This window comes from Novosphingobium sp. FKTRR1 (assembly GCF_020404405.1).
Classification (GTDB): Bacteria; Pseudomonadota; Alphaproteobacteria; order Sphingomonadales; family Sphingomonadaceae; genus Novosphingobium.
On the sequence record NZ_JAIZDA010000003.1, the window covers coordinates 288358 to 344387 of the forward strand.

Annotated in this window: 53 protein-coding genes (2 of these 53 only partly in view); 30 read left to right on the forward strand and 23 right to left on the reverse strand. The window is 63.1% G+C overall.

Annotated elements, in window-relative coordinates; all coding sequences use genetic code 11:
- A protein-coding gene (locus LDN95_RS05000; RefSeq protein ID WP_226016543.1) for an alkene reductase crosses the window boundary here: on the reverse strand, nt 1–653 show its 5' portion. Its footprint begins 412 nt before the window's first position; the window shows 653 of its 1065 coding nt (coding positions 1–653); it begins with the start codon at nt 651–653; its stop codon lies off the left edge, out of view.
- 118 nt (nt 654–771) lie between these two features.
- Between LDN95_RS05000 and LDN95_RS05005 the strand changes: the two genes are divergently transcribed.
- The gene (locus LDN95_RS05005; RefSeq protein ID WP_226016544.1) at nt 772–1530 is read left to right on the forward strand and encodes a glucose 1-dehydrogenase; all 759 of its coding nucleotides are present in this window, start codon (nt 772–774) and stop codon (nt 1528–1530) included.
- A gap of 12 nt (nt 1531–1542) precedes the next feature.
- On the opposite strand, the gene LDN95_RS05010 is transcribed toward LDN95_RS05005, so the two are convergent.
- Complete coding sequence (locus LDN95_RS05010; RefSeq protein ID WP_226016545.1) at nt 1543–2238, reverse strand: TetR/AcrR family transcriptional regulator; 696 nt, start codon at nt 2236–2238, stop codon at nt 1543–1545.
- A 419-nt stretch (nt 2239–2657) separates the two neighbouring features.
- Here LDN95_RS05010 and LDN95_RS05015 point away from each other — a divergent pair, with 419 nt between their 5' ends.
- The 6 genes from LDN95_RS05015 (at nt 2658) to LDN95_RS05040 (ending at nt 9302) form a co-directional block, all read left to right on the forward strand.
- The gene (locus tag LDN95_RS05015) at nt 2658–4334 is read left to right on the forward strand and encodes an NAD(P)/FAD-dependent oxidoreductase (protein WP_226016546.1); all 1677 of its coding nucleotides are present in this window, start codon (nt 2658–2660) and stop codon (nt 4332–4334) included.
- A 73-nt stretch (nt 4335–4407) separates the two neighbouring features.
- Nucleotides 4408–4827, forward strand: coding sequence for a VOC family protein (locus LDN95_RS05020; protein ID WP_226016547.1), 420 nt, complete (start codon nt 4408–4410; stop codon nt 4825–4827).
- A gap of 68 nt (nt 4828–4895) precedes the next feature.
- Nucleotides 4896–6437, forward strand: a complete 1542-nt coding sequence (locus LDN95_RS05025; RefSeq protein ID WP_226016548.1) for a hypothetical protein — start codon at nt 4896–4898, stop codon at nt 6435–6437.
- 49 nt (nt 6438–6486) lie between these two features.
- The gene (locus LDN95_RS05030; RefSeq protein WP_226016549.1) at nt 6487–7551 is read left to right on the forward strand and encodes a hypothetical protein; all 1065 of its coding nucleotides are present in this window, start codon (nt 6487–6489) and stop codon (nt 7549–7551) included.
- Between the two features lie 20 nt (nt 7552–7571).
- Nucleotides 7572–7979 carry a VOC family protein gene (locus LDN95_RS05035; RefSeq protein ID WP_226016550.1) on the forward strand — a complete coding sequence of 136 codons (408 nt, stop codon included), beginning with the start codon at nt 7572–7574 and terminating at the stop codon, nt 7977–7979.
- A gap of 129 nt (nt 7980–8108) precedes the next feature.
- Nucleotides 8109–9302 carry an alpha/beta hydrolase gene (locus tag LDN95_RS05040; RefSeq protein ID WP_226016551.1) on the forward strand — a complete coding sequence of 398 codons (1194 nt, stop codon included), beginning with the start codon at nt 8109–8111 and terminating at the stop codon, nt 9300–9302.
- Nucleotides 9303–9363: 61 nt separating this feature from the next.
- Here the strand turns inward: LDN95_RS05040 and LDN95_RS05045 are convergent, their stop codons facing one another.
- The 4 genes from LDN95_RS05045 to LDN95_RS05060 all read right to left on the reverse strand — a co-directional run bounded on the left by LDN95_RS05045 (nt 9364) and on the right by LDN95_RS05060 (nt 12768).
- Nucleotides 9364–9696: a 2Fe-2S iron-sulfur cluster-binding protein gene (locus LDN95_RS05045; protein WP_226016552.1), complete on the reverse strand. Its 333-nt coding sequence runs from the start codon at nt 9694–9696 to the stop codon at nt 9364–9366.
- 14 nt (nt 9697–9710) lie between these two features.
- Nucleotides 9711–11117 carry a cytochrome P450 gene (locus LDN95_RS05050; protein ID WP_226016553.1) on the reverse strand — a complete coding sequence of 469 codons (1407 nt, stop codon included), beginning with the start codon at nt 11115–11117 and terminating at the stop codon, nt 9711–9713.
- A gap of 136 nt (nt 11118–11253) precedes the next feature.
- Nucleotides 11254–11976 (reverse strand): EthD domain-containing protein, encoded by a 723-nt coding sequence (locus tag LDN95_RS05055; RefSeq protein ID WP_226016554.1) that lies wholly within the window; start codon nt 11974–11976, stop codon nt 11254–11256.
- 18 nt (nt 11977–11994) lie between these two features.
- Entirely contained in the window at nt 11995–12768 is a 774-nt protein-coding gene (locus LDN95_RS05060) for an SDR family NAD(P)-dependent oxidoreductase (protein WP_226016555.1), read from the reverse strand.
- 165 nt (nt 12769–12933) lie between these two features.
- Between LDN95_RS05060 and LDN95_RS05065 the strand changes: the two genes are divergently transcribed.
- The 5 genes from LDN95_RS05065 (at nt 12934) to LDN95_RS05085 (ending at nt 19435) form a co-directional block, all read left to right on the forward strand.
- A complete protein-coding gene (locus tag LDN95_RS05065) occupies nt 12934–14640 on the forward strand; it encodes an FAD-dependent oxidoreductase (protein WP_226016556.1) in 1707 nt (568 codons plus the stop codon).
- Between the two features lie 8 nt (nt 14641–14648).
- On the forward strand, nt 14649–15782 hold the full coding sequence (locus LDN95_RS05070; protein WP_226016557.1) for a helix-turn-helix transcriptional regulator: 1134 nt from the start codon (nt 14649–14651) through the stop codon (nt 15780–15782).
- A gap of 46 nt (nt 15783–15828) precedes the next feature.
- Nucleotides 15829–16593 (forward strand): SDR family NAD(P)-dependent oxidoreductase, encoded by a 765-nt coding sequence (locus LDN95_RS05075; protein WP_226016558.1) that lies wholly within the window; start codon nt 15829–15831, stop codon nt 16591–16593.
- A 196-nt stretch (nt 16594–16789) separates the two neighbouring features.
- Nucleotides 16790–18601, forward strand: coding sequence for an acyclic terpene utilization AtuA family protein (locus LDN95_RS05080; RefSeq protein ID WP_226016559.1), 1812 nt, complete (start codon nt 16790–16792; stop codon nt 18599–18601).
- A gap of 15 nt (nt 18602–18616) precedes the next feature.
- Entirely contained in the window at nt 18617–19435 is an 819-nt protein-coding gene (locus tag LDN95_RS05085) for a Coq4 family protein (protein WP_226016560.1), read from the forward strand.
- 84 nt (nt 19436–19519) lie between these two features.
- Here LDN95_RS05085 and LDN95_RS05090 read toward each other — a convergent pair whose 3' ends face one another.
- From LDN95_RS05090 to LDN95_RS05100, 3 genes are all read right to left on the reverse strand, one after another.
- The gene (locus tag LDN95_RS05090; protein ID WP_226016561.1) at nt 19520–21955 is read right to left on the reverse strand and encodes a TonB-dependent receptor; all 2436 of its coding nucleotides are present in this window, start codon (nt 21953–21955) and stop codon (nt 19520–19522) included.
- Between the two features lie 176 nt (nt 21956–22131).
- Nucleotides 22132–23013: a Coq4 family protein gene (locus tag LDN95_RS05095; protein WP_226016562.1), complete on the reverse strand. Its 882-nt coding sequence runs from the start codon at nt 23011–23013 to the stop codon at nt 22132–22134.
- A 93-nt stretch (nt 23014–23106) separates the two neighbouring features.
- Nucleotides 23107–24849, reverse strand: a complete 1743-nt coding sequence (locus LDN95_RS05100) for a D-aminoacylase (protein ID WP_226016563.1) — start codon at nt 24847–24849, stop codon at nt 23107–23109.
- A 203-nt stretch (nt 24850–25052) separates the two neighbouring features.
- On the opposite strand from LDN95_RS05100, the gene LDN95_RS05105 reads away from it, so the two are divergent.
- The 4 genes from LDN95_RS05105 to LDN95_RS05120 all read left to right on the forward strand — a co-directional run bounded on the left by LDN95_RS05105 (nt 25053) and on the right by LDN95_RS05120 (nt 28958).
- Nucleotides 25053–25778, forward strand: coding sequence for a hypothetical protein (locus LDN95_RS05105; RefSeq protein ID WP_226016564.1), 726 nt, complete (start codon nt 25053–25055; stop codon nt 25776–25778).
- Nucleotides 25779–25854: 76 nt separating this feature from the next.
- Nucleotides 25855–26787 carry an alpha/beta hydrolase gene (locus tag LDN95_RS05110; protein ID WP_370631650.1) on the forward strand — a complete coding sequence of 311 codons (933 nt, stop codon included), beginning with the start codon at nt 25855–25857 and terminating at the stop codon, nt 26785–26787.
- Between the two features lie 217 nt (nt 26788–27004).
- Complete coding sequence (locus LDN95_RS05115; protein ID WP_226016565.1) at nt 27005–28159, forward strand: sulfotransferase; 1155 nt, start codon at nt 27005–27007, stop codon at nt 28157–28159.
- 28 nt (nt 28160–28187) lie between these two features.
- The gene (locus LDN95_RS05120; protein WP_226016566.1) at nt 28188–28958 is read left to right on the forward strand and encodes an SDR family oxidoreductase; all 771 of its coding nucleotides are present in this window, start codon (nt 28188–28190) and stop codon (nt 28956–28958) included.
- Nucleotides 28959–29020: 62 nt separating this feature from the next.
- Here the strand turns inward: LDN95_RS05120 and LDN95_RS05125 are convergent, their stop codons facing one another.
- From LDN95_RS05125 to LDN95_RS05135, 3 genes are read right to left on the reverse strand one after another with little or no spacing between them, the layout of a single operon-like run.
- Complete coding sequence (locus tag LDN95_RS05125) at nt 29021–29920, reverse strand: NAD(P)-dependent oxidoreductase (RefSeq protein ID WP_226016567.1); 900 nt, start codon at nt 29918–29920, stop codon at nt 29021–29023.
- A gap of 38 nt (nt 29921–29958) precedes the next feature.
- Nucleotides 29959–30387 (reverse strand): nuclear transport factor 2 family protein, encoded by a 429-nt coding sequence (locus tag LDN95_RS05130; RefSeq protein ID WP_226016568.1) that lies wholly within the window; start codon nt 30385–30387, stop codon nt 29959–29961.
- Nucleotides 30384–31271 (reverse strand): SDR family NAD(P)-dependent oxidoreductase, encoded by an 888-nt coding sequence (locus LDN95_RS05135; protein ID WP_226016569.1) that lies wholly within the window; start codon nt 31269–31271, stop codon nt 30384–30386. The genes LDN95_RS05130 and LDN95_RS05135 overlap by 4 nt, the downstream gene beginning before the upstream one ends.
- A 151-nt stretch (nt 31272–31422) precedes the next feature.
- Between LDN95_RS05135 and LDN95_RS05140 the strand changes: the two genes are divergently transcribed.
- Complete coding sequence (locus tag LDN95_RS05140) at nt 31423–31989, forward strand: nuclear transport factor 2 family protein (protein WP_226016570.1); 567 nt, start codon at nt 31423–31425, stop codon at nt 31987–31989.
- A gap of 33 nt (nt 31990–32022) precedes the next feature.
- On the opposite strand, the gene LDN95_RS05145 is transcribed toward LDN95_RS05140, so the two are convergent.
- The 3 genes from LDN95_RS05145 to LDN95_RS05155 all read right to left on the reverse strand — a co-directional run bounded on the left by LDN95_RS05145 (nt 32023) and on the right by LDN95_RS05155 (nt 34911).
- Nucleotides 32023–32781, reverse strand: coding sequence for an SDR family oxidoreductase (locus LDN95_RS05145; RefSeq protein ID WP_226016571.1), 759 nt, complete (start codon nt 32779–32781; stop codon nt 32023–32025).
- Nucleotides 32782–32876: 95 nt separating this feature from the next.
- Nucleotides 32877–33932 carry a hypothetical protein gene (locus LDN95_RS05150; protein ID WP_226016572.1) on the reverse strand — a complete coding sequence of 352 codons (1056 nt, stop codon included), beginning with the start codon at nt 33930–33932 and terminating at the stop codon, nt 32877–32879.
- A gap of 175 nt (nt 33933–34107) precedes the next feature.
- The gene (locus LDN95_RS05155) at nt 34108–34911 is read right to left on the reverse strand and encodes an SDR family NAD(P)-dependent oxidoreductase (RefSeq protein WP_226016573.1); all 804 of its coding nucleotides are present in this window, start codon (nt 34909–34911) and stop codon (nt 34108–34110) included.
- A gap of 59 nt (nt 34912–34970) precedes the next feature.
- On the opposite strand from LDN95_RS05155, the gene LDN95_RS05160 reads away from it, so the two are divergent.
- The gene (locus tag LDN95_RS05160) at nt 34971–35699 is read left to right on the forward strand and encodes an arylsulfatase (protein ID WP_226016574.1); all 729 of its coding nucleotides are present in this window, start codon (nt 34971–34973) and stop codon (nt 35697–35699) included.
- On the opposite strand, the gene LDN95_RS05165 is transcribed toward LDN95_RS05160, so the two are convergent.
- From LDN95_RS05165 to LDN95_RS05175, 3 genes are read right to left on the reverse strand one after another with little or no spacing between them, the layout of a single operon-like run.
- Nucleotides 35687–36490 carry a TIM barrel protein gene (locus LDN95_RS05165; protein ID WP_226016575.1) on the reverse strand — a complete coding sequence of 268 codons (804 nt, stop codon included), beginning with the start codon at nt 36488–36490 and terminating at the stop codon, nt 35687–35689. The genes LDN95_RS05160 and LDN95_RS05165 overlap by 13 nt on opposite strands.
- The gene (locus tag LDN95_RS05170) at nt 36487–36879 is read right to left on the reverse strand and encodes a nuclear transport factor 2 family protein (RefSeq protein WP_226016576.1); all 393 of its coding nucleotides are present in this window, start codon (nt 36877–36879) and stop codon (nt 36487–36489) included. Before LDN95_RS05170 ends, LDN95_RS05165 begins: the two co-directional genes overlap by 4 nt.
- A complete protein-coding gene (locus tag LDN95_RS05175) occupies nt 36876–37745 on the reverse strand; it encodes a LysR family transcriptional regulator (RefSeq protein WP_226016577.1) in 870 nt (289 codons plus the stop codon). The genes LDN95_RS05170 and LDN95_RS05175 overlap by 4 nt, the downstream gene beginning before the upstream one ends.
- Nucleotides 37746–37875: 130 nt before the next feature.
- On the opposite strand from LDN95_RS05175, the gene LDN95_RS05180 reads away from it, so the two are divergent.
- The 9 genes from LDN95_RS05180 to LDN95_RS05220 all read left to right on the forward strand — a co-directional run bounded on the left by LDN95_RS05180 (nt 37876) and on the right by LDN95_RS05220 (nt 47715).
- Entirely contained in the window at nt 37876–38955 is a 1080-nt protein-coding gene (locus LDN95_RS05180) for a Rieske 2Fe-2S domain-containing protein (RefSeq protein ID WP_226016578.1), read from the forward strand.
- A gap of 106 nt (nt 38956–39061) precedes the next feature.
- Nucleotides 39062–39829, forward strand: coding sequence for an SDR family NAD(P)-dependent oxidoreductase (locus tag LDN95_RS05185; RefSeq protein ID WP_226016579.1), 768 nt, complete (start codon nt 39062–39064; stop codon nt 39827–39829).
- Nucleotides 39826–40689, forward strand: a complete 864-nt coding sequence (locus LDN95_RS05190; RefSeq protein ID WP_226016580.1) for an SDR family NAD(P)-dependent oxidoreductase — start codon at nt 39826–39828, stop codon at nt 40687–40689. Before LDN95_RS05185 ends, LDN95_RS05190 begins: the two co-directional genes overlap by 4 nt.
- A 320-nt stretch (nt 40690–41009) precedes the next feature.
- Nucleotides 41010–43538, forward strand: coding sequence for a TonB-dependent receptor plug domain-containing protein (locus LDN95_RS05195; RefSeq protein ID WP_226016581.1), 2529 nt, complete (start codon nt 41010–41012; stop codon nt 43536–43538).
- A gap of 265 nt (nt 43539–43803) precedes the next feature.
- Nucleotides 43804–44268: a nuclear transport factor 2 family protein gene (locus tag LDN95_RS05200; RefSeq protein ID WP_226016643.1), complete on the forward strand. Its 465-nt coding sequence runs from the start codon at nt 43804–43806 to the stop codon at nt 44266–44268.
- Nucleotides 44265–45515 (forward strand): CynX/NimT family MFS transporter, encoded by a 1251-nt coding sequence (locus tag LDN95_RS05205; RefSeq protein ID WP_226016582.1) that lies wholly within the window; start codon nt 44265–44267, stop codon nt 45513–45515. The genes LDN95_RS05200 and LDN95_RS05205 overlap by 4 nt, the downstream gene beginning before the upstream one ends.
- A gap of 35 nt (nt 45516–45550) precedes the next feature.
- Nucleotides 45551–46333 carry an SDR family NAD(P)-dependent oxidoreductase gene (locus tag LDN95_RS05210; RefSeq protein WP_226016583.1) on the forward strand — a complete coding sequence of 261 codons (783 nt, stop codon included), beginning with the start codon at nt 45551–45553 and terminating at the stop codon, nt 46331–46333.
- Nucleotides 46334–46351: 18 nt separating this feature from the next.
- Nucleotides 46352–46918: a carboxymuconolactone decarboxylase family protein gene (locus tag LDN95_RS05215; protein ID WP_226016584.1), complete on the forward strand. Its 567-nt coding sequence runs from the start codon at nt 46352–46354 to the stop codon at nt 46916–46918.
- Nucleotides 46915–47715, forward strand: a complete 801-nt coding sequence (locus tag LDN95_RS05220) for an SDR family NAD(P)-dependent oxidoreductase (protein ID WP_226016585.1) — start codon at nt 46915–46917, stop codon at nt 47713–47715. The genes LDN95_RS05215 and LDN95_RS05220 overlap by 4 nt, the downstream gene beginning before the upstream one ends.
- A gap of 36 nt (nt 47716–47751) precedes the next feature.
- Here LDN95_RS05220 and LDN95_RS05225 read toward each other — a convergent pair whose 3' ends face one another.
- Entirely contained in the window at nt 47752–48501 is a 750-nt protein-coding gene (locus tag LDN95_RS05225) for an SDR family NAD(P)-dependent oxidoreductase (RefSeq protein WP_226016586.1), read from the reverse strand.
- A 148-nt stretch (nt 48502–48649) separates the two neighbouring features.
- Here LDN95_RS05225 and LDN95_RS05230 point away from each other — a divergent pair, with 148 nt between their 5' ends.
- Entirely contained in the window at nt 48650–49426 is a 777-nt protein-coding gene (locus LDN95_RS05230; protein ID WP_226016587.1) for an SDR family NAD(P)-dependent oxidoreductase, read from the forward strand.
- A gap of 59 nt (nt 49427–49485) precedes the next feature.
- Nucleotides 49486–50163, forward strand: coding sequence for an SDR family NAD(P)-dependent oxidoreductase (locus LDN95_RS05235; protein WP_226016588.1), 678 nt, complete (start codon nt 49486–49488; stop codon nt 50161–50163).
- Between the two features lie 23 nt (nt 50164–50186).
- Here LDN95_RS05235 and LDN95_RS05240 read toward each other — a convergent pair whose 3' ends face one another.
- From LDN95_RS05240 to LDN95_RS05255, 4 genes are read right to left on the reverse strand one after another with little or no spacing between them, the layout of a single operon-like run.
- Nucleotides 50187–50987, reverse strand: a complete 801-nt coding sequence (locus LDN95_RS05240; protein ID WP_226016589.1) for a nuclear transport factor 2 family protein — start codon at nt 50985–50987, stop codon at nt 50187–50189.
- Nucleotides 50984–52087 (reverse strand): zinc-binding dehydrogenase, encoded by a 1104-nt coding sequence (locus tag LDN95_RS05245; protein ID WP_226016590.1) that lies wholly within the window; start codon nt 52085–52087, stop codon nt 50984–50986. The genes LDN95_RS05240 and LDN95_RS05245 overlap by 4 nt, the downstream gene beginning before the upstream one ends.
- Nucleotides 52087–53745, reverse strand: coding sequence for a choline dehydrogenase (locus LDN95_RS05250; protein ID WP_226016591.1), 1659 nt, complete (start codon nt 53743–53745; stop codon nt 52087–52089). Before LDN95_RS05250 ends, LDN95_RS05245 begins: the two co-directional genes overlap by 1 nt.
- A complete protein-coding gene (locus LDN95_RS05255) occupies nt 53745–55541 on the reverse strand; it encodes an FAD-binding protein (protein WP_226016592.1) in 1797 nt (598 codons plus the stop codon). The genes LDN95_RS05250 and LDN95_RS05255 overlap by 1 nt, the downstream gene beginning before the upstream one ends.
- 178 nt (nt 55542–55719) lie before the next feature.
- Here LDN95_RS05255 and LDN95_RS05260 point away from each other — a divergent pair, with 178 nt between their 5' ends.
- Nucleotides 55720–56030, forward strand: the 5' portion of a protein-coding gene (locus LDN95_RS05260; RefSeq protein WP_226016593.1) for a TonB-dependent receptor. It continues 301 nt past the right edge of the window; 311 of the gene's 612 nt are visible here — the first part of the coding sequence; the start codon lies at nt 55720–55722; its stop codon lies beyond the right edge, outside the window.

Consider the following 56030-nt stretch of genomic DNA (forward strand, 5'->3'; position numbering starts at 1 on the left):
GCCTCGGCCAGCGCCTTGACCACCATGGCGGGAAAGCGCGCGCGTCCTGCGCTATCGCCGCCGAATTCGTCCTCGCGCCGATTGCTGCCGCGATCGAGGAACTGGTTGATGAGGTATCCGGATGCGCAATGCAGTTCCACCCCGTCGATCCCGGCGGCCCTTGCGTTGCGCGCGGCCTGCGCGAATTCCCCGGCCAGCGCGGGCAATTCATCGGCCGCCAGCGCACGAGGCGCGGCACAGTCGGCGGGCACGCCGTCGGGGCCGGGCACTTTGTCGGGACAAGCGATGGCGCTGGGTGCGATCACGTCTGCGTCAAAGCCGCGATTGGCGAGCACGGCCACCCGTCCGACATGCATCAACTGGATGACGATCAGCCCCCCTTCGGCATGGACCGCTTCGGCCACTTTGGCCCAGCCGTCGATCTGTGCCTGCGAATGGAGCCCCGGCGTGCGCCAGTAACCCTTGCCCGCCGGGCTCGGCTGGGTGCCTTCGCTGACGATCAGTCCGGCGCTGGCCCGCTGGCGATAGTATTGCGCCATCAGCGCGGTCGGAACATCGCCGGGCCCGGCGCGGTCGCGTGTCATCGGTGCCATGACGATGCGGTTGGCAAGCTGCAACGCACCAAGCTGGATGCCTTGGAAAAGCAGGCTCAAGATTCGCAATCCTTATGAAATTACGCTTTCAAATCTCTATTTGCGCTATATTGTATTGGAAAATTTACGTAATGCAACAATCTCGCATGTGTCTGCGGGACTGAGCGGGGGACCGGCGATGATCGATTATCGGCTTGATGGCAAAGTGGCGCTGGTGACCGGCGGTGCGGGCGGCATCGGTCGCGCGGCAGCATTGGCATTCGCCCGGTCAGGGGCCAGCGTGCTGGTGTGCGATGTCAACGAGGACGGCGGGCGCGAGACCGTGGCGATGATCGCCGCTGCAGGGCGGGGCAAGGCGGCGTGGCAAGCCTGCGATGTCAGCAAGCCGGATGACGTCAAGGCGATGGTCGCCGCCGCCGTCGCCACTTTCGGACGGCTGGATTTTGCGTTCAACAATGCCGGGGTCAATTCGATCACGGCCAACGAATACGACGATGCGGTCTGGGCGCGCAGCATCGGCGTCAACCTGACCGGCGTGATGCTGTGCATGCGTGAAGAGGCCGAGGTCATGTTGCGGACCGGTGGCGGGGCCATCGTCAACACCGCGTCGATGAACGGTGTTGTCGGCAATCCCGCGCAACCGGCCTATACGGCGGGCAAGCATGGGGTCATCGGCCTGACGCGCCATGGCGCGCTGCGCTGGGCTTCGTCGGGGATCCGGGTAAACGCGGTGTGTCCCGGCGTGATCGACACGGCGATGAGCGCGCAGGCCGCCGCCGACCCGCAGGTGCGCAAGATGATCGAGGCGATGACTCCGGTGGGGCGCATGGGGCGTCCCGAGGAAGTGGCCGAGGCCGTCGTCTGGCTCTGTTCCGATGCGGCCAGCTTCATCACCGGCCATCCCTTGCTGATCGATGGCGGGGCGACTGCTTTTTAGGAGCGGGGGACTTCAGGAGCGGGTGACTTCAGGAGCTGGGGGCGGGCTCTGTCGGCATGCAACGCCGTTGAGGAAGATGCCGACGACCAGCTCTGCCTGTTGCTCCATTTCGGCCAATGACATCGGTGGCCCGCCAAACAGCAGGCGCCGTTGCCATTCGCCGAACGCCATGGCCACGAATTGTGTGGCCTCATCGCGAATGGTTGGCCCATCAAGCCCGTGGCGCCGCATTATCTCGACGATCGGATCGACCTGATAGCGTTCGAATTGCAGCCGGGCGATTTCGCGCACTTCGGCAAATTCTGCACCTTCACGATAAAGCAGCGCTGCAATTTGCCGACTGCGTTCTTGCGAGAGTTGACCCATTACCGCGACGACGTGCGCGATGAGTTCACCGGCCAGACCGGTGCCTTGGGCAGATTGTGCGACAAGGTCCGGCTCGCTGCTGGCACGTCGCAGCTGCGCGCTTGAAGCTTCAAGGCACGCCGCAAACAGCGCCACCTTGTCCGGATAGCGATTGTACAATGTTCGTGTCGAAATGTCCGCCTTTGCGGCGATCGTGCGCAACGAGGCGCCGCGAAACCCCCGGCTGGCAAACTCTTCAAGCGCTGCCTCGATCAGCGCGGCAGCTTTCCGTTCGGCTTCTTCGGCGTTGGGCCGACCCGCACCCTTGCGGGCCGGCATCCGACTGATCGCGTTCCCTGTCATCACCGGTTTCATCGCCGACCACGGTCATTCTGGCAAGCCGCCACAGCTCCGTTGACTAAATACACACTTTGTTGTAATTAATTCCCGGAAGGCGCCCGAGAGCGCGATTTTTCGAGGAGTCGAGGATGCAGGCCCAATTCAAAGGCGATGGCGTGACCCTGGACGAGGCCATTGGCGCGCTTGATCCCGTTGTTGCGCTGCTGTCGCTGATACAGATCACTGGCGATCGGACGCTGCTGCACACGTTTGGTCCGGCACTCGAAGGTACCCAGCACAAGCTGCGCGAGGCATTCGTCAACTTTGGCGAGCAGGAAAAGCCGAGCGAGGCTGCGGTCGAGGTGGCTGCAGAAGTGCGCAATCGGCTTAAGGTCGCGCTGCTGTCTGGCCGCCCGCCTGTCTTGACCAGTCTGGACAAGCCATTGTTCCGCGCGATGTCGCGTCTTGCGCTGGGTATCGACATTCCGGAGATGTCGGTTGATCCCGCTCTGCAGCATGCCGGCTTTGTCACGGATACGCGGGTGAGCATGCCAAAGGCTTTGCCGCCGGCCGGGTTCAAAGTGCTGGTTGTCGGGGCCGGCATGATGGGAATCAATGCAGCGGTGAAACTGCAGCAGGCCGGCTTCGATTATACGATACTCGAGCGCCTTGACGCAGTTGGCGGAAACTGGCTGGAAAACACCTATCCCGGAGCTGCCGTCGATACACCCAGCCGCGTCTATTCGTTCTCGTTCGAGCCGAATGCTGCTTGGACCAAGTACTATCCGACCGGTCCGGAATTCCTGTCTTATCTGTCACGAGTGGCTGAGAAGTACAGCGTGAACGAGCATATCCATTTCGGAACGACGGTAACCGGTGCGCAATGGGATGAGGCCCGCCAGATCTGGATCGTATCGGCAACCCGTGGCGGTGAAGCGGTAACCTATGAAGCCAACGAACTGATCATGGCAGTAGGGCCGAACAATGCGCCCAACTATCCAGACGTCAAAAATCTGGATTCCTTCAAGGGTGCGGTGATTCACGGTGCCCGCTGGGACCATTCGGTCGATCTGGCCGGCAAGAAGGTCGTGCTGGTCGGCACTGGCTGTTCAGGGGTGCAGATCGCCACGGCCCTGGCCGACAAGGTCGGGGAAATGGTCATTATCCAGCGCCAGCCGGAACACATCATTCCCAACCCGACTGCCCACGATCCGGTCGATCCGCTGGAAATCTGGCAGATGGAGAACATTCCGTTCGTGGTGCAATGGAAGCGCCTGCAAAGCCTTGCCAGTGCGCTGGGCGACATGCACGGCATGGTCATGAAGGACGCGGAATACGCGGCAAAGACCGGCGGTTTTGGTCCGATCAATGACGCGATGCGGCAGATGTGCCGCAGCTATCTGGAAAGCCATTTCCCGGATGATCCGGAAATGCAGGCCCTGTTGTGGCCGACCTATCCTGTTTTCTCCAAGCGTCCGATCCTCGACTGCGGATTTTACAACACGCTGAAAAAGCCCAATGTCCGTATTGTGCGCGGTGCGATGGCGGAAGCTTTTGACGGCGGCATCATCCTCGCTGACGGCACGCGCATCGAATGCGATGCAATCCTGCTGGCAACCGGTTACAAACTGCATTTCGGGCGGCAGTTCGACATCAGGGGGCGCAACGGCAAGACGCTGAAGGATGAGTTCGATCCTTACCCCTATTCCTACGAGGGTATGCTGATCCCCGGATTTCCCAATTTCGTGTTCATGGGGGCGCCGTACAGCTATCTGGTCGCCAATCACGCCGTGGTGAGCGAACAGCAGGTCCATTATGTGATCGAACTGCTGCAATGGATGGTCAACGAAGGCCTGTCTTCGGTCGATGTGACCGCAGCGGCTACGCGCGCCTTTGTCGATGAGATGGATGCTGGTCTGGCCAATTCGGCGTGGGTCCAGTGCGGCGATGCTCATGGCTATTACCGCGACAAGGGGGCGAAGGTGATCCTGGCGGTGCCCCGCCATAACTCGCACATCTGGCACGTCACCCGGTCACCACGGATTGGCGACTTCGCGGTCGTCCGCTCCGCCGGTGCTCATCCTGCCAGTGAGCCGGAACTCACCTTGTTGACGATCTGAGGGCGGCTGCCGCGATGGCGCCGGTTTCACCGGATTACTTCTCAAATAGAACAATGCGTTGGGAGAGCAATTGATGGCCAGCCAGATACCCAGTGCCAAGGCACTCGACACCGATTTCATGTTCACCAAGCTGCTTGTAAGCGACCTCGACGCGGCAACGGCGTTTTACGCGTCGGTGGTCGGTCTGATCGAGATGCACCGGGTCGAAGCGGTGATCGATGCGCGTCCGGTGACAGAAGTCATCTATCTGCCGACTTATCCGGGCGGGCCGATGTTCATTCTGGCGCGGTTTCACGATGTGGCTCATCCCGCCACGGCGGAGCTTATCATGGGCTTTGCGACCCAAGACCTTGACGCGTTCGTGACGCGAGCGCTCGCGGCGGGTGGCAAACTGATCGAGGCGGCCCGCGAACTTCCGGAAGCCAGCATGCGTGTCGCTTTCGTGGCCGATACCGAAGGGCACGTTCTGCAAGTGACGCAGATGCTCGGTTGATCCCTGATTTATCTGTCGGCCGATCAGCGGCCTGCGCAGGAAGGATAAGCGCTGTGATTGCAGATACATTGACCCTGCTTTCGGGGCAAAGATACCGGGTGAAAGATGGCTCAACTGCGTCTGTCAGTCAACGGTCCGATGGCTCGGGCTCTCGTGTTGCAGAGCTGCCCGGCGGTGCGGTGGTCGTCTGCGCGCAGATCGGCGGCAAAGACGGACGGATCAGGATCAGTGCCCCTGCGGGCTGGGTGGAGGGGGCCGTTCTGGAGAACGCGCCACGGGCGCCCTCGCTGAAACCCGATTTCGCGACATTTCAGCAGCGCCATCGCGAGGTTAGGCCCGGCGATGCTTACGGGCTGGAATTTCCCTTTTCGCTGGCGATGCTGGAGGAATTCGGGCCCGACTTTCTGACAAAGGCCTTTCATGCATCCGGTGTGCTGGCCGCCGACAACCGCGTTACTGCCATTCTGTCGACCAAGCCGATCGAGGTCAAAGGGGCATCGGAAAACGCCCTGGTGACGATCACCTACGCCAAGGACGATCCGACGATCGAGACCGAGCTGTTCATCAAGATGCCACCGGCAGATGTTGAGCGCAAATTCGGTCTGGCTGGCATGTCGCACGGCGAAGTCGAGATCGCGCGGCTTTCGCAAACGGGCAAGGTGCCAGTCGACACAGCGCCATACTACTTTGCCGACTACTGCACCGATACCGCCAACTACATTCTTATCACGGGCAAAATTGCCTTTGGTGTAGCGCCGATCGAACCAGCCCATCACAAAGGCTACGATTTTCTGGTTCCCGAGGCTGGTGATCACTATCGGGTGCTGACGCAGGCGCTGGCAAAGCTGGTGGCGGCACACAAGACCGGGGCGATGGGGCATGAGGTCGAGGAGATTTTCCCCTATGCGCGGGCTGCGCGCGATTTCTGGCCATCGCCGGATTCGGCTGCAAAGATCGATCGCCTGGTTGATTTTATCGGCCGCATTGCCCCGCAACTGTTCGTTGCCGAGGGCACCGATGCCGATTTTCTGAACCGTTGGCGGGACGATCTCCAGTTCGGTCTGGCGCACAAGGATGCGCTTAACGCCTATCTGCATGCCGACCCGGATTATACCGGATTGTGCCATTCGAACCTGAACATCGATAATGCCTGGTATTGGCGCGATGGCGATGGCCAGTTGCAAGTCGGTCTGCTCGATTGGGGCGGGGCAGGGCAGATGAGCATCGGTCAGGCGCTTAGCAGCATGCTGATGATGCCCGAACCGGAAGCCTACATTCAACTGGTTCACGATACGATTGCGACGTTCATCGCTGAATATCACGCAGCAGGCGGCATCGCGCTCGATCCAGATACTTTGCGGTTCCACTACAAGGCATCGGTTTTTTCGACCGCGATCTGGATAATCGTCGATTACGTCACGGATATGCTCTTCCAGTTTTCGGAAGACGACTACGCCAGCATGAAAGACCGTTTTGACGAGCGACTGACCTCAACCGGATTGTACAGTGCGGTCATCTGGATCGACAACATGCTGCGCGACTGGCTCGACGACCCGACACCGGGCGCGGTGAGCCGCCGTATTGTCGGGCAGCTTCAGATTGCCGCCTGATACCTCCACCCGCTCGTTCCGCATGATGTTCTGACCGGAGAGACCTGCCATGATCCATCAACTTGCAGAAAACTTTCGCCCCGTTGCTCCGCCACAACTGATCGATGATGCCTACAGCGCCGACCAGCATGCCCGTTTGCTCAAGACTGTCCGCGACAATGGGCCTTGGCCGTTGATCATGGCGGAGAATTTCAGCACGCCCGAAGAGGTCGTGGCCACGCTGTCCGGCTCGTTGCCAGAAGGCGTAAAGCTGACGTGGGACATGATCGGGCTGAATCCGGTATTTCGCGGCTACCTTGGCCGTGGGGGCGTGTGCCTCTACCCCGAACTGGAGGACTGCTACTACAACTCGCGGTTTCTTGAATTGGTGCGCAATTACTGGGGTTGCCAGTATGCTGAGCCTGAGACCTTCCTGTTCAATATTCAGGGGCCCACGCCGATTGGCGGGCCGCCCCATCTCGATGGTACGGTGTTCCGCGGCCTGACCATGGACAATGCGCCATTGTGGCTCCTGCTGACAATGGCCAAGTCGTGCCTGTTTGATCGGTGGCGTTCGAAGAAAGGGCAGGTGATTGCCTGGTACTACAACGGCAAGGTCGGCGGCGGCTTCAACTGCTGGCCCAACGGCCCGAGCGGCGAACCGCTGCAGATCAACGCGCCGATGTGGGGCAAGGCCGTGGTGGTGGAAAACGAGATGATGTTCCACCACGGGCAGGCGACCGGTCCGGTCGCTCAGCGTAAGCCGCAGGGCATGGACATTACCACCACATTCGGTGCCGATCCTGACGATCCGACAGGCTGGCAACTGGAAACCTTCGGCAAGGTCAACCAGAAGGTTCCGTCGCAGGAAATGCGCTTTCTTGTGCATTGGGGCGCACGCCTGTTCAAGGACATGGCGGACCTGAAGCGGACGTACGAACATACTGACGACATCACCGCAGAAATGGCGATCAATATCCTGATCGATGACATGAAAAAGCGCGGCGTGCAGTTTGAGGTTCCGACTGACCCCCTGCATGACAATGCCTTTGTCGGAGTTCTGGCGCAGGCCTACAATATCGGCGGGCCAGTCAATATTCCGCCAGATGCCGTGGAACAGGCCGCCAGAACCTGAATTTTTGGGAGTTGTCGTCGATGGCCGCGCTTTCCTTCGCTTTTGCCAAACTTATAGTCGGCGATTTATCTGCGCTGGAGGAATTTTACACAGGTGCACTCGGGTTCGTGGTAACGACGCGCATCGCCGTGGATACTGGCGATGCGCCATTGCGCGAGTTGTTCTTTGCTCTGCCAGGTAAAGTTAAGGCCGATTTCGCGCTCATCGAATACTTGGGCAAGCCAGTGCCTGTTGAGGGAGAAGCGCTGCTGTCGTTCATGGTCGCAGACCTTGAAGCATCGATCGCAGCGGTAGAAGCGCATGGCGGGCGCGATCTGTCCGGCGTGATCGAGGCTCCCGATTGGCAGATGCGCCTTGCGTTCGTGGCCGATGCGGGCGGACACCGGATTGAATTGATGCAGGGGACCGGTGACCGCGACCGCGATTGAGCGGGTGTGTCACGCCGCCTGGTTCTGAGGCAAGTGGGGCTTTGATGCGGGTTGAATAAATCTGGACGACTTTCGGCTTTTCACCGTATCGTACGACATCGATTGGTTTTTCTGCGGGAGTTCGATTGGATGGCGTTGCGCAATATGGTGGCCATCCTGGCATTGGCGTGCGGTTTCGTCGGCGGTGGTCAGATCGCCAGCGCACGCGAAGCCGTCGCTGGCGCAACGTTGACGGTCGACTCCACCGTCGGCGAACTGCTCGCAAACCCGGCGGCGCTTGCGGTGCTGCGTGAACAAGTGCCGCTTTTGGCCGATAACCCGCAAATCCGTTCGGCTGCAAATCTGCCGCTTCGTGAGATTGCCCAATATGCGCCGACTTTGTTGACCGAGGCGACATTGGCCAGGATCAACACGGCGCTGGCCAAGGCGCCCGGTGCCACTGGCGGTGCCAGACCAACTGTCGCGTCCGCGCCGCGCGATCCGCGCGATGCCCTGACCCTCAGGACGGTGCCGCTGTGGGATGGCCCCGCTCCCGGCGCGCTCGGTTCGGGGGTGCAGGATGTGCCGACCCTGACCATCGTCACGCCGGGTGAGACGACGTCGTTCGGCACGGCGGTGGTTGTCGCACCGGGCGGCGGGTATCAGATGCTCGCCACCGCCTTGGAGGGGCGGCAGGTGGCCGACTGGTTTGCCGCGCACGGCGTGACCGCGTTTGTCCTGCGTTACCGGCTCACTCCGTCCGGGTATGTCCACCCCACGCAGTTGCTCGACGCAAAGCGCGCGATCCGTTGGGTCAGGGCGCATGCCGCGGACTACGGAGTCGACCCGGCCCGGATCGGCATGATCGGTTTTTCGGCTGGCGGGCATCTGACCGCGATGGCCGAAACCCGGTTCGATGCGGGCGATCCCGTGGCCGCCGATCCGGTGGAGCGCGTCAGCAGCCGCCCCGATTTCGCGGTGCTGGGCTATGCGGCGATCGACCTGCCCAGCAATCACTGGAATGCGAATGTCCTGAGCGGGGAAAAGCCGACGCCAGCAACCCTGTCTGAAATCAGGCCCGCCGAGCATGTGCGCAGCGATACGCCGCCGACGTTCCTGTGGGCGACAACGGCCGATCAGGTGGTGCCGCCGACCAACGCGACCTTGATGTACAACGCCCTCGTAGCGGCCAAAGTGCCTGCCGAACTGCACATCTTTGCCAATGGCCGCCACGGCATGGGGCTGGGCATGACCGATCCGGCGCTGAGCGTCTGGCCGACTTTGCTGCAGAACTGGCTGGAAGGACTGGGCATGATCGGCGCCAAAACGGGTACGCGCCAATAGTTGGCGGATCAGGCGCCGGTTCTGCTGCGCCGGTTCTGTTGTGCAAGTTCTGTCGTAGCGGTCAGATACCCGGCTGTTCTGCCGGAATGTGCACCACCAGCCCGTCAAGCTCCTCACCCAATTGCACCTGACAGGACAGGCGGCTGTTCGGGCGAATGTCCACCCCGTCAATCGCCTCAAGCATCGTGCGCTCATCATCCGGCGCAGAGCCCACGCGGTCGAGCCATTCGTCTGCGATGTAGCAATGGCAGGTGGCGCATTGCATCATCCCGCCGCACAAGGCGTCGATCCCGTCGACAAGGTTGCCGACGGCAAGGTGCATCAGCGTCATCCCTTCGAAGTTGACGCATGTGCGGCTGGTGCCGTCGGGCTGGACATAGGTGACTTTGGCCATCGGTTTCCCGCAGTTCAGGCTTGGCTATGCGCCGGGCAACCCGCCGCCTGGGCGAGCGCGGCGATATCCGCGCCGGTGCTGCCATCGAGCTTCCGCTTGCGATAGCGGACGCGGCATGGTTGCGCGGGCCAATACGTGCCAGCCCCGGCGATCGGCTTTACTTCGTCGAGCAATTCCATGTCGTAATGCTGGATCAGCACAGTCAGCAGCACCTTCATTTCCATGCGCGCAAAGTTCACCCCGGCGCAGCGATGCACCCCGCCGCCAAAGCCGATCAGCGAGTTGCTTTCGATCTGGGCATCGGGATTGGCCGGATTGAACCGCTCGGGATCGTAAGCATCGGGATTGCGGAAGGTTTCCTCCATCCGGTGGCTGACCGAAGGGGCGAGAAGCACGAAGTCACCCTTGCGGATCTGGTAGCCTTCGCGCTGGATATCGGCGTTCGCCTTGCGGCTGAGCATGAAGGCCACCGGGTGCAAGCGCTCGGTCTCGCGCAGGGCGAGGTCCATCTTCTCCATGGCGACGGCCTGTGCCCAGCTCAGATCGTGGCCATCGCTGCCACCGATGACCGTAGCCAGTTCGTCGCGGATGACCTGCAGGTAAGTCGGGCTTTGCAGCAGGTCGGCCAGCGCCCAGCTCACCTGGCCAGCGGTGGTTTCATGCCCCGCCCATACCAGCAGCAGGATCAGGTGGCGGATGATCTCGTCAGCCACCGGACGGCCATCGGGATAGCGCGTTTCGATCATGGTCTGGAAGAAGTCGGGCGGGTCGAGCGGCGCGGCGCGGCGCTTGTCGATCCATGATTGCAGGATCACATGCAGCTTCTTCTTGGCCCGCTGGCTCTTGATCATCTTGGGCGTCGGCAGCCACAGCGGCAGCACGAATTCCATGCCGCCCGAAAAATCGCGGAACAAGTCGAAGAACTGGTGGCCAAGCTGATCGTGGAACTCGCGCCCCATGAAACTGTGCGCGGCGATATCCATCACCACCGGCCCGAGCGTGGGGATCAGGTCGAATTCGCCCGCATCGCCCAGCCGCGCGACAAGGTTCAGCGACTCCTCGGCCATGATCGGCACGTACTGCTTCATCGAAGCCGCCTTGAAGCGTGGCATGATGATGGCCCGCTGGCGCAAGTACTCGTCCATTTCGGCAAACGAGTAAAAATCGGGCGAGAACATCTTGAGGAAGAACGGCATCGATTCGCGGATCGACAGCAGTTTGTCGGTTTCCTCGAAAAAGAAGCGGTTGTGTTCGGGGCCCAACATCACGTTCATGCGGCGGCCCATCATGTTCAGCGCGAACAGCTTGCCGCGCGTGCGGTAGCCGCGCTTGAGCACGGCGACAGGGTCGCGGAAGAATTGCGCCAGATGCCCGATCAGTGGTGCCGCGCCATCGAGCAACGGAAGTGCTGCGCTTGCCATGGCCTGTCTCCCCGCGGCCGACCTCGTTGATGCGGGTCGGACGCGGCGACATGGTATTCCCGACGATCGCAAGCGTCACGCCGGGTCGGCAAAATCGGATCAATTCACGATCCCTGAAGGATCATGTAATGAGCGATCAGGCGCTTTGGGTCGCCGGGGAAAAGTCGAACTGGCTGGTGGGCAGCACGTCGATTCGGGAAAAGTCGATGAACCCGGCGCAACTGTCGTTCATCGCTGCAAGATTGGCCTCGAACTTGGCCGGATCGCCGATCGCGTCGAAGAAGACGGCAGGATCGACCATCGCCTCCAGCGGAAAGCACTCCTCGACGAATGCGTCATAGGCAGGTGCATCGTCGGTCAGCGGGTGGACGATCAGGTTCTGGACATATTCGAAGTTCGTCTGGGTATCGATCGCCACGCGGGTGTGGTGCCCGTGCCAGTGCGCGATGGCAGCGGCGCGCGTCATGTCCGCGCGGAACGAGATGAAGCTCGCCTGGCTCCATCCGGGCGTCCGCTGTCCGGCCTGCGCGGGGTGCGCTGTGTTGGCGATGATCGTCGATTCACACACCAGCCATGCGGCAAACCGGGCGCTTGCCCGCCCGAGCAGCGCGTCGATTTCACCCCGGAAGCGGGCGTTGGCCGAGGGCAGCCAGAACTGCACGACCGCGTCCTGCTGCGGGGCCTGCCATTGCTGCACCAGCGCATCGGCATCCGCCACCACGGCGTCGCGCAAGTTGAGGCGGATGCCGCTCGCGCCCGCCCCGGCGAGTGCGGCGGGTAGACTTTGCAACAGCCGGCTGCCGAAGTCCGCACGGCTTTCACCCGCAGGCGCCCACAAGGCTGCGATCACCTTTTCCATCAGTTCGCTCCTGCCTGATCAGTCGAAGTTTGCCTGGCCACCGTCGAGCGGAATCGTCGCGCCCGTCAGATAGCCCATGTCCGGTCCGCACAGCGCGACAAGCGCCCGCCCGATATCCTCCTCAAGCTTGCCGATCCGGCCAAGCGGGATGGTGCGGAAGAATGCCTCAGCCTCGTCCGGGTTGTTTTCGACCCACCATTTCAGACCCGGCGATTCGGCGTGCGGCGCGATCGTCAGCACGCGGATGCCTTCGCGGCCCCATTCCGCAGCGGCCGCGCGGGTGAGCGCGCGAATGCCCTGCTTGACCGCAGCATAGGCGCCGTATCCGCTCATGTCCCAGCGAATTCCGGCCGACGAACAGAAGTTGAAGATCGTGCCGCCGCCGCGCGCGGACAGATGCGGCCGGACCAGCTTCATCAGGCGCAAGGTGGCAAGCGGACCGGATTCGAAGCCTGCGGTGAATGCCTCGTCGGTCACGTCGTCGAGCATGCCCAGCGGTACTTCCTGCGCGTTGTTGACCAGCACATCGATGCCGCCGAATTCGTTGACGGTGCTGGCGACTGCCGCCGCAAGATCGTCGGCCGATCTGACGTTGCAGGCAAGGGCGAGCGCCCGGCCGCCGCGTGCGGTGACAAGCCGCGCGGTCTCCTCGACCTTCTCCACCGTGCGGCCCGCAACGGCGACAACCGCACCGGCGGCCGCCATGGCAAGGGCGGTTCCTTGCCCGATCCCTTGCCCGGCACCGGTGATCAGCGCTACTTTGCCGCCAAGCGCGGATGAATCGCCAGCCATGTCGCTCTCCCATGTGTTCGTAATTAATTTGCCTTCATATTACGCATGGAGTTGACATTGTGGCAAGTGTGGCCGCAACTTGCGTTGGAATTCGGGAGAAAGGATATTCCGGCAGGGTGGTGGCGCCGCCGCAGCCCGTCGGGATGATCCAAGAGCAGGATGCACATGAACGATAACCGGGGCGATAACTGGGACAAGACGGTCGACGTGGTGGTCGTCGGGTCGGGCGCGGGCGGTCTGCTGACCGGGCTGATCGCGGCGCACAACCGGGCCGACGTGCTGATCGTGGAAAAGGACAAGCTGTGGGGCGGCACTTCGGCCACCTCGGGCGGCGGCATCTGGATACCCGGAAGCGATCAGGCAAAGGCGGCAGGGTTTGAGGACAACCTCGACGATGCGTTCCGCTATGTCCGCGCCTTGTCGGCCGACAACGTGCCCGACGCCAATATCCGCGCCTATGTCGACAATGCTGCGGCGATGCTGCGCTGGGTAACGGCGAACGCCAAGGTCGTTTACACCGCGCAGCCTTATCCCGATTATCACGCAGAGAATCCCGGCGGTTCGGCCACCGGGTTTCGCACGCATCTGCCCGAACTGTTCGATGGCAAGCTGCTGGGCGATGATCTCAAGACGCAGCGCTTCCCGTCGCCAGCGGCCAGCCTGTTCGGCTACCTCAACTGGACTTTCGCCGAAACCTACGAATTGCTCTACCGGACCAAGGGCTGGCTCGGGCACCTGGCCGGCAACATGGCCAAATACTGGCTCGACTGGCCGTTCCGGTTCAGCTCGCGCAAGGATCGCCGCCTCACGCTCGGCAACGCGCTGACCGGCGGGCTGCGGCTGGCGCTGAAGGAGGCCAATGTGCCGCTGTGGCTGTCCACGCCGATGCAGGAACTGGTGCGCGATGGCACGGGGCGGGTCATCGGAATCGTCGTGCAGCGCGATGGCAAGCCGCTGCGGATCGCCGCGCGCAAGGGCGTGGTGCTGGCAGCGGGCGGGTTCGACAAGAATCAGGCGATGCGCGATGCCAATGCGCCGCTCTATCGCAGCGCCCAGCGCTCGGGCGGGGTAACCAGCAATACCGGCGATTCGATCCGCGCGGGCAAGGCAATCGGCGCTGGCACGATGAACCTGCAATCGGCATGGGCGGCGCCGGTGTTCTATGTTCCGGGCGAGGATCGCGGACGACTGGTGACGATCGAGCGCGCCTTGCCGGGGTGCATCATGGTCAACCAGAAGGGGCAGCGCTATCTCAACGAAGCGGCGTCCTATCACATCGTCGGCCAGCAAATGGCCCGGCGCGAGCTGGAACATGGCGACGCTTCGCCCAGTTGGATGGTGTTCGATGCGCGCTATCGCAACCAGTTCCCGATGGGGCCGCTGCTGCCGCTTGTCCCCGACTGGATGCAGGCGCGCGGCGTTCGCGCGATCCTGAAGAAGGGGCGCACGATCGCCGAACTGGCCGCTGCCATGAAGGTCGATCCGGCCACGCTCAGCGTCACCGTGGCCCGCTTCAATGCCGGTGCGGCCACAGGCAATGACCCGGACTTCCGCCGGGGCGAGGCAGCCTATGACAAGATGTACGGCGACTATCGCCACCAGCCAAACCCGTGCCTGCGCCCGCTTACCGACGGACCGTTCTATGCGATGCCGATCTATCCGGGCGATATCGGCACCAATGGCGGACTGACGACCAACGCCAAGGCGCAAGTGGTCGATGGCGATGGCGCAGTCATTCCGGGGCTTTATGCCGTCGGCAACAACGCGGCCTCGGCCATGGGCGAAAGCTATCCGGGCGCAGGCGTCACCATCGGACCGGCGATGACCTTTGGCTACATCGCCGCGCGCGATCTCACCGGGGCCAACGATTGAGGCGATCGATGGTGGATGATGCGACGATAGACCGGGTAGACGCGCCGCCGGGGGGCGAAGACCTGCTGACCTTGCTTCACCGTGGGCCACTGGAAACGCCCCCCTGGCAGGCCTTTCTGTCGCGGTTGCAGAGCCACGTCGGGGCCGAATTCTGCGGCATGTTCTTTCGTCAGGGCGACGCGCATATCACGGATTCGACCGAGATTTCGGCGGGCGATCCCCAACTTGAAGATCTGATGCCGCAGTACAAGGCGGGCTTTCACGCGCTTGATCCGGTACCCTATGACAGCCTTGCCCCCGGTCGGGTCCATGCGCTCGGCGAATTCATCGAGCCGGGCAACCCGCTGCACGCGCGCTATTTGCACGAGTTCCTGATCCCCGGTCGGCGCCAGTTCCAGCGGATCATGCGCGTGACCGCTCCGGGCGGCTACAACGCCGTGCTGGTGATCTGGCGTGGCGAAACCGACTTTTCCGGCGATGTCGATGCGCTGCTCGCCGGGTTTGCGCCGCATCTGGCGATCTCGCTGCAACTCTATTCGGTGATCGAGCGCGAGCGTGTTCACGCCGGAATCTGCGGAGAGGCGGTGCGGCGGCTCAATTTTGGCTGGCTGCGGCTCGATGCGCGCGGGCATGTGCTGGATCGCGATGCGCAGGCCGACCACCTGCTGCGCCACGGCGATGCCTTGCGGATGGGCCCTGGCGGCCGGTTGCAGTTGCGCTCGGCTGAGGCATCGCGCCGCCTGAACGAGGCGTTGCGCGACTTTGCCAGCGATCCGCTGGCGCGACCGCGCGCGGTGCGGCTGTCTGACGAGCCTTGGCTGGACATGTTGCTGCGCCCGGCAGGCGACCACGTGCTGTCCGGTCCGGCCCGGCCTGTGGTCACCGCCTACCTCCATGGCGATCGCCAGACCGGGGTAAGCCGGATCGACCAGTTCGTGCACTTGTTCGGCCTGACCGCGAGCGAGGCGCGGCTGGCGCTGGCGATCACGCGGGGCCGCACGATTGCCGAAGCCGCCGCCGAACTCGGCATCAGCGAACAGACGGCGCGGGGCTATTCGAAGATCGCTTACGGCAAGACCGGGGCGCGTGGTCAGGCAGACCTTGTGCGCATCTTGCTGACCAGCGCGGCCAGTCTGGCCTGAGCGCGCTTACGAACCAAGACCAACCGAGGCAGAGGATACAAACGACATGATGTTCAAGGGCAAGGTCGCACTGGTCACCGGCGGCGGTTCGGGGATCGGTGCGATGGCCGCGCAGCGGCTCGCAGCCGAGGGCGCGCAGGTGGCGGTCGTGGACATCAACCTTGCCGGAGCGCAGGCCATCGCCGCGCGGATCGAGGCGTCGGGCGGCGTAGCCATCGCGCTGGCCGCCGACGTATCGCAGGCGGCCGACAATGCGCAGGCCTTTGACGCGGCCGCGCAAGCCTTCGGCGGGCTGGATGTGGCCTTCCTGAATGCGGGCGTGCTGCAGCCCTATGTGCCGTTCGACGCCGTGACCGAGGACGTGTTCGACCGGTTGGTCGCCATCAATCTGAAGGGCGCGTTCCTGGGCTTGCAGCAGGCGCATCGCCATTTGCGCGCCGGGGGCGCCGCCGTGGTCACGGCCTCTGCCGCTGCCGTCATCGGGTTTGCCGATGCCGCCGCCTATTCCGCGTCGAAGCACGGCGTGCTGGGCCTGGTCCGATCGGCCGCGCGGGACTTTTCCAAAAAGGGCCTGCGGGTCAACGCGATCTGCCCCGGTGGCGTCTCCACCCCGCTGATCGGCGCGAGCCCCAGCCTCGACATCGTGTCTCCCGGTCAACTGGCGCTGCCGCCCTATCAGGGCCTGCTCGATCCCCAGCAGGTTGCCGAAGTGGCGCTGTTCCTGCTCTCGCCTTCCGCGGTTGGCGTGAACGGGCAGGCGCAACTGGTCGATGCCGCATTGCTCTCCGCCTTCCCGGAAGGAAGCGTTTGACAACGCGACCGTGGGTCAAACAGCGGCGCCGCCAAAATGGCTTCTTGGATGCGCATTGCGTCAGAAAAATGCGATGATGTCATGAATTTGCGTAGATAGTTCTTGCCCGGTCTGGCGTTGTGGCTGAAACTTCCCCGAATGACTTGCAGATGTGACGTGGGGCACAGGTCCAGCGCACCGACGGGAAGGGGATGACATGGCGGACAATCGCGCCGGAAAGGTCGTGCGCATCGGGGGCGCCAGCGGGGCGCTCAACGACAGCGCCATCGCGGTTCCCGGATTGCTGACCGTCCCCGACCTCGATTATCTGGCATTCGACTATCTGGGCGAAGGCGCGATGGGCCTGTTTCGCCGGATGAAGCTGGCCGATCCCGCCTCGGGCTTTCTGCCCGATTTCGTCGATATCCACGTCGGCCCGTTCCTTGCGGAGTTGAAAGCGCGCAACATTCGCGTGATTGCCAACGCGGGTGGCATGAACCCCGCAGGACTGGCCGAGCTGATCCGCGCGCGCGGACGCGAGCTTGGTCTGGACTTGCGCATTGCCACCGTGACCGGCGACGATGTCGAGCATCTGGTGCCGGAACTGCGCGCCGAGGGTCTGCGCGACATGTACAACACCATGCCGCTGCCCGGCGGCGATCTTGGCATACATGCCTACCTTGGCGCGTTCCCGATCGCGCGGGCGCTCGATGCGGGGGCGGACATGGTCATCACCGGGCGTGTGGTCGATTCCGCGCTGATTCTGGGGCCGTTGATCCACGAATTCGGCTGGACCGCGCAAGACCATGACCTGCTCGCCGCTGGCACGGTGGCGGGTCACTTGCTCGAATGCGGCGCACAAGCCACCGGCGGCACGTTTACCGACTGGCAGGATGTGCCGGACTGGGCGAACATCGGCTTTCCCGTGGGCGAATGCCACGCCGATGGCAGCATGATCATCACCAAGCCCGACGGAACCGGCGGTCTTGTCACGGTCGGCACGATCGCCGAGCAATTGCTCTACGAATTGGGCGATCCGCAAGCCTACATCGTCCCCGATGTGGTCTGCGACTTCAGCGGCGTGACGCTGGAGCAAGTCGGCGAAAATCGGGTCAGGGTGAGCGGTGCCAAAGGCTATCCGGCGACCGATTCTTTAAAGGTTTGCGCAACTTACGATGCCGGTTGGCGGTCGGTCGCGCTGATCCCGGTGACCGGCATCGACGCCGTGGCAAAGGCCCAACGGCAGGCGGCTGCCTTGCTCGAACGGACGGGCAGAATGCTCGACGAACGCGGCTGGGGTGGATGGAGCACGACGCACGTCGAGGTGATCGGCACCGAAACCGCCTATGGCCCGCGTGCTCAGGCGCTGTTCCCGCGTGAAGTGCTGCTCAAGATCGTCGTCGACCACCAAAGTCCGGCCGCCTGCGCGCTGTTCGGGCGCGAACAGACGACCGCGATCATGAACATGGCGGTGGGAACGTCGATCGCGCCGATCATTGCGGCCCCGCGCGCTTTCCCGCTCACCGGCATGTTCTTTGGCCTGATCGCGCGCGATCGCGCCACCGCGCAGGTACGGATCGAGGGGGATGACGTGTCTTTTGTCGATCCGGTGACTGCCGGTTTCGCGTCCGACCTGATCAGCAGACCATCGCGACCAGCGCCGGTTGAGGCCGGGTCGGTCGAAGTCCCGCTGATCCGGCTGGCTTGGGCGCGCAGTGGCGACAAGGGGCGGCTGTTCAACGTTGCGGTGATCGCGCGGCAACCCGCCTTTCTCCCGTTCATCCGCGCGGTCTTGACCGAGCAAGCCGTCGCCGACTGGTACCGGCATCTGTTCGACGATCCCGCTTATGCCCGGGTCGAGGCCTGGGACGTGCCGGGATGCCACGCCATCAACTTCGTGGCGCACGATGCACAAGGCGGCGGGATCAATCTGTCGCCGCGCTTTGATGCGGCGGCCAAAAGCATGGCGCAGCACTTGCTGGAAATGCCCGTCCGAATTCCGGCGGATATGGCTCGCGCGCTGATTTGAGAGGAGACGACGACCATGGCAGACGATCTTCCGTACCTCGCGCGCGGTGCCCGGCCGATGACGACCGACAGCACCGGTCTGATCAGTTCCTCTGCGTATCTCAACGAACCGCGCCTGCGCGACTGGCTGGCCACCGCGTTCCTGCGCAAGAGCGGCAAGGACACGCCGACCACGCTCGATGCGCACAAGCTTTACGGCATTCTGGCCGACTTGTTCGATGTCGATCGGATCGAGGCCCTGTTCACGCAAGAACGCGCGCGCTGGCCCGAACTTGACCGCTGGTTCGTCGAGGGGTTCTCGTCAAGTTTCACGGTGGATGAGCTTCTGGCGAATCCGCCGGGCTCGCTTGGCCATATCTTCGGCACGTATCTGCGGGCCAACGGGTTCGAGATCGATATCGTTCCCCGGTTCGAGCCAAAGAATCAGTTCCAGTACTTCTCGCTGCGCAGCGGCCAGACGCACGATCTTGAACACATCGTCTGTGGCGGCGGCTTCGATATTATCGGTGAGCTGGTGCCCTATTTCGGGCGGCTGAGCAATTTACCCCGCTTCCTCGATGCCGAACTTGTCGGGCTGATCAATCCGGGCCAGTTGCTGGGAGCGCTGCGGCTGATTTCGCGAACAGGCCTGCACTATCACCAGTCATTTCCGACGGTGCTGCGCGCGATGCGCTGCGGTATGGATGTGGGGGAACAGTCCGGCCCCTATTTCATGGCCAAGTACGAGGACGTGTTCCATATGCCGCTCGCCGAGGCAAGGGCTGCGCTTGGCATTGTCGGCGCCAACGATCTGGACAGCAGCGAGGCATCGCTCGCTTGGCCGGAATATACCTGAACGCCCGGATATACCTGAATGACCGGATATTCTTGAAAACAGGCCAGCCCCCGCCGCCCATGGTTGGCGGGGGCTGGCACCGGATCAAAGCGTCAAACCGATTTCCACGCCATAAGTGCGGCCGCGGTCATACGTGCCGGTGAACAACAACACCGGAGCGCCGAACGCGATGTAACGCTTGTCGAGCAGGTTTTCACCGAACACCGACACCGAGACCTTGCTGCTGCCAAGATGCAGGTCAGCCAGACCCAACCGACCGTTTACCAGCCAGTAAGACGGCTGCTTGTTCTGGTCTTCGAGCACAGGCTGGCCGTTCAGGATGTTTCTGAGCGGGGTGGAGGTCAGATAGTACGAGCTGCGATACCGCCCCTCGATCGTGGCGGTCACATGCGCCCCGCCATTGGTCAGTTCGGGCGAATTGTAGACCGCAGCCGCGCGCGCGGTGTATTTCGAAAAGTAGGTCGGGCGCGCGAACGATGCCACATCGACATTGTTGAGGATGAACTGCTTGTAGTTGAAATCGGTGTAGGCGATGCTCCCGCTCAACGTCAGGCCGCGCACAGGCACGATTTCGGTCTCAGCCTCGATACCCTTGATCTTGGCCTTGCCCGCGTTGTCGAAGAATTGCCGCCCGTTGATGAAGTTCTGGGTCTGCAGATCCTTGTAGTCATTGTAATAGGCCGACACGTTCAAACGCACGCGGTTGTCAAGGAACTGGGTCTTTGCACCAAGTTCATACGACGTCAGGTTCTCCGGCCGATAGGGTATGCCGCTGAGAATGCCGCCCGAGACATAGCCGGTCGCCACTTTGGCGAAAAGCGTGGTCTGGTCGGTCGGGCGCCAAGTGGCGATGCCGGTATAGGTCAGCTTCTTGTATTCGGCATAGTAATCCCCGACCCCGAGCGAGCCACCTTGCGCGCCCGAGATCGCCGAGATCAGCAGGTTGCGCTTGTCGATCGTGCCGCGCAGACCGGCGGTCAGATCGATCTGATCGGTCACGTGCCAGGTCAACTGGCCATACCCGGCGTAGGACGTGTTGCGCCCCACGGTGCGGGTGAGCCCGCTGCCGAAAACCGAGTCAAAGAAGCTTGGCACCACGGTTGCCGACGGCGTCGGCTCCAGAATGCCAAGCACTTCGGTGCCGGGCGCACGCTCGTGGAAATAGAACAGGCCGGCGGTGAGCTGATAGGCCGGGCCAGACAACTGGAGCTGCAGTTCCTGGCTGAACTGGGTCTGACTGGTTGCACGGGCGGTCAGCAGCGGGAAAAAGTAATCGTTCGGCCCCGGCACGTTGGCCGGATTGAACAACGCAGCCTGAATCTGCTGCGGCGTCAGGCCCGGCGTGATCAGCGCGCCCAGTTGCTGGAAGGTAAAGCGCAAGCCACCGGCGGCACCGAGGTCAAAGATGACCGGATCCTGCCTGAATTTGCGATAGGCCGTGATCGACTTGATCGTGAAGTGGTCGTTGGCCTGATACGTCAGTGTCAGGCTGTGCCCCTGGGTGACGGTGTGCTCCATGCTGGTCGCCGCCGCAGCCGCGTTCAGCGGACCAGTCACGTTATAATTGGTGATGCCGCCAAAATACGGCTGCAATGCGACGATCGGTGCGAGCAACTGCCCCGATGCGTCAGGGATCACGCCGAGGTTCTGCATGGCGCGGCCCGAGGCGCGGCTGTCGGTGTAATCGAACCGGTAATCAGCGACGAGCTTGCCGAAGTCGCCGCGCAAGGCAACCTGGCCACCATTGACCCGCCGTTCGCCCAGTCTGGGCGCGTATTGCTGCGTACCGAACTCAGCCGCGCGCGGCGCGATGTTCAGCGACTTGCCGGCCAGAAGGTTGTCGACATCGCCACGGATCTCGTCGTGCAGGAAGGACAGGCGAACCGAGAGCGGGCCGAAGGCGGGCAGGTCCATCGAAAACTTGCCGCGCAAGGCATCGAAATTGCCATACGAACCCGTCGCCCGCAGGCCCCATTCGCCCTTGGGCGCGGCTGTCGTCACGCTGATCGCGCCCGACGTGGCATTGCGGCCGAACAGCGTGCCCTGCGGCCCGCGCAAGACTTCGATGCGCTGGATATCGCCGAAATCGAGCAATGAACCGACCGCGCGGCCGATGTAGACCCCGTCGATGTAAATGCCGACCTTGGGGTCGACCGAATTGCTCGACGTGCCCGACGATACGCCGCGGATGATGATGGTCGGGTTGGACTGGATGCCTTGCGTGTTGATCTGCAGGCTTGGTGCCAGCCCGGCCAGATTGCGCACGCTGGTCACGCGCAGGTTTTCAAGTTGTGCGCCGCTGAGTGCGCTGACTGCGACAGGTACCTTTTGCAGGCTTTCCTCGCGCCGTTGTGCGGTCACGATGATTTCCTGCACTTGCGCGTCATTGATGACGGTCGAACCCGACTGCGGCGGTGCCGCGGCTGCATCGGCTTCGGCGCAAGCGGGCGTTGCCAACAACGCGCCGAGCGCCAGCGTTGTGGTGTGCAGCAGGCCCTTCGACGATTTTGTCAGTTTCATGATCTTCTCTCCCGTTTTGTTTTCGTTGACCATTCTTGTTGCAGGAGTTTGCCCCCCTTGCAGAACACGTCGGGCGGCCCCGGACATCGCTGCCCAGAACCGCCCGGTATCAGTTCATTCTCCGGCGTTTTTGTGCATTGCAACAACGTCGGGCGCGGATTGCGCAGTAATCTTCGTTACTCCGCCGCCTCCAACAGCGGGATGCCGTAGTCAGGGTCATCTTCGTTGCACAGCCGGTTGGTCGCATCCCAACGCCCAGCTTCAAGAACCGGCGTGATGTTGAGCTCCTTGCGGATGTCGGTGATCTGCACATCGACATATTGCCGCCAGTCGACCAGCATGAGCGGATAGGCCCAGTTGCGGCCCTGTTCGGCACCGAGGAACTCCGCTTCCAGATTGAGCACCATCGCCTCGGGGTAGTGCAGGCCATCCTTCATGATGGTCTTGGCCTTGAGATAGAAGGCGATGCGGCTGAAGAACGCGCTCAGTTCCGGATGGAAATAGCGGGCCTTGGAATGCATGTTGGCATTGATCAGGGCCACTTCGCCACCATGGTTGGGGCCGAAGGCGGTGACCATGTGCTCAATGTCGTGGGTGAGCGCGGTCTGGCGCAGATAGAACGTGAAGTCGTTGACGACCTGCACTTCCTGGAAGAACAGGTCGAGCTGGTAGCCCGAGTTGACCATGAAATCGCGGATCGCGGCGCCCAGCGTGCCGGGGGCACAATGCTCGAGTTCGGCGATCGTGAAATTGGCCAGACTGCGTTTTTCCAGCCATTCGCGAAAGCGGGGCAGGCGGGCCTTCTCGCGCTCGAACAGCTCGATGATCCGAGGCATGTCTTCAAGGTTGTGGAGGATCTGCGCAACCTCGGGAATGTAGGCCGTGTTGGGCATGTCGGGGCCATTGCGGCGCAGCATTTCCTGCGAAATGAGCGAACGCAAGTTGGCATCGTTGAGATAACGCGACGAACTGACCAGTACCGAGCTGTCCGTCGAGATGGTCTTGATGTTCCCGTTGAAATAAGCGCGGTCGGCGTCACCGATCTGGGCATCGTTCATGTTGGGGTTCCTCTTGGTCGGCAATTGCGAAAAGTGGCAGGGAGCGCTTGCATGCAAAGCCCCCTGCCAGTTGGAGAACGGTTGCGAAGCGGCCTATTCCGCAGCCTCAGCCAGCGCGAGCTGGTCGTTGGCGGGAGTCAGGAATTCGCCGGGAGTTGCGCCGGTATAGGCCCCGTTCTCGAAGGTCGGCACGCCGTTGACCAGCGTGAGGCGCGTCGGCATGGCCTTGCGCGTGAAGCGCCAGGTGGTGCCGCCGCGCCCGTCGGGCACGTCATGCGCCTTTTCCATCTCGCGGCGCTGGACCTCGTCCATGTTGAACACGGCGATGTCGGCGCGCTTGCCTGGCGCGATCACGCCGCGATCGTTGAGGTTGAAGTGCTGCGCAAGTTTGCCGGTCATCACGTGGATGGCCTGTTCCAGCGTCAGCTTCTTTTCGTCCCGCACATATTGGGTGAGCAGGAGCGCATTTTCGCCACCGCCACACAGCATTTGCAGGTGCGCGCCCGCGTCCGAGATGTTGCCGACCGTTTTAGGGTCGAGCATCAGTTCCATCGTCAGATCTTCGTCCTTGGGGAAGGGCGCCATGTGGACGGTTGAGCGCGTGCCGTTGCGCAAGATCCATTCGGCCATCGCATCCGACCGGTGCAGGCCAAGGCTGTCGGCGTATTCCTTGAGCGTGATGCCGAGCGGGCCGACCCCGTTTTCGCTGTCGAGCAGGAACAACTCGTGCGGGTTGCGCATCGGCGAATGCGGCCAGGCCTGCGTATCCCAGCTTTCGCGGGCACGGGCCCGCCAATCCGGATCGGCCAGCAGCGCCGCCTTCTTCGAATGTTCGTCCTCAAGCACGACTTCGTGCCAGACATAGTCGTTCGATTGCGCGAAGATCAGCGACTTGATCAGGCTGAGCGTGGACGTGGGCGACACGTGGGCGTAACCGGGCCACACGTCGACACCGGCTTCGCGCATTTTACGCACGCTTTCCTGCATGGCGGGCAGGATCGGCTTCTGGAATTCGAGCGTGGGTACGGCGCCGGCAATCTGACACTTGATGTTGCGACCGCCCAGCAGCCGCGCCAGCCGTTCAAGGTTGGCAGGACCGGTCATCCGCATGAACGTGTCGACGATGACCTGATAGCAGCAGCCCGGATACTTCTCCATGACGTCGAACAGCGCCGCAAACTCGGCGTCGTTGGCGCGCAGAGTTGGTACGGGGCGGTTCTGGCCATCGTGGTCGTGCATGTTGTCCGACAGACCTAGCGCGCCTGCGGCCAAAGCATCATCCAGAAGCTCGGCCATTTTGGCGATTTCTTCCGGGGTGGCTTCGCGGTCCCACGCTTCGACGCCCATCGCGGCAAGGCGGATGGCGATGTGGCCTACATAGGCGGCGTAGTTCAGCGGCACGCGCACGTTGCGTTCCACCGAAGCGCGATATTCCGACCATTTGTTCCAGTCCCACGGCAGGTTCTGCATGAACGGGCCTTCCGGAATGTCCTCGAAGAACGAGAATATCCCGATCATTTCGCGCTGGGCGGGCATGTACTTGTGCAAGGGCGCGGGTGAAAAGCCGCAGTTGCCCATGATCATGGTGGTGGCGCCATAGCCCGGCAGCGGGTCCAGATCGGACTGCCACCACATGGTGCCGTCGTAGTGGGTGTGGCTTTCGATAAAGCCGGGGGTTACATGGCACCCGGTGGCGTCAAACAGGCGTTCGCCCTGAGGCGCCAGGTCGGGGCCGACCTCTGCGATCGCGCCATTGCGGATGCGCACATCCGCCTTGAAGGCGGGGGCTCCGGTGCCGTCGACGACGGTACCATTCCTGATGAGGATGTCGTTCACGCTCGCTCTCCCAATCCGTTCTCGTTTGCGAAAGATCGAGGCTCATCCAAAGCGCATTCAGGCGCTCGTCGACGTCCGTTTTTCCGATTTCGCAGTTCTATGCATAGTCGCGGAACGCGATTGGCTAAAGGATTTGCTTGCCATGGGGATCATTATACGATCTCTTGCGGATCATCATGCGACATGAATCAACAAGCGCGACAATGCTGACGGTCCTGCGACGGCGGCTGCGGCAAGAGGGCTGGACGGCGGCACGGCTCGCTGCGGAACTGCGGGTGGGAGAGGCCACGGTCAAGCGATGGCTCGCCGGCAAAGGGCTGACGGTCGACCGGATGGAGCGCTTGGCGGGCCTTGCCAGCATGTCCATCGGCGATCTGGCGCGCGAAGCCGAGGATACGCCGCTTGGCCTTGCGCGCGAGCTGACGCTGGCACAGGAGCGCGCGCTTTCGGCCGACATTTTCCTGTCTTTTCTGTTCATGGCGATCCTTGCAGGGGTCCAGCCCGACGAGATTGCGGCTGACTATTCGCTGCCGTCGCGCATGCTCGAAACCGCGTTGCTGAAGCTGGAGCGGCTGGCGCTGGTCGATCGGCTCCGGCAGGGCAAGGTCAGGCCGCTGGTCGATCGGGCGCTGGTGTTCCGCAAGGCTCCGCTGCGTTCGCTGTTCGAACGACACATGAAGCAACTGTATTTCGAACTCGACTATTCCGCGCCGGAAACCGCCTATGCCTCGGAGCTGGTCAAGCTGTCGGATGTCGGCGCGGCGCAACTGGCCGAACTGATCGAGAAGTTGCGCGGCGAGGTTCAGGCCCTCTCTGACCGGGACCGGGAGACCGCAGTCTTGCCGCGCAAGTGGTACGGAATGCTGGGTGTCATGCGCGAACTGGACATGAGTTCGGTGCGCGAGGCAGGCTGGCAGATCACCGCATAGCCCGAACGGGGTATTTGCTTTCGGCCAATGCGGGTATGGCTTGATCAACACGATAATGAACGGAGAGTGACCCGCGATGCCTCTGAACCCAGCATTTTTGCCGATTCTTGAAGCCATGGCGCCGCTTGCCGGGTTGGACTGGGAAGCAACGCCTCCTGCAAGCTTGCGGGCCATGATGGATAATCCGCTCGCCGTGGGCGATGTCGTGCCGGTGGAGCGGGTCGAGGAACTGACCTTGCCCTTGCCCGGCCGCGATGTTCCAGCCCGCCTCTATGTCCCGCAGGGCCATGGCGCGGTTCCGCCGCTCACCCTGTATTTTCATGGGGGAGGCTGGGTGATCGGTACGCTCGACACCCACGACGCCACTTGCCGCGAGCTGGCCGTTGCCAGTGGCTCGGCGGTTTTGTCGGTCGGCTATCGCCTGGCGCCCGAAGCGGCCTATCCGCTGCCGCTGGACGATTGTCATGACGCGCTCGTCTGGGCGGCGGCCAACGGTGAGGTGCTGGGCGTCGATGCCACGCGGCTCGCGGTGGCGGGCGACAGTGCGGGCGGTAATCTGGCCGCTGCGGTCGCCATTCGCGCGCGCGATGAAGGTGGTCCTGCGTTGCGTCATCAGTTGCTGATCTATCCGGTGACCGATGCAGACTTCGCCACACCGTCCTACGCGGCCAACGGGGGAGGCGGGTACTTCCTCGGTACGTCGGCCATGCGAGCCTTCTGGGCGCACTACCTTGGCGAAACCCCGGTTGAGCAAGCGCCGCTGGCCGCGGTTTTGCGCCAGCCTGACCTGGCCGGGCTGGCTCCGGCCACGGTGATTACCGCCGAGTTCGACCCGTTGCGCGATGAAGGCAATGCCTATGCCGACCGACTGGTCGCAGCCGGCGTTTCCGTTGATCATGCGCAGGCACCGGGCATGATCCACGGTTTCTTCAGCATGAGCGCGATGGTCCCCGATGCGCAACAGTGGATTGCCCGCGCGGGCGCAAACCTCGCCAGCGCGCTGGCCTGATACAGGACTGCGATTGCCGCAAGGGCGCTCCTGCACCGACTGTTGTCGGTGTGGGCCACTCTTGTGCGTCCGGCCCGATCAGGTGGTTGCCAAAGACTTTGGGGGGGGCCGGGCCGGTTTTCTGATCCGAATTGCAGGTGACCACCCATTTGGGGGGTTTCGTCCGGGGTTTCAGGTCTAGGTTTGTGTCCAGAACAAATCAGGGAGCGATGCGCGGATGGATCAGAACGCCCGGAATACCTTGTCGGTCGATGGTTTGCTGGCGCGTGCGCGTGCCGAGACCGGTCTCGACGACTATGGCGACATGTGGTTCCTTGAACCCTTGTCGAAGCTGGTCGATTGGGTCAATGCCGAGGCCGGGCTGATCGCGCCCGATGCCGGGGCCGGAATGCGCATCGCCAGTGCCTTGTCCGATCGGTTGAAGTTGGTCCAGTACTTCAAGGACCATCCCGAAGCGCACGAGGAAGCGATCGATGTAGCCTGTGTCGTGGTCGGGTTGCCGCGCACTGGTTCAACCGTGGTGCAGCGGCTGTTGGCCAGTTCACCCAAGCTGACGTCGCTGTTCTGGTGGGAGACCACCTTTCCGCTGCCGTTCCCGGGCGAGGTGCCGGGCGACCCGACGCCGCGCCAGGAAATGGCCAGGCAGGTGGTCGATTCTCTGCTTGAACTCTGGCCGGACTTCGAAAGCATCGACCCGATCGAGGCGATGGTGGTGTCCGAGGAGGTTATCCTGCTGGACCGGACTTTCCTGTCGACTTCGTATGATTCGATGATGAACGTGCCGTCCTATGGCTTCTGGATGGCCGATCAGGATCATGCGCCGGCCTATCGCGACCTGCTGTTGTGGCTCAAGGCGATCCAGCATCAGAGCCCCTGGCGGCACGGGCGGCAGTGGGTGCTGAAAACGCCGCATCATGTGCTGGGCGGGATGAACGGCCTGCTGGCGGTTTTCCCCGATGCCAAGTTGGTGATGACCAATCGCGACGTTGCCGATGTGCTGCCCAGCTATTGCAGCATGTGCGCGTCGATGAGCGTGAACACCTCGACCACTTATCGCCGCGAAGTTCAGGGCGCCTATTGGACCGCGCGGTTCAAGACCGGGCTTGAGCGGTTTGCGGCGCTGCGACGGACGCTTCCGGCCGGTCAGGTGATCGACATCGATTACCGCGATACGGTGAGCGATCCGATCGGCACGCTTGAGCGGGTGATGATCGCGGTCGGGCTGGGTTTCGATGCAGCCGATCGCGAAGCTGCAGAGGCCTGCATGGCCGACAACGTCAGGGACAAGCGCCCGCGCCACAAATACAGCGCCGAGGAATTCGGCCTGAGCCAGGAGCAGATCGCGCGCGATTTCGCGTTCATGGCCGATTGAACAAGACACCAAACAAAGGGAGAGAAGAATGATCCTGAAGGATAAAGTTGTCATCATCACCGGTGCCGGGCCGGGTATGGGGCAAGCCGTGTGCCGCGGCGCCGCCGCTGAAGGCGCCCGCGTGGTCATTTCGGCCCGTTCGGTCGATGCGATCAACACCCTGCGCGACGAAATCGTGGCGGCGGGCGGTCAGGCGATCGCGGTGCCCTGCGACGTTGCCGAAACCGACCAGTGTCAGGCGCTGGCTCAGGCCGCCATCGACCAGTGGGGCCGCATCGATGGTCTGGTCAATTCGGCCTATTACCATCCGGATTGGGGCCCGCTTGATGCCCATGCCATAGAGCAGGTCTTGCAGGCGATGAACGTCAATGCCGTGGGTGCGTTGCGCATGGCTCAGGCCGTGATTCCGACGATGAAGGCGCAGAAGGCGGGCGCGATCGTCAACGTTTCCACGCTCGCCACGCGCAAGCCGATGCCGGGCGAAGGCGGCTATGCCATGGCCAAGGCGGCGCTTAACCAGATGACCTGCCAGCTCGCGGTCGAACTGGGCGGCACCGGCATCCGCGTGAACACCGCGCTGATGGGGTGGATGATGGGCGCCCCGCTGCACGGCTTCATCGCCGGGCTGGGCGAAGGTGGACCTGCATTTCAGGCGCAGCGCGCATCGGAAATCCCGGTCGGGCACATCCCGCCGGACAAGGATTGCGCCAAGGCGGTCTATTTCCTGCTGTCGGACTATGCCAGCGAAGTGACCGGCGCGGCGCTCGACGTCAATGGTGGCGATTGGGTCGCACCCTGATTGCTGGCGGGGCGGAGCCTTGCTCCGCCCCGGTCCACGCCGGTTGCAATCGAACTGGCGCTTCACCCGAACTGAGCGACGATCTCCGCCACCGCGTTGGCGACGTCCCTGCGGGCATAGCCGAGCAGCGACGCTTCGGCCGGATCGGGTTCATAGCTGATGGCGTTCGCGCGGCCCTGCGGAATGGCGACATCGGGCAGGAGCGGCAGTTCCTCGTCTCGCACTTCCACGGTCGCGCGGTTGCCCACCGCATCGAAGAAGAGCTGGAAATAGCGGGCGAACGAGAGGTTTTCGTCGCCCACGAGATAGGCCTTGCCCGGCTCGCCACGCTCAAGCGCACCTTCGATCGCCTGTGACAGCGAGCGGAACGACATGAAGTTGGTGCCGCCGGGCGGGGCATAGGCCGGGATCGGGATGATCCCCTTGGCCCACTGGGTATAAGGTTCGAAGATCGCGCTGGGCAGGCCGGGCACGGTTCCAACCATGAACGGGGCGTTGACGCTGATGACGTCGAAACCGGGCCGCCCTTCGGCGCGCGCGCCTTCGCAAGCCGCCAGACGCGATCGGATATAGCTGTTGCCTGCCAAGAGTTCGGGTGCCGCTTGAGCATAGAAGCTGCCCAATTGTACGGCCCGCTTTACGCCTGCTTCGCGCGCGGCGGCAAAGAAGGCGGGTACGGCCTCGTGGTTTGCCTTGATCAGGAACTGCTCGAAATCGGCGTCTTGGGGGACATGGCGGGGATCATTGCCCGCGGCAAAAACCACCCAGTCAAATCCGCGCAGGCGATCGGCGGTATAGTCTCCGGCCACATAGTCGCCTTGCAGGAACGGCATGGTCGCCATCGGCGTGGCTGGGTGCGGGGCCTTGCGACCTCCGACCGTCACGTCATGGCCAAGCGCGGCAAGATGGATCGCGGCATGGCCGCCAAGTGCGCCGGTTCCACCGGCAACGAAGATCTTCATGGTGCATGGTCCTTTGGTAACAGGCGGATCGGGGGCGCTCAAAGCGCGCCAGTTGGGGCCAGCGGGCGCAGTTCCTGCCAGTCGACCACCAGTTCGCGCCGGGTGAAGCGCCACGCGTCGGCCTCGTGCCGCCACACGTCCTGATAGCGGATCGCCCAGCACAGCAACGCTTCGCCCTCTGCCTGCGGCACGACATGCTCGGCCGTGGCGACGGTCTCGCCATAAGCGATGTCGCCGTCGATGGTGACGGTCTGGTTGTGGATCAGGTGGCGCGTGGCACGGAACATGCGCGCGAGCAGGTCGATCGATTCAAGGTTGGCCGCGCGGCCGATGGTATGGAATCCGGGGCCGCTGATCTCCACGTCGTCGGCCAGCACCGCTTCCCAATCGTCCTTGCACCGACGGTCTGCTCCACGCGCATAGATCTCTGCGGTGTGGCGCAGCGCCAGAATGTCCGCGACACTCATGCCGGAGCGCCTTGCCCGGGAAACTGCAACGCGTTGCCCGAAACCAGCGGCGTCACCGTCCATTCGCCCGAAGGCGTGCGCACCCATCCCGCTGCGGCCAGCGCGCCGCCATCGACGTGCAGGACCGTGCCCGTCACCCATGCCGCCAGTGGGCTGGCCAGATAGAGCGCCGCGCCCGCGCAATCCGAAGGCCTGCCAAAGCGACCCAGCGGTATCCATTTGTCCATATGCGCCCGGTTGGACTGCGGGATCATGACATCCAGCGCCACCTGCGGCGTGTCGGTCGTCTCGGGCGCGATGTCGTTGACCCGGATGCCCTCGGGCGCCAGTTCCAGCGCGATGCTGCGGGTGAAGCCCGAGACACCGGCCTTTCCAGCGGCATAGACCGCGCAGTTGGGAATGCCGCGATGCGCCTCGATCGAGGTGACGGTGATGATGCTCGATCCCGGAGCGGCCCTGCGCAGCAAAGGCAGCATCGCCCGCGTCATCCGCAGGACATGGCCAAGATTGGTGTCGATGATGGCGTCGATCTGCTGATCATCGAGCGTTGCGAAAGGCTGCGCATGGACGAAGTGTCCGACGTTGTTGACCAGCACGTCCAGCCGACCGGTTTCGGCCGCGATACGGTGGGCGAGCAGTTCCGGCGTCCTTCGATCCAGCACGTCGCAAACGACTACCCGCGCGTTGGGCAGCGCGGCGGCGACGTCGGCTGCCCTTGCCGCGTCGACTTCCGCGATTACCACAAGCGCTCCGGCATCGGCAAAGGCAGTGGCGATGCCGCGACCAATGCCGACGCCGCCACCCGTCACCAGAACGGTTTTTCCGGTGAAGTCCAACGGGGCGACGGGAAGTCGATCCTCTGGCGCAGTGGTTTGCTCGGTCATCGGTGCCTCTCTCGGATTTTCTGATTCAACGCATATTCGGTAAAATTTGCGATGAAGTCAATTTTTTGCGTATTCATAAAGTTGAATTTTTGCGCATGAAGCGATACAAGATTGGGGCGAAAGCTTCGTTCGCAAAGCTTGGAGGCTGCCAATGGATGCCGTGTCACTGGCCCCACGTGTCTGGCAATCGGCAGATATCGCCGACCAGTTTGCGCTCCAGCAGCTCGTCCAGGCCTATTGCCATGCGATCGACCGCCGCGACTATGTCTTGCTGCGCAGTCTCTATCACGATGATGCCATCGACGATCATGGCGCGATGTTCTGCGGCGGTCCTGATGCCTATGTCGCGTGGTTGCCCGCGATGATGGCCAACTGGGCGGCCACCGTGCATTCGATCGGCAACATGCTGTTTCTGATCGACGGTGACAGCGCCGAGGGCGAGTTGCAGACGGTCGCCTATCACCGCACCGTGGCAACCCCCGTTCGCGAGATCATCGCCGGAGGCCGCTATCTTGATCGCTACCGCAAGCGAGACGGTGTCTGGCGGTTCTGGCGCCGCTCGCTCGTGCTCGACTGGTTCGAGGATCGGGCGCTTGCGCGTGGCGAGGGGCCCTCCATCGACGATGGCGTGGAGATGGGCGAGCCCGGGGCGCAAGATGCGGTTTACAGTCGCCTGCCGATGTTCGCTGCCGCCCGCGCCGGTCATTTCCGGCAGTGATTTTGGTTCGGCCGCCTGCGCGCAAGGCTACGCTCAGAACTGGCCGGGTCGCAGCAATGCGTCCGAACCGCCATCGACGAACAGGATCTGGCCGAGCAGATAGGCACTGTTCACCGTCAGCAGAAAACGGATGGTTTCGGCAATCTCTTCGGGCTGAGCATAAGCGCGCGTGACGATCGGGTTGCTCTGCCGGATTGCAGCGACCATCGCCGGGTCTTCGAACAGCGGCGCGGTCATCGGGCTCAGCACCACGCCGGGGGCAATGCCATTGAGCGAGATCCCCGCTCCAGCCCATTCCGGTCGCACCGCTGCCGAGCGCAACCACAAGCTGAGCGCCCTTTTCGAATCCGGATAGGCGCTCATCGGGGCGGTGGCGCAAGCAGCGAGCGCTGCTGCCTCATCCCCGGCAAGGCAGGCCTGCACCACAGCGTCGTTGCCTTGCAGGATGGCGGCTGTTGAACAGATCGCCACCGCGCGCGGACAGGGAGACTTGGCCAAGAGCGGTCGCAGGCCTTCAAGCGTCGCCACCGCGCCGAAGTAGTTGACGGCGATCGTGATCGCGTCGGGTCGGGAGACGCCCGCTCCGGCCAGCAGACTATCAATTCCTGATGGGGCCAGACGATGCACTTCGTCGATCATTGTCGCGCGCCCTTCGGGGCTGGAGAGATCTGCGGAGATATCGGTGCCTGAAAGATCGACGCCGATGACGGTGTCTCCCGCCGCCCGACACAATTCGGCGGTAGCCTTGCCAATCCCGGATGCAGCGCCGGTAATCACGATGGTTCGGGTCATGGAGATTGTGTCCTTTGTGATCATGTCGCGGTGCTTGTGTCAGATTGGGTTGTCAGGCTGGCGATGCGCACCCAGCTCGCCGAACCAGGCTCGGTTCAGGCTGCCACGCGCTCTTCGGGTTCTGGCGGTACGATGGCCGGCTGACCCGGATCATAGACGCGGGTAAGCAGGCCGATGAACGCTTTGTCGGTCAAGGGATCGCTCGGAATATCAAAATGTTCGCCACGTACCTTGAGATCGGCGATAATCGTGTCGAATACCATCTCGTGGGTAAGGTCGTCGCTGTGGTCCAGCGCCCGTTTCAGTTCGGACAGGTCCATGAAGATGTCCGCACCCCAATGGACCAGGAACCGGAATTCCTCCTCGGGAAGGCGCTGAATCACCGCGCCTTCGGTGGTAAGTTGCCAGCCGGTCGGGTCTTGCGGATCTGCGCCCATCAAGGTGTTGATGGTCAGGCCATCCGGGCGCCGCATGGTCGCGGGGCCGGTCGTCTCGGCAGTGTGAAACATCATTTCGTTCTCGACCACCACGGCCCGTCCCCACATCGGTGCCTTGATCTGGGTGGGCTGGCCTTGCGGTCCTTCGGGCCAGTAGTTGAATCCGCCACCGACCCGGCCCTTGTAGTACCAGGTGATCACTTGCGCCTTCTTCTGCTGCCATTGTTTGAACAGGCCTGTTTTGACCATGGTGTTCATCAGCCAGATCGGCGTGTTGTGAAACGATATTCCGCGATACCGCGTGGCGTCGACATGCGGGCTACCGCCGCCTTGGCAAGGCCCCTGAATATTGAACAGCATGTTCTCGGGCGTGGCATAGCGGGCTCCCCAATAGCCGCGCACCAGGTCAAGGAAGCCCTTGTTCAGGAAGCAGTCTTCGATTTCGGGATAAAGCACAGTCGATGACTTGGCGAGATAACCACGGAACACGGGGCTCAGAAACATGTCCCAGGTCGGGGTGAAGCCTTCCGGCACTAGGCCCGAGGTGGTGGCGATGACCTCTTCGGGCGACTTGAAATGCTGCGCCAGTATCAGAGACCACGGCCCATTGGTGCGCACCACTTCGAGCATGCGGGCATGCTGTTCGGCCGAAAAGGCGTTCTCGATGACCTGCGGCGGGGCAACAGGGCGAAAAACAGACGCGGTGCTCGTCATGATCAATCCTCATCCACTGGTTTGTCCGCATCAGGGAACCGCTTCTTGTCGGCGGAGTCGCGGCCTTGACACCGTCCATGCCGATCAGCTGCCATTATTTGTAAGTGATTACAAACATGATTTCACGGCGGGCGCCGAGTTTTTCAAGGCACTCTGCCGACCAGCGGGCGTTGCATCAGCCGACCACACCGGTCGAGGCGGTGAGGCCACCATCGACCACGATCTCGGTTCCCGTGATGTAGCGCGCTTCGTCCGAAACAAGGAACAGCGCGGCATTGGCAACATCCCACGCATCGCCCATCCGTCCCATGGGTACTTGCGCATGCCGCCGCGCTACCATCGCCTCGAAATCACCACCGCCATATCGATCCGCGAGCCGGCGAACGAGGGGCGTGAAGACCAGCCCCGGCACGACACAGTTCATCCGGATGCCCTTTGCTGCATAGGCGACAGCCGTGACGCGCGAAAACTGCATCAATCCGGCCTTGGCAGCGGCATAGCCGACCTGATCCTTGCCAACCCAGCGCAATCCGGCAACGGACGAAACGTTGACGATCGCGCCAGAGCGCTGGGCTTCCATCACGGGCAGGGCGGCATGGCATGTGCGATAGGCGCTGGTCAGGTTGAGTTGCAACTGTCGATCCCAAACATCCGGTTCCATCGTCGCGGGCGTTCCCGGCTCGGACTGGCCGACATTGTTGATCAGGATGTCGAGCCTGCCGAAACGTGCAACGCAATCGGCAACGAGCGCATCGACTTGCGCACCATCGGTGACGTCGCATGCGGCTATGGCCAGTGCATTGCCTTCCGCCTCGATAACCGCGCGGGTTGCCTCGGCAGCAGCCAGGTTGACATCGACCCCGAAAACCGTCGCTCCCTGCCGGGCGAGCAACGTGGCAATCGCTTTGCCGTTGCCCCAACCGGGACCGATCGAGCCGCACCCGGTGACCAGTGCCACCTTGCCATTCAGTTTCAGCATCTTGCTCTCCAGTCGAAATGGCGGAAACCTGCGCGCGTACGCATACGCAAGGACCCCCTATGAACGCTGCACCTCGCATCGGCCTGATCAGCGCTCTGGCCCAATCCCCAGGTCCGGCAATGGCCGCGATGGGGGAAATCTGGCCGGAAGCCTGGGCGCACAATCTGCTCGATGATTCGCTTGCTGCCGACTACGCCACGCTTGGGGAAATCACCCCCGCGATCATCGACCGGTTTCTCGCGCTCGGTCGGTATGCTGCTTCGGTTTCGGACGGCACGCGCAAGCCGGTCGGCATCCTGTTCACCTGCTCCGCCTTTCGTCCGGCGATTGACCGGGTGAAGGCAGATCTCACCATTCCTGTTGTCTCGCCCAACGAAGGGGCCTTCGATGAGGCGCTGGACATCTGCGCGGGCGTGGATGGTGGAGGGCGCATTGCCGTGTTGCTGACGTTCGCCGGATCGCTTGCGCCGCTCACGGGCGAGATCGAGATGATCGCAAGGGCGCGTGGGCAGACCCTGCCTGAGGTGGTGGGTATCGTGGCTGACGGTGCGCTTCCCGCTTTGCAAGCCGGTGACGAAGCTGGTCATGATCGGCTTGCCGCGCAGGCAGCGGCAACTATTGGAAAGGTCGATGTAACAGTGATCGGACAGTTTTCGATGGCGCGAGCACTGCCGCTTGTTACGCCGCTGCGCCCCGAGCCCGTACTGACCACGCCACAGGCTGCCGTGCGCAAACTGCGAAGATTGGTTGAGGCCGGTGGCGGCATTGGCGGAGTTCACGCCCAATGAGGGCGTGTGGTGGCAAAACAGGTATCGGCAAATTCTGACAAAGGCCGATCACGCCATGCCCGGTCAAGGACTTCGACGCTGACCACGCCGTTGTAACCTCGTGCGCGGCAGAGGCTGGCAAATCGGGCACACTCAAGCACCCCTGTGCCGGGGAACGTGCGCCGGTGCATGGTCTCGTCATCCAATGAGGCATTGGCAGGTGCTGGTTGCGCATCGTCGAATTCGACATAGGCGATGGCATCGAGCGGCGCGTCGGCAAGTGTTTCCCACCCTTGCGGGTCGTGCGCGTGATGCCAGTTGTCGACCAGCGCCCCGACCGTGTCCGTGCCGATGCTGGTGACGATGGCGAGCGTTTCGGCGAGCGTGCAGAGCGGTGTGATGGGCATGTATTCAAGCGCCAGCCTCAACCCGGTTCCTGCCACTGCCGTTGCCGCCTGCTCCACTGCTGCCAAACGGGCTGCCGCATCAGGTGCAGAAACGTTTACCTGCAAAAAGTTAGCCCCCAACGCCTGGGCATGCCGAGTGGCTTGAGCCAGCGCCGCGCGTTGCTGGGCGCTGCCGTCCAGCATCGCGCAGACCCCGACGATCTCGCAGCCAATGCCGGCATCGCGTAGCCGCCGGGATAGTCCTGCCATGGTCCGCCCTGTTGCCAGCCATGCGTCGATCGAGGGGCAGTCCGGCCCAAGCAGGGCAAATCCCGCTGCCGCGGCTGCGTCTGCCCATCTGCCCAGATCGCCGGCGCCGCCAACCCATGGTGAACCGTTGAAGGTGTTGAGGCTGAGCGGATTCACGTCACCGGTTCCACGTCATCAGGCCCCCAGTACGCGCGCAGCGATGTGATCAGCCCAGCGGCATCGAACGTGCACACATCGATCGAGCGGATCCGCAGGCGCTGTCCGCCGGATGGTGTGAATGTCACATCGAGCACCAGCGCGGCGGCATTGCCATGCGAACCGCGCATGGGGGCAACCGGGGTGATCTGCGCGCCGAAGGCCACGGAATCGGCGAACCAGCTCGCAAACTCGCCGTGGTGTTTCACAGGTGATCCGACAGGATCTTCGATGATGGCATCGGGTGCGAACAGCGCGACAAGTCCTTCGGCATCGCCTGCGTTTGTGCGGTCGACATACGCTTGCAGGGCCGCTTTCATGGTAGCCTGCGGAGGAATTGTCTCGGTCATGCAATGTCCTTGTCGGGCGCGAGCCGGGTGGCCAGCGCCTGTTGCAAAAAAGCGATCAGCTTGGTCAGGCCGGGGCCGGGTGGTGCCTTGGCGCGATGCAGCAACCACAGCGGGCAATCGTGTCGGGGGTCGGGTGGCGTGATCCGGCGCAAGCCTGGCTCGGCGTCACCGGCAAAGCACCACAGCACAGCGCTGCCGAAGCCCGCCAGCACCGCCTGTTTCATCTGTGGCCAGCTGTTGCAGGTGATCAATCCCGCGCGCTCGGCGGCTTCCCCGGACGGGTTGGCCGCTGCCCAGTGTCCTCCCGGCAGCGCCGCATCCAGTTCATGCCCCCAGCCCAGATGCGGCGCATCGTCGGGCAAGTCGTGGCGGACGTAGCGCGCTTGCGAAAGGACCGCGACCTGCTCTCCGGCGAGGCGCAGCGGCGGGCTGCGGACCAGAGCGATGGCGAGGTCCGCGCGACGGCAGGTCACCGCATCCAATGCATCCAGTTCGCCCAGCAATTCGATCGCGCATTGCGGGTTGGCCTGTTGGAACCGGAGCAGTTGCGGCAGGAATTCCGAAACGATACCAGCACTTGCGGCGATGCGTACCGAGCCTGCTGCCTGAGCGCCGAGGGCGAGGTCGTCGAGCATGCCGGCCACTTCCCGCTCGATGTCGGTGGCAGCCTTGAGCAGCCGTTCGCCAGCCTTGGTCGGCGCGGGGCCGCGCGGTGTATCGGCGAACAGGGGTACGCCCAGCGACGCTTCGAGCGCGTCGATTCGCCGCCCCACCGTGGTGCGATTCATCGCGAGCAATCGCCCCGCTGCGGTGTAAGATCCGGTGCGCACGGCGGCGAGAAAGACCTGAAGATCGCTCCATTCCATGGGCGTGCATATTTGCACAAGTGGTGTGCAGTGCAAGATTCTTCGCAAATCGGTATCAAATTCGCTAAACAGCACGGGATTGCGCTGATATCTCCGGGATGAAACAGTGCGGCAACAGGAGTTGATGACCATGGCAACATCCAGCGACTATGCGCTTGGCGAATACACCTTCCCGCGTGGCTGGTTCATGATCGGCGCGGCCAGTGATGCCACCCGCATCCCCGCACCGATCCGCTATTTCGGCAAGGATCTGGTGCTCTATCGTGGCGAAAGCGGCACGGCCTATGTCGTCGATGCTTATTGCCCGCACATGGGCGCGCACCTCGCCAAGAACACCACGTCGTACATCGTGCGCGATGGCGAGCATGTCGAAGGCGAATCGATCCGCTGTCCGTTCCACGGCTGGCGCTTCGGTACCGATGGCGCCTGCAACCACATTCCCTATTCGGACTTCATCCCGAAGGCGGCGAAGCTGCGGACTTATCCGACCATCGAGCGCGCCGGGATCATCTGGGTATGGCACGATGAAGAAGGGCTCGAACCCGATGTCGAATTGGCCAACTTCGGCGGTCACTATGGTGAGCCGGGCTGGGTCGAATGGAAGATCGACTGCATGGGCGACCTCAACAGTCACGGGATCGAGATCGTCGACAACATGGCCGATTTCGGCCACTTCATCCCCATCCATGGCGCCAAGGACTGGCAGTATTTTGCCAACGAGTTTCAGGGACATGTGATCCACCAGTATTACAGCGCCGGGCATCGTACGCTGACTGCGGCGGACGGCGATCAACTGGTGCTCGATACCTGGTATGAAGGACCAGGCTTCCTCCAGTCGGAAATGGCCGGCGCCTTCGACAGCTTCATCATGATCGCCAACACCCCGGTGGAAGATGGGGTCACGCGCTCGTGGCATGCGCTGATGGTCAAGGTCCACGATGGTTCGCGTGAGACGACCGCCGAGGATCGCGCCAATGCGCTGATGTATCAGGAAGGCAGTCGCCTTGCCTTTGCGCAGGACGTCGAGATCTGGGCGAACAAGCGGGCGAGCATCAACCCCTTGGCGATCCCCAACGACGGCCCATACGGCAAAGTCCGCACCTGGTATCGCCAGTTCTACAACCCGCGCGCGATGGCGCCGGAGATTCAGGCGCGGGTCAATGGTCTGGCTGTGACGCTCGACCGGCGACCGGGGCATCAGGCAGCTTAACAACACGACATGACCCGTCAGGTTATGCGCGTCCGAACGGCTATCCCGGCAACGGGACGGTCGGGCAGGCGCGCGTCTCATACGGCGGGCAACAGGGAGAAGATCGATGGCTACATTTCCGGCAGGCTGTACCCTGCTGTTCGGCGGCAGCGGCGGCATCGGGCAGGGCGTGGCCCGCACCTTTGCCGAACAGGGCAGTGACATCGCGGTCGTCTGCCGCAGCAAGCGCGAGGTGGCCGAGGCGGTTGCTGCCGATGCCAGAGCGCAAGGCCGCAAGGCAAGCGTCCATACTGCCGATGTGACCGATCCGACCCAAGTGGAGGCCGTGATCGCCGATGCGATCGCGCAGCATGGCCGGATTCACTCGGTGGTCTGGGCTGCCGGACCGCTGGTCAACCAGCGCTATCTTGCCGACACGCCGATGAGCGAATGGCGGCATGCATTCGACGTCGAGGTGCATGGCTTCTTTGCCGCCACACAGGCCGTCATCCCGCACATGCGCGAGCAGGGCGGCGGAAGCTTTGTCACGCTGGGGTCGGCCGGGCATGACTGGTGGCCGGCGCGCGATGGCATGTCAGTGGCGGTCAAGGCGTCGAACGAGCAACTGGTCAAGGGTATCGCCAAGGAAGAGGGCAGGCACAATATCCGCGCCAATTCGGTGCTGGTGGGCGTGATCGACGCCGGACAGTTGCATGAACTGACCCGTCAGGGCCAACTCGACGAGGCATGGGTGGCCGAGACGCACAAGCTGCTGTGCCTGCAGCGCTGGGGCAGCGCGGCGGAAATCGGCCATGCCTGTGTGTATTTCGCCAGCAACGAAGGGGCCTACACCACCGGGCAGTCGATCTCGGTATCGGGCGGATTCGGCGTATGAGCGGGGCCGAGCGCAAGGTCGCCGTCGTCACCGGCGCCAGTCGCGGCGCCGGGCGTGGCATCGCCCGCGCATTGGGCGAGAAGGGTTTCCGGGTCTATGTCACCGGACGAACGTTGAACGAAGGCGATGCCGATCTGCCCGGAACGATCGGTTCTGCCGCGCAAGCCGTCACCGACGCTGGCGGCGAAGGCATCGCCGTGCGGGTCGACCACGCCAGCGCAGACGAGACTGCCGCCCTGTTCGCGCAAGTCGCGCGCGAGAGCGGTCGGTTGGACATTTTGGTCAACAATGCCGCCGCCTTGCATGACGATCTGGTCAAGCCGGGGCCCTTCTGGGAAAAGTCGCCGGACCTTGTCGATATCCTCGATGTCGGCTTGCGCTCGGCCTACCTTGCATCATGGCATGCGGCGCCGTTGATGGTGCGGCAGGGCAGCGGGCTGATCGCGTTTACGTCGTCGTTCGGGTCGGTCTGCTACATGCACGGTGCTGCTTATGGCGCCCAGAAAGCGGGCGTGGACAAATTCGCGGCCGACATGGGAGTCGACTTTCGCGGCACCGGAGTCGCGGCGATCGCGCTGTGGATGGGGCCCCTGCTTACCGAACGCAGCGCCCGCACGCGCGAGGAGCATCCCGAACAGTACGAGCAGATCATGGCCAATGCCGAAACGCCCGAATTCAACGGGCGGGTGATCCATGCGCTGTTTTCGGATCCCGACCTTGCCAGCTTGAACGGCAAGACCGTCATTACCGCCGAAATGGCTGAAAAGTACGGCATTGTCGAAGCCGGGGGGCGTCAGCCACCGTCCTGGCGGGCGATGCTGGGCGACCCCCGTGAGGCGCATCCCGCGATCATTGCCTGACCTGACGGTACTCCCCGGACGCGGTATTCACTTCGGGCCAAAATCGCGACAAGCATTACGCAAACGAGTATTTTCGTATGCACTTGCTATTGGTTTGCGTAGATTGTAAGCGATAGCTGCGAAGCAATTAGAATACCGGGAAAGAGGGTGCCGTCAGTGCGCGGGGCTGCCTTTTGGGCGGCCACCATGCTGTGCAGCGGTGCGACAAAAAGACTTGCGACCCATGGTGTCGCAAGCTGCGGTGTCGTGCGCCTTCTCTCCCCGGTGGCCAGTCGGGAAAACCCGGCGGCCGCCAGTCAGGGTAAACTGGGAGAGGGAGAGTGACCGTGAATCACGACAAGCCTTTGAAGAACCGGCGGATGGTCTGGTCGGACACCATGATGCTGGCTGGCGTTGCCGCAAGCGCGTTCCTGATGCCGGGCAGTGCCCTGGCCGCTGCCGAGACATCTGCTGCCGATTCCGCTAGTGAAGCGACAGGAGCGCCCTCGATCGGCGAGATTATCGTCACCGCCAATCGCCGCGCCGAACGCGCGCAGGACGTGCCAATCTCGATCACCGCGATTTCGGCCGAAAGCATCCGCGAGCGTGGGCTGAAGAACCTCGGTGATATGCAGGCGTCGGTGCCTTCGCTGGTCATCGCATCCAACGGACAGGCCTCGCGCGAGGTGATGTCGCCGTCGATCCGTGGCCAGAGCGCCTCGTTCCAAGGCTCGCCGGCGGTTGTCGTCTATATGAACGAAGTGCCGTTGCCTGCGGCGATCACGCTGAGCGGGCAGGGTGGTCCGGGCAATTTCACCGATCTGGAAAACGTGCAGGTGCTTTCGGGCGTCCAGGGCACGCTGTTCGGGCGCAACACCACCGGCGGCGCCATCCTGCTGACCCCGGCCAAGCCGACCGACAAGTTGGAAGGCTATCTTTCCGGCGGGTACGGCAATTACAACATGACCGAATTCGAAGGGGTGCTGAACGTCCCTGTTTCGGACAAGATCAGGGTGCGTGTGGTCGCAGCTTCGCGCGATCGCGACGGCTTCACGCATGACGTGAACTGGAACAAGGATCGCGACGACGTGCACACCCGCATGGCGCGTATCGGCCTGTGGCTGAACCCTGTTGAGGGTGTGACCAACTACACGATGGCCTATTATGGCTATTCGCACAGCAATGGCACCGGGTCGGTCGCGCAAAGCTTCAACACCGGTTACTTCAGGGTGCTCGATACCTATTTTCCGACCACCTTCAACTTCTGCAAGCACGCGACGGATTGTTCGTATTACGACAATCTCATCAAAGACCAGAACGCGCGCGGCATACGCTCGGTCGCTCACGGCGTCGACGACTTTGCCAAGACCGAAACCTGGGGCATCAGCAATACCACCGACATCGATCTGAACGATGCGCTCAAGCTGCGCAATATCGTCAGTTATGCGATGCTAAAGTCGTATTATGCCAACGATCAGGACGGGACGATCGCGCCGGTCTATGACACCGGCACCACGGTTGAAAGCCGCACCGCGCCCCGCGACTGGTACAAGACGGTTACCGAAGAACTCCAGTTTCAGGGCACCGCTCTCGACAAGAAGCTGACTTACACGGTCGGCGGGTTCTACTACAAGCAGTCACCCAATGGACGCATGCAATCCTGGGCGATCACCGTGTGTTCCAATCCCATGGCGACGGGGTGCCGGATCGGCGCCAGCACCATCGGTGTGACCAATGAATCCAAGGCGCTTTATGCGCAAGGCACGTTCGACTTCGGCGCCCTTTCGCCCTCGCTCGACAAACTGCGTCTCACGGCTGGGTATCGCTACACCTGGGACACGGTGGAAGGGACGACCGCATCGTGGAGCTATACCCCGGTGGGCAACCAGCAGTTTGGCCAGCTTTGCTCGTGGAAGTTCCAGTTCACCACAAACCCCGAAACCGATTGCCAGTTCGGCGCCAAGCTGAAGAGTTCATCGCCCAACTGGACCATCGGCCTTGATTATCGCCCGATGTCGGAGCTCTTGCTTTATGGCAAGGTGACCAAGGGCTACAAGGCAGGCGGCTTCAACAGCTATGCGGTGTACGATAACACCCGTACGTTCGGCCCTGAAAAAGTCACCGACTACGAATTGGGCTTCAAGTCGAACTTCACCGTCGGCGGCGTGCCGACCGTGTTCAACGTCAACGGCTTCTATCTCGATTATACCAATATCCAGCGCGCGGCGGGTGACCGCAACAATGCGACCGGCGGCAATGGCGCGATCACGCTGAGCACGGCCTCGGCAGTGATCAAGGGCGTCGAAGTGCAGGGCATGATCCGACCGATAAGGCAGCTCGAATTGGGCGGCAACTACAGCCATCTCAGCTCGCACTACAAGTCGTTCAAGTTCGACTCGAACTCGGGTGTCTGGGATTGCACCGCGACATCGGTAACTTCGCCCAAGGTGTTTGCGGGTGCGGACATGACATGTCGACCGTTGCAATATCTCTCGCCCAACATCGTGTCGGTTTATGGTCGGCTGTCGATCCCGACCCCGGCCAAGGTCGGCGACCTCAGCCTGTTCGTGAGCTATAACTGGACAGATGCGCAAGATACCGCGCCGCTTTCGACCGAGACTTTCCCCGATGGTACGGTCAACGAACCGGGCGTTCGCCTGCCGTCGTTCGGCATCCTCAACGTATCGATCGACTGGAAGAACGCGCTTGGCAGCGGTCTTGACGTGTCGGTCTTCGGAACCAACCTGACGGACAAGGAATACGCCACCAGCAACACTGGCACGTTCCAGACGATCGGCGGCCAGACCAAGATTTTTGGCGAGCCGCGGATGTATGGCGTCCGCCTGCGGTACAGCTTCGGGGGTCGTTGACCGACGACTCGTTAATGCAGATGTGGCCGCCGTCGGGCAAGATGAGGCTTTTGCCTCCCTTGCCCGGTGGCGGCCCTTTCGTTTGACCGCGTGCCGCCCCGAACTTGCCGCCCCGAACTTGCCGCCATGAACTTGTGCAGGGAAGGGCTTGCGGTAGGCAAGCCATTCGGGCAGATTGCTACGCACAGAAGCCAAAAAACAAGTCGTCAGGCGCTATTTTCGTATAATGATTCGAAAACGGCTCCGAAAATGTGGGGGAATGCCTGTGTTGCCGTTGCAGGAAATATCCGATCGTGTCGAGATTCAGGATCTCTTCGCGCGCTACAGTTTCGCTATCGATGAACGCGACTGGGATGCGCTCGACAGCGTGTTCACCCCCGATGCACGGATCGACTACACCGAATCGGGCGGGGTCAGCGGCAGCTTTGCCGAGATCAAGGCCTGGCTGCCGCAGGCGCTGGAGCGCTTTCCGATGTTCCAGCACATGGTGGCAACGACGCGCCTTGTGCTGGACGGCGATATCGCCAGCAGCCGGACGATCCTGTTCAACCCGATGACCTACCGCCCGGCGGATGGGCCGGATCAGGTATTCTTCATCGGCTTGTGGTATCGCGACAAACTGGTGCGCACACCGGCCGGTTGGCGGATTGCCGAACGGTACGAGGAGATGGGGTGGAACCACAACGTGCCGGCGATGCCGCCGGTGCCCGAGGTTTCGGACAAGGCATGAGCGCACCCCTCCCCGCCGGGCGAGCGCGCATGATGCTGCTGCGCGGGTTCTTGTGCCAGAACGTGGCGATCGGGTGCGCGTTCGGGTCGTTCGGGGTGGCGTTGATACCCTTGCAGGAGAAGTTCGGCGTCGGGCGCGGACTGGCCAGCCTCGGGATCGCACTTGCGGTCATGATGATGGGGCTGGCCGCCCCCCTCGCTGCGCCGCTGATCAACCGCATCGGCTTGCGCGCGATGATGGTGGGCGGGATCGTCATGTCGGCGGCGGGGTATGTCCTGCTGGCGCTGGCATCGAACATCGGCATGGTGTTGTTCGCTTATGCGGTGCCGATCGGGCTGGGGCTGGTCGGCTTCGGACCGCTGCCGTCCACGGTGCTGGCCGGAAACTGGTTCCGCAGCAATCCCGGCCCTGCTGCCGGACTGGTCAACATGCCGGTGCTGATGGTGCTGGTTCCGCTGGTGACGCTGCCGCTGATCCGCGAAGGCGGGCTGTCGGGCCTCTACCTCGCCCTGGCCGCGCTCCACGTTGCGCTGCTGCCGTTCGCATTCGGCATCGTCGACGCCCCCGAGGACGAGGTTGCCGGCACTGCCGCGATCCGCTCGGTGCCCGGACATCACAACGACAATGGGACCGGCTTGGGTACGGGCGGTGCAGTGTCGGCGACCACCATGCTTGGGCAGCCGCTGTTCTGGGGCATCGTGCTGGGATCGGGCATATTGCATGCAGTCGGCATCATAGCGTCGTCGCATCTGGTGGCATTCGGCATCGAGCGCGGCATTGCTGCCGGACAAGCGTCGCTGCTGGCGGCGGTCATGGGCGGTGCCAGCGTGGTCGGCGCATTCGGGTCGGGATTGCTGTGCGCGCGGCTTGGCGGCGGCAGGGCGCTGGCGCTGATTGCGGCAGGCACGGCAACGGGCTGGATGGCGCTGTTTCTGACGCAGTCGCTTTGGCCGATGGCGCTGGGATCGCTGGTGATCGGCGCGGGTGGCGCCGCCGTGTTTCCCGCGATCAGTGTGCTGGCGGGCGAACGGTTCGGCGCCCGCTCGCTGACGCGCGCCTTGGGACTTTTTGGATTGGCGACCCTGCCGATGAACTTCGGCCTGCCCCCGCTGGCGGGTGTGTTGCGTGATATGGTCGGAAGCTACGACCCTGTCGTCCTCGTGATCGTAGCAGCCTGCATCGGCGTCGCCGCGCTTTATTTCGCCATTTCGCGGGTACCGGTCAGGCTTGCGCCGACGCTCGCCTGACAGAAATTCGGATTGAACAACGGGAGACAAACAAGATGGGTAGCAGACTTGCTGGCAAGGTTGCCATCGTCACAGGTGGTGCACGCGGCATGGGCGCGGCAACCAGCCGCCTGTTCGTGGCCGAAGGGGCCAAGGTCGCCATTGCCGACATGCTGGATGCCGAAGGCGCGGCGCTGGCCGCCGAACTGGGCGAGAACGCACGGTTCTGGAAGCACGACGTGACCGATGAGGCGGCGTGGGCCACATTGGTGGCTGAGGTGGAAGCCGCGTTCGGCGGTGTCGACGTACTGGTCAACAACGCCGGGATCATCATCTTCAAGGGGATGCTCGACACCACCCACGACGACTTCAAGCGGGTGCTCGATGTCAATCTGGTCGGCGAGTTCCTTGGCATCAAGGCGGTCGCGCCCGGCATGATCGCGCGCGGCAAGGGGGCCATCGTCAACATCTCGTCGGTGGACGGCATGAAGGGCGCCAACTGTCTGGTCGCCTATGCATCGAGCAAATGGGGCGTGCGCGGGCTGACCAAGGTTGCCGCGATGGAACTGGGCCACAAGGGGGTGCGGGTCAATTCGGTGCATCCCGGTGGCGTCGATACCATCATGAGCAATCATGGCAGTGTATCGCGCGCAGAACTGAACACCACTTATTCCCACGTGCCCTTGCAGCGGATCGGTGGCCCTGAGGAAGTGGCTGCAGCCAGTCTGTTTCTGGCGAGCGATGATGCGTCGTACATTCACGGGACCGAAGTGGTCGTCGATGGCGGCATGACCACCGGCGTCTATTACCACGGCTTCCCGGGCGCGCCCGGCGCCTGATCGGAAAGGACAGGGACAATGGTCCGCATCACTTTACCCGAGGGTCTGGAACACGACCTTTATGGATATGCCAGCCGCAATCATGCCGTGCCGATCATGGCAGCGGCTCAGGCCTTTTCCAGCAGCGTCTATCGCGATAGCGGCTTGTCGCTGCGCGAGTTCGAAGGCGCGCGGATGCGTACCGCGCAGATCAACGGCTGCCAGATCTGCCGGACGTTCCGCGCCGCGCGCGATGCGCCGACCATGTTCAGCGTTGGCGGTGAAACGCCCGGGCGCATGGTGACCGACAACGGCCCGCCGCCGGACGAGGCGTTTTACGACCATGTGGCCAGCTGGCGCTCTGCATCGGACTTTTCGGATCGTGAGCGGCTGGCCATCGAGTTTGCCGAGCGCTTTGCCGAGCAACCCAAGGTGTTGAGCGCCGACGAGCGGTTCTGGGCGCGGATGCACGCCGTGTTCAATGACGGTGAGATCGTCGATCTGGCGCATTGTGTTGCCGCGTGGGTGGGGCTGGGTCGTGTGGCGCACGTGCTCGGGTTCGACACGGTTTGCCTGGTCGCACCTGCAACCGAACGCGCGGCATGAGCGAGGGTCGCCTGGCGGGGCGCGCCGCACTGGTCACCGGTGCGGCGGATGGCATCGGACGCGGAATCGCACTCCGCCTTGCGCGCGAAGGGGCGGCAGTGCTGGTCGCTGATGTCGATGCCGTGCGCGGGCAGGCTGTAGTTGCCGAACTGCAGGCAATGGGCGCGCGCGCTGCGTTCATCGCTTGCGACGTGACGCAGCGTGATCAGGTCACCGGGGCGGTCGATGCCTGTGTCGAGGCCTTTGGCGCGATCGATGTGCTCGTCAACAATGCCTATGGCGGCGCAGGGCCGCAGCGCATCGAGAAGAACACCGATGCGCGCTTCGAAGCGGCACTGAAGATGTGTCTTTATGCCACCAAATGGGCGATGGAGCGTGCGCTTCCACATATGAAGGCGCGGCAGTGGGGGCGGATCATCAACATGGCATCGCTCAACGGCGTGAACGCGCATATGGGATCGGCGGATTACAACGTCGCCAAGGAGGCGGTGCGCGCCTATTCACGCAGTGCCGCGCGGGAATGGGCCGGTTACGGAATTTGCGTAAACGTGATCTGCCCGGCTGCGGTTTCGGCAGCATACCGACGCTTTCAGGAAACAGCGCCGGATGTGGCTGCAGCCATCTCGGCATCCAATCCGATGGGTCGCATGGGCGATCCTGAAGCGGACATCGGCGGTGTGGCGGTATTCCTTGCCAGTGAGGATGCGCGCTATCTGACCGGCAACACCGTGTTTGTCGATGGTGGCGGGCACATCAACGGGGTGCCCTGGACGCCCGATCTTGGTCCGGCCGACTGACCTGCCGCACTTGTCGCGCCAAATTGCGAGCGGGTATCAGAACGTGCGGGTCTGGCCGCCATCGACCATCAGGGTCTGACCGGTGACATACCCCGACAGACTGCTGGCAAGGAACACCGCGGCCGCGCCGATATCGGATTCGGGATCGCCGATGCGGCGCAGCGGAACTTTGGCGATTTGCCCTTCATAGGCTTGAGGGAAATGTTGACGCCATTGCTCGACACCGGGCGACAGCGCGAACGGGCAGATCACGTTCACCCGTACGCCCTGTTCGCCCCATTCCTGCGCTGCGGTTTTCGACAACGAGCGGATCGCTTCCTTGGCGGCGCCATAGGATGCCTGGGTCGGCATGCCCTGAATGCCCGCGCCACTGCCGAAGTTGATGACCGATCCTTGCGTTGCGACCAGATGCGGATAGGCCGCCTTCATCAGCAGGAACGTGGGCCAGAAGCCGGTATCGAACGCGATGTTCATCGCCTCGATCGAGGTTTCGATCAGAGGCAGTTGCGCCGACGCTTGCGCCGCGTTGACCAGCGTATCCAGCCGCCCGAAGCGGCCGACAGCCTCGGCCACGATGGCGGGCAGGGCCTCGCGATCGGCCAGATCGACCGGCAGGAAATGGACTTGCCCCAATTCGCCCAGTTCGGCGGCGGTGGCATTGCCCAGTTCCACTTCGCGGTCGACGATAAGAACGCTGGCACCGGCTTTGACGAAGGCGGTGGCAACCCCCTTGCCAACGCCGCGCGCAGCCCCGGTGACGATGGCAACCTGATCTTTCAGCAACATGTTCCGGCCTCCGCCTGGCTTTATGTTTTTGCGTGAAAAATTATCCTGTGAACCTCCATATTTGATGTCTATGGAATTGTTAATGACTAAAATGCGGAATTATGAGTTGATTCCGTAGCGACTATTGCGATTGAGAGGAGTGCTTTGGATGACCGACTATTCCCCGCGTCTTGGTGCGCCTGACAGCGCCGTGGTGATCACCGGCGGAGCCTCGGGCATCGGGCTGGCGACCGCATGGGCACTTGCGGCGGTGGGTAGGCCGGTTGCCTTGTGGGACATCAACGCCGAAGGGGCGCAGGCCGCAGCGGCAGCGATCGCGGCGCAATATGGCGTTGCGACAACGGGGCTCTCGGTCGATTTGCGCGATTCGCAGGCGGTGATGCCCGCTGCCTTGGCGACCCGCGCAGCGGTCGGTCCGGTCGGGGGTATCGTCCACGGGGCGGGAACTGCCGTGCAGACCGGAATCGATGGGGTCACGCCCGACAATTTCGATGCCGGGATGGGTCTGCATGTCCGCGCGCTGATCCTGTTGGCGCAGGCGTTCATGGACGATCTGAAGGCCAATCCGGGCAGCGCCATCGTGGCGATCGCCTCGATCAACGCATGGTTCGGCAGCGCCGCGATCCCGATTTATACGGCGGCCAAGGGAGCGATCATCTCGCTGGTGCGTTCGATGGCGGACGAGTTGTCGCGATCGGGTGTCCGCATCAACGCGGTCAGCCCCGGCATGATCGACACGCCCATCCTTGGTGACATGCGCGACACGATGGCGCAGCTTTATGGCCCGCGTATTTTCGCGGGCCGATTTGGCCAGCCCGATGAAATTGCCCGGACGATCCGCTTTCTGCTGTCTGATGAAGCCAGTTACATCACCGCGGCGGAATTCGTGGTCGACGGCGGCATCCGCCACTCGCAACGGCCCTGAGGGCAAGCGTATAGTAAGGCGGCACCATGGTCGTGTCGCCATGGAAATGGGAGAGTGCCATGCGTTCCATCATCGTGACCGGCGGGTTTGGCGTGCTTGGCCGCGCCGTGGCCGAAGCGTTTCGGGCACAGGGTGACAAGGTCGCCCGCATCGACTTTGCGCCCGCTGCCGCCGATCCGAATCCGGGCGGCATCGACATCGGCGGCGTCGACCTGACCGACGCGGCCACCGCCGACAAGGCGGTCGCACACGTGATTGCGGTCCAAGGTGGAATCGACGTGCTGGTCAATGTGGCGGGCGGTTTCGTCTGGCAGACCCTTGCCGATGGCGGGCCGTCGACTTGGGGACGGATGTTCGCGATGAACGCCACGACATGCGTGACCATGACCAAGGCGGCGCTGCCGACCTTGTCGGCTACGGCGGGGGCATCGATCATCAACATCGGCGCAGGTGCCGCAGCGCTTGCCGGCGCAGGCATGGGCGGTTACGCCGCGTCGAAGGCCGCCGTGCACAAATTGACCGAAAGCCTTGCAGCCGAGCTTGCGGGTACAGACTGCACCGTGAATGCGGTCCTGCCCAGCATACTCGATACGCCGACCAACCGCGCCGACATGCCCGATGCGGACTTCACCCAATGGGTCAGGCCGCAAGCGCTGGCGCATGTGATCGTGTTTCTGGCATCGCCCAACGCGCGGGCGATCAGTGGCGCGCTGATCCCGGTGTCGCGCGGAAGCTGATCGCGGAAATCCACGGGAAGGGGTCAGGCAGGCGGATAGATGACGCCTGCCTCGCCGCTTTGCGTCTGCCACAGCGCATCGCGGCGGACGATGCGCCAGCCTTCGGGCCGGTGCTCCCAGCGGTCGACATATTCGCCGTTGGAATCGAACACAGGCCCCAGCGGATCATCGCGGCGTTGGTGACGGGCCTGCACATAGGCACGGCTCGTTGCGGTAACGGCGCCGGGATCGATCGTGACCACAATGCTGCCGATCAGATGCTGGGTGGAACCACAAACATCGAGGAAGCGCCGCATGTTCGCGGTCAGTGCAGCGATGCCTGCCTGCTCCCCCAAGCCATAGTCGAATGTCAGGTCGTGCGTGAACACGTCCGCCAGCGCGGCCCAGTCCTTGGTGTCGAGTACGCGGGCGAACCGGGCAAGGCCATCGCGGATCGCGCGCTCGGCAACAAGCTCTGCCAGCAGCGTGGGCGCGCCGACCGACGAGGGAGTCTCATCGACAACGAACATCCGGGTGGCCGTCCGGTCGAACACGTTTTCCTCATCCTGCGCGATCGCCTGGGCAATGGCGGGCTCGGCCGCACGGGCGAGAAAGCGGTCGTAGGCGGCGCGATCGGCAAAGCGCATCTCGGTCACGCTGTCGAAGTCGATGGCCGCGACTGCGCTTTCGAACGCGCCGGACCGGGCGACATAGTTGCGGCGATAGTCGGCGATCCCCGGCAGCAATGACAGGATCAGCGGTGCGTGGCGGGTTTCATAATAGGCGATGAACGCGGCGCGCGAGAGGCCGGGCTTGGCCTTGAGCAGGGCGATGACCTTGATCATGCCGCATCATCCCCGAAGCTGACGACCGTTCGCAATGCCCGACCAGACTTCATCAGGGCAAAACCCTCGTTCACCTGGTCCATCGGCAGTCGGTGCGTGACCAGATCCACCAGATTGAGCCGTCCTTCGGCAAAATGGTCAAGCAGGCCAGGTACTTGGCTGCGGCCCTTCATGTTGCCCATGAACGAGCCTTTGACCGTGCGGCCAAGTTGCAGCGCGAATGGCACGATCTGCATGACTTCGCCATCGGCCGGCACGCCAAGGATCACCGTGCAGCCCCAGCCAATCCGTGTGCTGTCGAACGCCTGCTGCATCAGGTGCGCGTTGCCGACGCATTCGAAGGCGAAATCCGCCCCGCCGTCGGTCAGGGCGCGAATGGCCTCGACCGCATCGGTTTGCGCTCCGTTGACGAAATCGGTCATGCCGAAGCGGCGCCCTTGCCCGTCGCGCAGTGGATTGATGTCCACCCCGATGATGCGGCTGGCACCGGCCAGCCGTGCGCCCTGAACCACGTTGAGGCCGATGCCGCCAAGGCCGAACACGGCGACGGTCGCACCGGGAGAAACTTGCGCGGTGTGGAGCGCCGCACCCACGCCGGTGGCGACCGAACAGCCCACGGTGCAGGCCAGATGGAACGGCACATCCTTGCGGATCGGCGCGACGTTGCGTTCGTTCATCACCACGAACTGCGCCAGCGAGCCGACCCCCGAATAGGCCGAAACGCGCTGGCCGTCGCGGGTGAACGGCGTCGGCTGGCTGGCGATCTCGCCAAGGAATACCTCGCACAAGTTGGTCTTGCCCGAACCGCAGTTGCGGCAGGTACCGCATTCGCCGATGCCAAGCGGGATGGCGTGATCGCCGACCTGTACCGAGGTGACGCTGCTGCCGATCTGGCGCACGATCCCGGCGCCTTCGTGGCCGACGACAACCGGGAAGGGGTAGGGCGCGGCCTTGCCCTCCAACTGGCTGAGGTCGGTGTGGCACAGGCCACTGGCCATGATCTCGATCAGCACTTCGTCGTGGCGCGGGGGGGCGAGATCGAGTTCCTCGCATACCAGCGGCGTATTGGGGGCGTGGGCGACCATGGCCTTGATCTTCATCAGCGGTCTCCGGGAATGGCAGCGGGCGCGGGCGGCGCGATGCCAAGGATCATGTCAGCGGCCTTTTCGGCGATCATCGCCACCGGGATCGCGGTGTTGCCGCCGGGCAGATGCGGCATGATCGAGGCATCGACCACCCGCAGCCGGTCAAGGCCATGGACCCTGAGCTGCGCATCGACGACGGCCATGGCGTCTTGTCCCATTCGCGCCGTTCCCACCGAATGATAATCGGCCTCGGCATTGGCGCGGATGTAGGCGTCGATCTCCGCATCGCTCTGCACGTCGGGGCCTGGGGCGATCTCATCGCCGCGCACCTCGTCAAAGGCCGACTGGTTGAACACATGCCGCGCGATGCGGATGCCTTCGCGCATGACGCGGCGGTCGTTCTCGGTGGCGTTGTAGTTCTGATCGATTACCGGCGGAGCATCGGGATCGGCACTGGCCAGCGTGACGGAGCCTCTGGCTTCGGGGCGCGCGACGTTGATATGGGCATAGAACCCATGCATCGGTACCATCGTGCGCCCGTTGTTGCCGAACAGCGCCGAGACCAGCAGCATCTTGATGTCGGGTTCGTCCAGCGCGGGATCGGACTTGACGAAGCAGGCCACCGACATGCCAGGATCGGCCAGCGGGCCGCTGCGGGCAAGCAGGTATTGGCCCATGGCCAGCGCTCCACGCAGCGGGTTGGCGTAGCGCAGCATCGAATAGGGCTTGGTCGAACGGTATTTGACGTGCGCGGCGAGATGATCCTGCAGACCCTGGCCGACGCCCGGCAGGTCGGCGACAACGGGCAGACCGTGCTCGGCCAGATGGGCGGCAGGACCGATGCCCGACAGCATCAGCAGGTGCGGCGTATTGATCGCTCCGGCGCACAGGATCACTTCGCGTCGCGCGATCGCGGTTCGCTCGGTGGCAGCATGGACGAAAGCGATTCCGCTGGGCCGCCGCCCATCGAACAGGACTTTGCGCGTTTGCGCATGGGTCAGCACCGTCAGGTTGGGGCGCTTGAGGACAGGTCGCAGATAGGCCGACGAGGCGCTGGAGCGCCGCCCCTTGCCCACGGTCAGGTCAACCGCCCCGAACCCTTCGCGCATCGCACCGTTCAGGTCGGCGCAGAAAGGATAGCCCGCCTGTTGTCCGGCCGCGATGAAAGCGCGGGCAAACGGATGGTTCTGACCTGCGCGGGTTACCTGAATTGGCCCGTCCGCTCCGTGCCAATCGTCGTGCGCGGGCGAAAAGCTTTCCAGCCGCTTGAAATAGGGCATCACTTCGGCAAACGACCATCCGCGATTGCCCGCTTGCGCCCAGCGGTCATAGTCGGAATGGAAGCCACGGTCATAGGCCATGCCGTTGATCGAAGATCCACCGCCCAGCACTTTGCCGCGCGGGAGGTAAAGCATTCTGCCATCAAGGTGGACTTGCGGCGCAGACATGAACTTCCATGCGTGGCGGCCCGCCATCATGATCGGCAAAAGGCCGCCGGGCGCCGCGATCAGCGGGCTGGAGTCCTTGCCGCCCGCCTCAAGCAGCAGCACCTGCGTGGATGGATTGGCGGACAGGCGGTTGGCCAGAATGCAGCCGCCTACGCCACCGCCAACGATGACGTAATCGAATTCAAGCGGTGGCATGCTCTGCCGCGGTTGCACGTCGACCGCCATCAGGCCGGCGCCTGCGCTATCGCCCGTGCCGCACGGCGCCCCGAAAAAATGCAGTCGGCATAGGACAATCCGCTGACATAAAGGTTCGAGCATATGCCCACTGCATTGCGACCGGCGGCATAAAGGCCCGGCAGCGGCGCGCCCGAACGGTCTTTCACCGCACCGCTCGCCTCATCCACTAACAGGCCGCCCACCGTCATGCAGGCGATGGGGAACATGCGCGCATCGACCGAGGCGTCGATGGCATAGAACGGACCTTGCGTCAGTTCCGCCATGTCGGCCGGGGACTTGTGGAAGCGGTCGGGCGCTTCGCCTTGCGCGGACTTGTTGTACAGCGCCAGTTCCTGCGCGAACAGGACCGGCGACAGGCCCAGCTTGCGGGCCAACGCTTCGGGCGTCGGTGCCTTGATGGCGGCAAACAGCGCGTTGACCAGCGTGATGTCGCGCTGAAACCCCAACACGTCTTTGCCGAAGGCGTCGCGGAAGGATTGGCGGAACAAGCGGCGATCCAGGATGATATAGCCGCGACCGGCATTGCGCTCGATCATCTCGTCCCCGATGCGTGCGCCGTACCAGGTTTCATTCGCAAAGCGCTGGCCGCCCGCATTGACCAGCATTCCCTGACCCCATGCGCGCGGCGGTGACAGGAAGCGCCATGCCGAAACGCGCTCCATCAGCCCGGCATCGCCACCGGCAGATACGCCGAGCATGATTCCGCTGCCATTGTCGCCAAGGGTGCCGTTGGGCAGACCTGCGGCGTATTCGGGCGCGAAGTGCTGGACCATCGCGGGGTTGCAGATGAAGCCGCCCGCGCTCAACACCACGCCGCGCCGGGCGCGCAGCCAGGCGCTGCTGCGCGCACTGGATTCCAGCGCTCGGGCGCGAGCGAGGTAGCGAAAGCCGACCGCGTAAGTGATCCGCGCGCCGGGAAAAGTTGGCGACAGCATGGCCATCCAGCGATTGGCTTGCGCGACCAGATGCGAATGCCGCTTGCGGATCGCCGGATCGGCCAGCCATTCAACCCTGACGCCGATCACTCGTCCGTCGCTGTCGCAGGCCAGTTGCCGGGCTTCTGCGTGCGAGCGGAAATCGAGGCCAAGCGCCAGCGCCGCGGCGCGCAAGGGATTGTAGATCCCGGCGCCAAGTCCCCACGGCTTGCTGCCGTTCCTGTGCACGGTGCGATGGCCGCGCGCGGCAGGCGGAGTGATCGCGCAAAACGGCCCGGCAAGGCTGCTGTCGGGGTGATACAGATATTTGTCGAGCGGCGGGTACGATGTCTTGGTGGGGTGCAGGGCCGGGCTGAACGGAGCGCCGTGCTGGCGCAGCCATTCGAAGTTGTCGACGCTCTCGTGGCAAAACCGGGTCAGCGTTTCGGGCGCAACAACGTCGCCGACCTCGCACTTGAGGTAGGCTTCCATCGCGGCCGGATCGTCAATCACACCAGCCTCGCGCTGGATCGAGGTGCCGCCGCCTGCGTAATAGACGCCGCCGTTGGCCGCCGACGAACCGCCGCCGTCATACTGGTCAAGTCCGATTACCGAAAGGCCGCGTTCAAGCCCTTCGAGGGCCGCGGCGATCCCGGCTCCGCCAAGGCCCACCACCACCATGTCGGCATCGCCCTGCCAGGGGTGGGCATCTGGGTCGGCGATGCGAAGCGGCGCATCGATGGCAAGGCCCCAGTCGCCAACCGGCTGGCCCGAAGCAGGCGTTGCGGCCAGCGGACGGCTGCTCCACGCGCGCTGCCAAGGGCTTGGCGGGATCGCGTCCACAGGTGGTGGTGTGTCTTGGCTGGCCATCAAGTGCCTCTCCCGGTGGCGCTGTCCCTTAACGTTGCGCGTTATGACGATTTGCGTAGATGTTTATGCCATTTCTAGACGCATAAGCATATCTGTTGCGCATAACGTAAAGAAAATATATTGGGCATCTGGATTTTTGGTACGCGCATGGATGGCGCGACCTGCAGGAGAGGACATGATGAGAAAGCTGTTCGCCACGACCGCCCTGACGAGCCTGTCGCTTTGTGCGATTCCGGCTTTGGCGCAGGAGACGGCGCAAACCGGGGCTGATGGTGCCTCGACCGGTTCAGGGATCGGTGAAATCGTGGTCACCGCGCAAAAGCGCGCAGAGAATATCCAGAACGTGCCAATCGCGATTTCCGCGGTCAGCAGTCAGTTTCTGGAAACGCGGGGAATCACGTCGATCGATACGCTCGGTTCGATCGCGCCCAACGTGAAGATCGAACGGGCGCCGTCGAACAAGACCATCTCGCAAATCTCCATTCGCGG

What these genes read in the sequence shown, in the direction of transcription:
- LDN95_RS05005 (WP_226016544.1), top strand. Translation starts at nt 772, where the DNA reads ATGATCGATTATCGGCTTGATGGCAAAGTGGCGCTGGTGACCGGCGGT.
- LDN95_RS05010 (WP_226016545.1), bottom strand. Translation starts at nt 2,238, where the DNA reads ATGACAGGGAACGCGATCAGTCGGATGCCGGCCCGCAAGGGTGCGGGT.
- LDN95_RS05020 (WP_226016547.1), top strand. Translation starts at nt 4,408, where the DNA reads ATGGCCAGCCAGATACCCAGTGCCAAGGCACTCGACACCGATTTCATG.
- LDN95_RS05030 (WP_226016549.1), top strand. Translation starts at nt 6,487, where the DNA reads ATGATCCATCAACTTGCAGAAAACTTTCGCCCCGTTGCTCCGCCACAA.
- LDN95_RS05035 (WP_226016550.1), top strand. Translation starts at nt 7,572, where the DNA reads ATGGCCGCGCTTTCCTTCGCTTTTGCCAAACTTATAGTCGGCGATTTA.
- LDN95_RS05040 (WP_226016551.1), top strand. Translation starts at nt 8,109, where the DNA reads ATGGCGTTGCGCAATATGGTGGCCATCCTGGCATTGGCGTGCGGTTTC.
- LDN95_RS05045 (WP_226016552.1), bottom strand. Translation starts at nt 9,696, where the DNA reads ATGGCCAAAGTCACCTATGTCCAGCCCGACGGCACCAGCCGCACATGC.
- LDN95_RS05050 (WP_226016553.1), bottom strand. Translation starts at nt 11,117, where the DNA reads ATGGCAAGCGCAGCACTTCCGTTGCTCGATGGCGCGGCACCACTGATC.
- LDN95_RS05055 (WP_226016554.1), bottom strand. Translation starts at nt 11,976, where the DNA reads ATGGAAAAGGTGATCGCAGCCTTGTGGGCGCCTGCGGGTGAAAGCCGT.
- LDN95_RS05060 (WP_226016555.1), bottom strand. Translation starts at nt 12,768, where the DNA reads ATGGCTGGCGATTCATCCGCGCTTGGCGGCAAAGTAGCGCTGATCACC.
- LDN95_RS05065 (WP_226016556.1), top strand. Translation starts at nt 12,934, where the DNA reads ATGAACGATAACCGGGGCGATAACTGGGACAAGACGGTCGACGTGGTG.
- LDN95_RS05070 (WP_226016557.1), top strand. Translation starts at nt 14,649, where the DNA reads ATGGTGGATGATGCGACGATAGACCGGGTAGACGCGCCGCCGGGGGGC.
- LDN95_RS05075 (WP_226016558.1), top strand. Translation starts at nt 15,829, where the DNA reads ATGATGTTCAAGGGCAAGGTCGCACTGGTCACCGGCGGCGGTTCGGGG.
- LDN95_RS05080 (WP_226016559.1), top strand. Translation starts at nt 16,790, where the DNA reads ATGGCGGACAATCGCGCCGGAAAGGTCGTGCGCATCGGGGGCGCCAGC.
- LDN95_RS05085 (WP_226016560.1), top strand. Translation starts at nt 18,617, where the DNA reads ATGGCAGACGATCTTCCGTACCTCGCGCGCGGTGCCCGGCCGATGACG.
- LDN95_RS05090 (WP_226016561.1), bottom strand. Translation starts at nt 21,955, where the DNA reads ATGAAACTGACAAAATCGTCGAAGGGCCTGCTGCACACCACAACGCTG.
- LDN95_RS05095 (WP_226016562.1), bottom strand. Translation starts at nt 23,013, where the DNA reads ATGAACGATGCCCAGATCGGTGACGCCGACCGCGCTTATTTCAACGGG.
- LDN95_RS05105 (WP_226016564.1), top strand. Translation starts at nt 25,053, where the DNA reads ATGCTGACGGTCCTGCGACGGCGGCTGCGGCAAGAGGGCTGGACGGCG.
- LDN95_RS05110 (WP_370631650.1), top strand. Translation starts at nt 25,855, where the DNA reads ATGCCTCTGAACCCAGCATTTTTGCCGATTCTTGAAGCCATGGCGCCG.
- LDN95_RS05115 (WP_226016565.1), top strand. Translation starts at nt 27,005, where the DNA reads ATGGATCAGAACGCCCGGAATACCTTGTCGGTCGATGGTTTGCTGGCG.
- LDN95_RS05120 (WP_226016566.1), top strand. Translation starts at nt 28,188, where the DNA reads ATGATCCTGAAGGATAAAGTTGTCATCATCACCGGTGCCGGGCCGGGT.
- LDN95_RS05125 (WP_226016567.1), bottom strand. Translation starts at nt 29,920, where the DNA reads ATGAAGATCTTCGTTGCCGGTGGAACCGGCGCACTTGGCGGCCATGCC.
- LDN95_RS05130 (WP_226016568.1), bottom strand. Translation starts at nt 30,387, where the DNA reads ATGAGTGTCGCGGACATTCTGGCGCTGCGCCACACCGCAGAGATCTAT.
- LDN95_RS05135 (WP_226016569.1), bottom strand. Translation starts at nt 31,271, where the DNA reads ATGACCGAGCAAACCACTGCGCCAGAGGATCGACTTCCCGTCGCCCCG.
- LDN95_RS05140 (WP_226016570.1), top strand. Translation starts at nt 31,423, where the DNA reads ATGGATGCCGTGTCACTGGCCCCACGTGTCTGGCAATCGGCAGATATC.
- LDN95_RS05145 (WP_226016571.1), bottom strand. Translation starts at nt 32,781, where the DNA reads ATGACCCGAACCATCGTGATTACCGGCGCTGCATCCGGGATTGGCAAG.
- LDN95_RS05150 (WP_226016572.1), bottom strand. Translation starts at nt 33,932, where the DNA reads ATGACGAGCACCGCGTCTGTTTTTCGCCCTGTTGCCCCGCCGCAGGTC.
- LDN95_RS05155 (WP_226016573.1), bottom strand. Translation starts at nt 34,911, where the DNA reads ATGCTGAAACTGAATGGCAAGGTGGCACTGGTCACCGGGTGCGGCTCG.
- LDN95_RS05160 (WP_226016574.1), top strand. Translation starts at nt 34,971, where the DNA reads ATGAACGCTGCACCTCGCATCGGCCTGATCAGCGCTCTGGCCCAATCC.
- LDN95_RS05170 (WP_226016576.1), bottom strand. Translation starts at nt 36,879, where the DNA reads ATGACCGAGACAATTCCTCCGCAGGCTACCATGAAAGCGGCCCTGCAA.
- LDN95_RS05175 (WP_226016577.1), bottom strand. Translation starts at nt 37,745, where the DNA reads ATGGAATGGAGCGATCTTCAGGTCTTTCTCGCCGCCGTGCGCACCGGA.
- LDN95_RS05180 (WP_226016578.1), top strand. Translation starts at nt 37,876, where the DNA reads ATGGCAACATCCAGCGACTATGCGCTTGGCGAATACACCTTCCCGCGT.
- LDN95_RS05185 (WP_226016579.1), top strand. Translation starts at nt 39,062, where the DNA reads ATGGCTACATTTCCGGCAGGCTGTACCCTGCTGTTCGGCGGCAGCGGC.
- LDN95_RS05190 (WP_226016580.1), top strand. Translation starts at nt 39,826, where the DNA reads ATGAGCGGGGCCGAGCGCAAGGTCGCCGTCGTCACCGGCGCCAGTCGC.
- LDN95_RS05205 (WP_226016582.1), top strand. Translation starts at nt 44,265, where the DNA reads ATGAGCGCACCCCTCCCCGCCGGGCGAGCGCGCATGATGCTGCTGCGC.
- LDN95_RS05210 (WP_226016583.1), top strand. Translation starts at nt 45,551, where the DNA reads ATGGGTAGCAGACTTGCTGGCAAGGTTGCCATCGTCACAGGTGGTGCA.
- LDN95_RS05215 (WP_226016584.1), top strand. Translation starts at nt 46,352, where the DNA reads ATGGTCCGCATCACTTTACCCGAGGGTCTGGAACACGACCTTTATGGA.
- LDN95_RS05220 (WP_226016585.1), top strand. Translation starts at nt 46,915, where the DNA reads ATGAGCGAGGGTCGCCTGGCGGGGCGCGCCGCACTGGTCACCGGTGCG.
- LDN95_RS05225 (WP_226016586.1), bottom strand. Translation starts at nt 48,501, where the DNA reads ATGTTGCTGAAAGATCAGGTTGCCATCGTCACCGGGGCTGCGCGCGGC.
- LDN95_RS05230 (WP_226016587.1), top strand. Translation starts at nt 48,650, where the DNA reads ATGACCGACTATTCCCCGCGTCTTGGTGCGCCTGACAGCGCCGTGGTG.
- LDN95_RS05235 (WP_226016588.1), top strand. Translation starts at nt 49,486, where the DNA reads ATGCGTTCCATCATCGTGACCGGCGGGTTTGGCGTGCTTGGCCGCGCC.
- LDN95_RS05240 (WP_226016589.1), bottom strand. Translation starts at nt 50,987, where the DNA reads ATGATCAAGGTCATCGCCCTGCTCAAGGCCAAGCCCGGCCTCTCGCGC.
- LDN95_RS05245 (WP_226016590.1), bottom strand. Translation starts at nt 52,087, where the DNA reads ATGAAGATCAAGGCCATGGTCGCCCACGCCCCCAATACGCCGCTGGTA.
- LDN95_RS05250 (WP_226016591.1), bottom strand. Translation starts at nt 53,745, where the DNA reads ATGGCGGTCGACGTGCAACCGCGGCAGAGCATGCCACCGCTTGAATTC.
- LDN95_RS05255 (WP_226016592.1), bottom strand. Translation starts at nt 55,541, where the DNA reads ATGGCCAGCCAAGACACACCACCACCTGTGGACGCGATCCCGCCAAGC.